Here is a 57,671-nt window from a genome sequence, read left to right as displayed (position 1 = left end):
AGAAAACAGTATGAGAAATCCTGGACATACGTAGACACGGTGCTTGTAGAGTGATGAACAGTTCGAAGACTGTCCTATAGATCCAGTTCAAGGGGAACTGGGATAGAGAAATCGAGAAAGTCTCGCCATTTAAAGTGGGGAGGAAGTCAGAAATAATTCTGTAGAAGCAAAAATAAATAGGAGGGATTAGTCTAATTTATCTATATGGTTAATCTTGTAGTAAAGTACAAGATACAAGGAAAGACTTACTCGCTGAGGCTTGAAGGAGAAGAACCCAAAATCTATGAAGACTTGGACAAAGTATTGCAGGAGCTATGTGAAAAATTCGACATTAAGGAGTATTCGGTATCTGAACTAGTTAGTATATCACCATTAGGTAAAATTATAGGTACCGTTACTCCAAACTTACTCTCACACTCTGCTGACTACAAGATCTCCGACGACAAAACAATTGATACTATAGCTAAGACAGTTTTAGGCAGTGCGATAGGGTTAACCATAGGGCATATTATTGATTCTGTAATGGAAGTTGAAAGGGAAAAGTTTAGTATTAAGTCCCCTTGTCTACCTAGAAAAGAGAACCCATTCGCTGAAGCAATAACGGAATGGAAATGATATTATTAGATACTTCATTTCTATACGCTAAATAAGAATGAGAGTAAGCATGGAATAGCTTTAAAGATAATGGACGAGATTGAAGAGGGTAAGTACGGAAAGCCCATACTTTTAGACTACGTTGTGGACGAGTTATTAACCTTGGCGATAAGTAGGCAACCCTTCAACTACGTCAAGCTACTATCGGAAAAGATTCTACAATTGAGGGGTAGGTATCTTTTTGAAAGTGTCATGAACGACTTATCAATTGAAGAGATTATAAACGCGTTCATCAAGTTAAATGAAAACCTCAACAATAAATTAAGTTTCACCGACTGTGCTATAATTATGACTACGCATCAAGTTGGCTATTTAGCAAGCTTCGATGAAGGTTTTAGCGGATCCTTGATAAGGTTAAGGATGGAATTTTTTATTTACGTTCTCAAAGGTTACGTTATCTCTAACTTCTAGGTAACTGATTTTGTAAATTTCTATCGAATCTTCTTATTGAATTTAAAATAAGTACCTTTAAACAAATCATATAGCTAATATTCTTGTTCCTAACTTCCTCCACTCATCGATTCTCATCCGGGGGTATTAGAGAGGATAAAAGAGCCATAGAGTTTCATAACTGTGATAATGTCACGATCATTCTCTAACCGCATGAACAGTGGAAGTACCTATGTCCTGCTTCCTTCATTTCTTTCCCGCACTTTGGGCATTAGTGCGGATCAACGTACACTATCTTTAGCCCATGTTTTTCGCCTGCTATTTAGTCCAGTAAAGTAGTCTACGGTACCGCATGAGATAGAATTTATCTCTAAACTCAGTTGGTAGATCCTTTAACCTCTTGATGAGGTTGTTTAAGTCCTCTAAGAAAATAGCTGAGACATTAAACAACTTAGCTATATCAACAACCCTCTTTTGCAGAGTCCTCTAAAATATTCCTAGCTTTCTTGGTGTGAACAACAATTTGGTTGTTTTGATATAAATTGAATTTTCTTTATTATGAAAAGTATTTTTAAGGTGAGGCAACTTATTTATTGGGCGAGAAGATGAATAGGTTTGATTTCCTAGGACTCACCTAACTCAACGAGAAACACAATAGCAAGATGGCTGAAAATATTCTTCTGCAATAGACTCTTGCATAAAAAATTTTACAGTTGGACGAAATTGTTGTCAACACACTGTAATATCTAGACACACTAGAAAATTTTCTTAAATCCTCCTAACGTACACTAGGGGAAATATGGATACGAGTTGTAAGAGAACTACTAGCGTTACTGCTGTTAATAAGTCTTTATATATTAGTAAGAAAATTAGCCCAGCAAATCCATAACCTGAATCCCTCAACAATCTATAAATTCCTAAAGACCTCCCTCTATTCATATCGCTACAATAGTCATTTACATAGGCTATGAGATTAGGATATACCATTGCCATTCCCAACCCAGCTATAAAGGCGGAAATAATGTAATATTGGATCGTGAAGATAGATACTCCAATTCCCATAAAAATGAACCCTAACACTAATAACAAGAGTCTACCTTTCACATCGCTTATATGTCCAAAAGGTATCTGTAATAATGCCCAGGTTAGTGTATATATTGTCACTATGGTGGAAATCTCGAATGGACCTTTAGCAGATAAGTACAATGGCACTAAGACCCAGAAGAATGCGTCCACAAACTTCTCCAATAGTCCAGCAATACCTATAAGTAGAGAGGATATTAATCCTCCCTTACCTAAACTTGTGTTAGGTTTAGTCTCTGATGCTTTACTTGAGAATACCAAAGCTAATAACCCTACTAGTAACATCAAGTAATAAGGCGAGAAAAAAGAAGAAATTATTAAACCAGAGAGAAAACTCCCCATCGAGACACCTAAGTATCCAAAAGTTTCATTTATCCCAGCTGCTAAACCTGCCCTCCTTTTGCCAGATATGTCAATCTGCGAAGTTACTGTAGTAGTCCAAGTTAAGGCTTGATTTACTCCTAAAAACACTGTAAATAATGTCACTAATATAGGAGATTTGACTATAATTGCTATTAATGGTAAAGGAATTGAGACTAACCAACCTAATATTAACACTTTTTTCCTACCTATTATATCTGATAAATGTCCAGAAATGTAATTCATTAAAGCTTTGGTGAAACCAAAAATAATAATCGAGTATAGTACGAAATAGTATTCATTCAATTCAAGGACTGGGAAGGCCACCCTGAATACTCCTAAGTAAATTCCCGTGAAGAAGACTAATACGGTGAAAAGTTGAAAGTTCTTCTTCTTACTCATTAACTATAAAGTCTTATTAACAATAAATTAGTATTATTCACTATGAGTGGTGAATTGGAAGAGAAATTAATTAAGATAGGTTTTTCAAGATATGAGAGTAAAGTTTACTCTACATTAACTAAAATCTGCAACGCTAAAATGAGGGAATTGGCAGAACTGTCTGGCGTTCCATACCAAAAGGTGTATGACGTAGTTTCGAGACTTGAGAAGAGAGGTTTTGTTAAAGTGATAAATGGAAAACCGAAGAGGGTTAAACTCATAGATCCTAACATAAGTTTTGAAAATTATAAGCAAACTATCATAGAGCAGATAGACAAAATAGTTGCTGAGATAAACACCATTACCAAGGATAAGAGCAAAGAAAGGTCTACCGTAATTGAAGGGAGAAGACAAGTAATGAGCTTCGTGAAAAACATGATCAGTGAGGCAAAAACTCTTAAGGTGGTATATCCGAGAATACCAAGCTGGATGGTAAAGCTATTGAGAAACTTTAACGGCGAACTATACTTAGTGGTAAGAAGTGAAGATATGGAGAAGGTTAAGGGCTTGAAAGGAAAGATTAAATACAATGATGAAGTCAATTCAAAGTTCATAATTTTTAATGACGAGATAACTGCTGTTTTTACCGACGAATCTTACGTTACTGTAGAGTCGTGTTTAGGTTGTATGATCCATTCAATGGAACACTTTAAGTTAATATTTAACAAGGATAAAAGAACGGCAAACCTCACGTTTTAAGGTGGGAAGGAGGTTAAGAAATTGTGACCTCGCTGGAGGAAATATTAAAAAGTAGAGGAATTAATTATCAGTTCGTCAAAGTCAAAGACGCTAAGACTGTTAAAGACGCTTCCAACTCTTTAGGAATTGATGAAGGTAAAATAGCTAAGACTGTGATTGTCATTGCAGACAATAAGCCATTAGCAATATTCTTAAGGGGCAATAAAAGGGTAAATCTAGAAAAGGTAAAAGAATTTTTGAGAGTTAGCGAGGTTAGGATAGCGAAGGCTAAGGAGGTAAGGGAATTAACAGGTTATCAAGTTGGTGGAGTTCCTCCAATTATAGAAGGAGTAGAAACTATCGTAGATTTGGATTTAGCTAGCGATAGCGATTACGTCTATTGTGGTGGAGGAGATGAAAAGACATTACTACGTATTTCACCCAAGGAGCTTGTTGAAAAGTTTAATTTAAAGGTCTTAAACGTAAACCATTAACTGGAAATAGTGAATAACCCTTTTTTTATCATGTTGATTACATTAACATATGTTATTTAGACAGCTGATCTCAAAAAGTGGAGGATGCTTAACTTACGTCATTGGATGCACTCAAGCAGGGGAATTAATAATCGTTGACCCTAGGCTTGACTTAGTTGACGATTTGATGAACTTTTCTGAATTATACGACATGAGGATATCTTACATTATAGATACTCACACTCACGCTGACCACTTATCTGGGGCAAAAAGGTTAGCTGACATGACTAGGGCTAATGTTTATATGCATGAGAGTACTAAGGTGAAGTTTGCACAAAAGGTTAGGGATAATGAGGAAATAAAAGTTGGTAACGTTAAAATAAAGTTCCTTTATACGCCCGGGCATACTCCGGATAGTGTTTCTGTACTCATAACTGACTTAAGAAGAGGAGATGAGCCTTGGGCAGTATTAACTGGTGATACGTTATTTGTGGGTGGAATTGGTAGGATAGATATAGGAGGTGAGGACTCAGCAGAACGGCTCTTTTACAGTTTACAAAAACTTAAGGTATTACCAGATTACATTGAAGTTTTCCCTGCCCATACTTCCGGTTCAGCGTGTGGATTTGGGATAAGTGGAAAACCGTCATCAACCATAGGTTTTGAGAGAAAGTATAACAAGTTGTTTAGTATAAATAACAAAGAGGAATTCATAAATTCACTAAAGTCCATAAAACTTCCTAGACCTAAGGAGTTCGATGAAATAATAATGAAGAACGTTGAAGGTAATTTTTAATTTATGTTATATTTTTAAGAAAAACTAAAAGCGTCATTACGTATAAAACGGAAAAGCCTCACTGATTCACTTTCTCAAAATCTTAAATAAATTAATTTGTCCACTTAAAATTATCTACATAGAAATTAATACAATAACAAAAACGTTATAACTTAATCTTGCACGATTCCTTCCTACTATTCTTCTCTTTTTAGATCTATTACAAAGTTGAGGAAAGCCTCTATAGTGGGGAGGAAGATGATAAGTGAGGGTATAAAAAAATAAAGATGAAAATCAAGCATATTAACCATTTTATACTAATTCAAACTAATGAAGAGCATAGCAATAATAGGGAGTGGTAAGATAGGCAGTGGGATATTAAAGGCAGTTAAGGGGAACTATCCGTCAATAAGAATTATCGCAACAGGGAGAAGGGATGAGACTATTGAAAACGTTAAAAGGATGGGAGTTGAGGCTACTAAGGATAATGATTATGCAGTTAGGGAAGCTGAAGTCATAGTGTTGACCGTTAAGCCTCAACATTTTCCAGTAGTATTACGACAAGTAAACAAGGATTCTTGGATGGGTAAGATAGTGATATCGGTAATGGCTGGTATAAAGGTTTCAACACTTTCCTCTCTCATACCTAATGCTGAAGTATATAGGGCTATGCCTAACATTAACGCTTTAGTAAATAGGTCTACTACCGCAATAGCAGAAAGGGATGGGAGGGGGAAGGAGTATGTTGAAAGTATTTTTAAGTCGTTAGGAAGCGTTTATTGGGTTCCAGAGGATATGTTAGACGCTTGGACTGCTTTAATAGGAAGTGGTCCCGCTTTCATTTCAGAAATAATTGATGCCTTCGCCTTAGGTGCAGTTGCTTGTGGGATGCCTAGGGACTTAGCTTACTATGCAATACTTGACATGATTGAAGGAACGATAAAGATGTTAAAAAGTAATTTAAATCATCCTGTAATGCTTAGGGATCAAGTCACAACTCCTGCTGGTACTACAATTAGAGGGTTAATGGTAATGGAGAGTGAAGGAGTCAAGTCAGCATTAATTAAAACCATTGAGTCAGCTTATCAGAGGGCTTATGCAATAGGTGAGGAGATTGATAAAAGGTTAAGGGAGAGTAATGGAAAGTGAATAATCTGACTTCCTCCCCTTTTCTCTTATCGATTTAAGCTTACATTTATCATATCTCGAGAGGCTCAGAGAATCCTTCTGCATGTAGAATTGGTTTTTTAGACTTTTCATCCCCGCTTATGAGGCCTTTCCTAACTAATGTAATAACTGACCTACTCCCCGCCCTAAAGGCCTGCCTTTCTTTGTCAAATATTTACTGACTCTAAAAAATAATCCATTTAGCGTCTTTAGATTAATAATTTAGAAGTGTAGATTAAACCTTTGCCTTACTTCATCTAATTTCGTGTATGGTTCCACTACGTTATAAATATAAATGTTTTTACCATCCTTAGTAGTAATTAACCAGTCTCCGATAGTATAAGTGACAGCACTACTAGGTAATAATAAACCACCATAAGCATAAGTCTCTTGTCTAACGTTAGATACTATTATTTTATTTACATAACTCCATGGAATTACTAATTCCCCATCAATGTAATTTCCCTTATTACTTATTTTCCACAAGTATTTTACCAGCCTATAAATCCCGTATAAAATACCTATCCCTATTAGTATAAATATAACTGCTGATATAACACTTATAATTACTGCAGATAGTGAACTGTTGGCTAAATCTAAAAGTTGCTGAAAACCAAAATATAGGAAGCCTATTCCTAACGCCCCTCCAAAAAATATTCCCAAGCCCAAAAACATGCCTCCCGCATGTATACCAACCTGCTTCCTAAAGTTTACCTTATATATACCATCATCTGCCGCTGCATAATGGTCTTTTATAGCTTGTAGAAAAACTATAGATCTTCTAGGAACCCTTAAAATTGTTAATGGAACTATTTCTGTCATGTAAAATCTTCTCTTCATCATGAAGTAATATTAAAACAGATATTTTAAGCATTACTCCCCTTTTTTCTTAATGCCATTATACAGATAGGAAAACTAGTCTCGACAAGCTTATCGATGAATTTTTCAAAAATTTAATCGCAAATAATTCACTCACTTTATACCTTAATTTTAAGGTTCTTGAGACTTGATTTCAAAAGTCAATTCCAGAAAGTTTGTAATTTAATATTTATATTACTATTAGTAAAATTAATTTTTTGCCCAATTTTTGTATTAACTATCACTTTCAGTACCAAGAAATGTCCTTTTATTTCTGAGTTCACATTGTTATGTAATGGAAGGAATTCAGAATCTACGCATTTCGTTAATAGTTGTTTCGATTTCAGCTTTAATTTTCACTCTCTTAGTCTCGTTATCGTTGATTTCCTACGTTTTCATCACTTTAGCTTTATACACATTTTACATAGTAGCTTCATTAATACCTTACTTATTATTTATAATTTTAACCTTTATGGGATTCATGAGATTGATAAGAAACGATAAAAAGTTTATGATAGGGTTAATAGGTTGTTCAATCGACGGACTATCCTACCTTTTAAATTTTATAAGTATTCTAATAATGAAGGGCTCGTTTACAATAAAAATATCTGAAGGTCATACTATCTTCAGTAGTTTAAGCTTATATTCATTATCTCTACCCATATACACTTTAATTTCAATCATTATGGGCATAATCGGTTTCACACTCATTATAATCTCCCTAAGCGTGAAATTGTCATCAACTAAATTAAAGTTAGGTTCAATAATCACCATCTCAGGTTTCGTACTTCTCATATTACCTATCTTAGGAGGGATAATGATTACTATAGGCTCTTTCTTAATTTTTTTAGGCTTAGGAGAGACTATATAGGATAGTTAAGGATCTGCAGGTTAATACGTAAGCTAATTAGGATTCTTGAAGTTTTTTCTTAGTCTTTTCGTAACCAACATAAATACGTTTGAAGTTACAAAGTGAGGAAAGCTTGACTGTCGGGGAGGAAGTCTCCATTAAGGCTTAAAAACTATTCCTCGTGCCTATCTGGTTATGAAAGATTTAATATAATACTATTAGGAAATTATATTTATGAATAAGATTGCCATCATAATACTTATAGTAGGTCTAATAGTTGCTTGGATATTAGCGTCATCAATTAATGTGATCACAGTGAATAACCAAAGTAAGGGGGTTAACTTAGGTAATAATGGAGGTGGAGGAGGTAATGGGATTCACATACCAAATCTTCCTACGATTAATTACACTCTACCTAACATTACGTATAATTTCAAATACTCACTTTATAACGCTAGTGTCGAGAACGTTAAACTAGTATCAGTGCCAATAATACTTCCACAAATACATATTCCTAATGTAAAATTGCCAAGATTAGGTAGTGGAAAAGGTAATAGTTTAGGATCTGGACAAGGGAATGGAGTAGGAAACGGTAATGGTGAGTCATCGGGAAGTAGTGGGGGTAATAATCAGTCAACGATAGTAACTGTTACAATACCGCCATTACTTTACATAATATTACTCGCATTAGTAGTAATAATATTAGCTACTAGTTCATTCTTTATTGCGAGGAAGACAATTAGGCTGAACACACCTCAAATGCCACAGATGAGCTCTCAAGTTTCATTACCTAAGAAAGTTACACAGCAAGTTACATCTAATGAAGAGAAGGAGGAGGTTAAACTACTACCTAAGGAGATATTAGCGTCCTTTAAAGGCTGGGGAGGAAGTGATATAATAGGACTACCTATTGCAAACGATCTACCATTGATATGGGATTACAGAACGCCTCTCCCAGTTCACTTGAAAAAGGAGGGCTATAGATTGGTAAATATGGGGAATAAAGGTATGATAGCTGACAACAAGCTTTACATGCCTGAACCAGGATGCTATGCTATAAAAGCGATTAATGAGAAAGGAGATGAGAAGACATTCTTTATAAGGGGAGTTAACTATGATGAAGACGTGATAAGGTTAATAAGAGTCAACATAGGTGATGTGGAAAGCCCTAAAACCATAAGAGAGATCATGAGGGAAAGCTCTTATGATTCAAATACAATTATAAGGACTTTTGAAGACGTGAAATATGGGCATAAAAACGTGGATAGGGTAAGATACGAGGAGTTCTTGAGGGCAATAGGCAGAACCTTCAACAAGGTGATAATCTGTGAAAATTCGTAATTACATTATAGTTTACATAATTTTATTTGCCTTGATTCCTTTATTCTTACTCCTTCTACATACTTTAGGGTTTTACTTAGTTACTCTCATATTAATTCCGTCGATAGCTATGGTAACAGCAATGTTAATAGGAGACTTTCTCAAAGGCTTAACTTCCATAGCCTTAAAGAGAGTTGTAGCTCCATCAGTGTTCACCTACTTGTTTTTTAGCACGTTATCTAGTTATCTAACTTCAGCTTTTAAGACATACGTTATAGGTTATTTCATAAGTTTTCTAACTTTACTCTTAATAAGTCAATTCGTAGCTCGTTTAGAAAAGGAAGTGGATAAGGTAGAACTAATGGATTCTATAAAGTACGCTTCAAGGTTCTTCCTCTTCTTAGGCTTAGCGTACTTGTTTGGAATATATGCTCCTTTGTTTTATCCCTTCTTAGCCGTATCATTAGTTTACCTTATTGCATCTCCCTTACCAGCCTTAAGTAAGAACTACGTCTGGATAACGGACAATCTAACCTTTTTGTTAATATCTGCATTCGGGATAGGCTTGTTTTACACAGTATTGATTATTCCTAAACCAGCCCAAGATAACACTTACGTAATTATTGCGTTTACAATAATCGCCTCACTTTTAATTGCGTTTACGGCATATCGACTTTATAATAGTGGTGTTAAGACTGTCGAGAGGATAAGTGAGGAAATTTATGAAAAATATCAACGTAAGGAAAATCTAGTTCTAACTCCAGAATTCGTTAGGCTAGATAGTGCAATAAAGGAGTTTGTTACGTACGGGAGGAAAGAGAAGTTAATAACGTACTTAACTTACGAGCTGACTAAGGATGGATTATCCTATGAGGAGATTTTAGTTAAACTAAGCAACTTAGTTAACTATACAACAACTTATCCTCAAGATAAAAAAAGGGTTAACAGAAAGGTCATTGAGAGGGAAATTCAGAAAAGGCTTAACTTAGTTAAGGAGTTGCTGAGAGAGGTATTGGCGGTAAATAAAAATACTTAGACACTATATTCTTCATGTGAGTGAAATATCTTACATGACGAAAAAAGTTAATGAAGTCATTGACGAGATTATGAAGTATTTCGTTGGTGAAAGGGAGGTAATAGTTAAGATAATTGCGTCAATATTAGCTAACGGACACGTTTTAATGGAAGACGTACCGGGTATAGGTAAGACTTTCCTCTCTAAGGTTTTAGCTAAAGTACTTGGACTGAAATACAGTAGAATACAGTTCACTCCAGATTTATTACCTAGCGATATAATAGGTACTAAGGTATGGAGACAAGATAAGGGAACATTTGAGACCGTTCTAGGACCTATCTTTGCCAACTTCATCTTAGCTGATGAAATAAATAGGGCTCCACCTAAGGTTCAATCGGCACTCTTAGAAGCTATGCAAGAAGGGCAAGTCACAATTGAGGGAGAGACGATTAAACTCCCAAATCCGTTCATAGTAGTTGCAACTCAAAACCCAATAGAATTGGAGGGAACTTATCCACTACCAGAGGCTCAGTTAGACAGATTCTTGATAAGGATTAAGTTAGGCTATCCCAAAGACGAAGTTGAGTTATTGAAGAGGAGGATCTCGTGGCGTAGTAATGATCCCCTATCACAAATAAAGGTTATGATGAGTGAAAGCGATCTGATAAAGATTAGGAACTTAATAGAATATGGCGTTAAAGTTAGTGATGAAGTGATGAAATACATTGTTAGTTTTAAGACTATAAGAGATGATCCTAGGATTTTAGCTGGACCTAGCCCTAGGGCATTGATATCTTTGATGAGCGTAAGTAGGAGTGTTGCCTTCATAGAGGGAAGAGATTACGTGATACCAGATGACGTGAAGAGGGTAGCCATTGAAGTATTGTCACATAGAATAGTGTTGAAGCCTGAGATATCGCTTGAAGGAGTTAAGGGAGAGGAAATAATCTTTGAATATCTTAATAAACTTCCAGTACCGAAGTGAGATTGCAATGAAGGAACTAAACAAGACTATTATCATTCTTTCAATACTACCAATATTCATGGCGTTAGTTCTAGTAATGACTACCTCTAAATGGTATATAATCGCAATACTTTTCCCTTTATTTATAATTTTCCTAGCCCTAAATCTAGATGAGAGACCGCTAATACATATTTCAGTAAGCGTTGAAAAAAATGTTATCTACGTGGGAGATGAGTTAAAAGTCAAGGTCAATGTAAACTTGGAAAAAGGATTTGGATTAATAATCTTTAGATCACCTCCCATACCAAAGACTCAAATGGCTGAAGGCTTTGAACTCGTTAAAGGTACGAACGTTCACGTAATATTTAAGGGATTTAAAAGGGTTAATAAGGACTTTGAATATACTTTGAAGGCGTTAAAGAGAGGGGTTTATCCATTAGATAAAGTTGAATATACTTTTTATCATCCCTTTGGTGCTCATGAAATAATCAAGGATTCTATCAACATAAAAGAAGAAGTAAAAGTATTGCCTAAAATAAAGATAATTTATAGAATACCCAACAACATTAAGCCTAAGGAAGCCTTCCCTAGATTTTCCCCATCAAAAGTCGGACCTTATTCAACTGACTTTAAGTCAATAAGGAAATATGAAATAGGAGATCCCTATAAGTTCATTAACTGGAAGGCAACGGCGAGAAATCCTGGGAACGAGTTAATGATCAATGAATACGAAAGGGAAGGAGTTAGAAGTATTATCATATTATTAGATAGAAGTTGGATGATGAGGTTCGGAACTGAGGTCGAGAACTCACTAGAGTATGGAATATCTCTTATCCTCTCTTTAAGTAAGGTATTATTGAGGCAAGGTTATAACGTTGGCTTATGGACTATTCCTTCTGGGGAGAAAGTAATTCCGAGTTCTGATTCGGACCAATATTATAGATTAATGAGTGCTCTAATGAGAGTAAGAGGATACCCAGCTTATACGGGAGTAATTGATAAGAGTGTATTAAAAGCGTGGAGTTCAATGAAACCAATAATGATCATAGTCACAAATCTAATGGAAAACAACTTAGCTTACTTGTCTAGCGTTTTTTCTAATAAAAGAGTAATTATAGTTGATATAATACCAGATAATATATTACTAAAAAACGTAGTAGAGGGAAATCCTTGTAACGAGTGGTTTATAAGAGATAAGAAAGAGCTAATTTATGAGAAGTTGCCAAGTAATGCAAAAGTAGTAAGCTGGGATCCAGTCTGTGAGAGTATCGGTAAGGTTGTAGCTAAGATATCAAAGTACATGGCTGATTTATGATGAGGCCTACACTAATTTCTTTATCTATTATACTTCCCATGTTACCTTTCATAATTATTCTCTTAATGGGATATACCACATTAGGAATTGTAATAATTTCTATTATAGGTGCGATTGGAGCCATCAGTCTCTTAAGGAATAATCTTCACTACGCTTCATGGTTCTCGCTGATATTAACCTCCTTCATCTCAATTTTATCTCAAGGCTATATACCTTTTGTCTTTCATATAGCCCTAATAAGGATAAGCGATATACCTCTCTTTAATGGGTCAATAATAGCACCAGAGTACTCTCTAATATTAGCTTACATGGATAAGTTATATAGTAGATACGTCAAAGAGTTTAATCTTAAGGGCTTTGATAAAAAGGAAATAGAGAGTGAGTTAAGTGCCTTGTCAAGGTCAATAATTTCCATCATTACTTTAGCGTTTACACTATCAGTAATTGTTTATATTGGAATTACTAAGGCTAATATTTTAAGTCTCAACCCTTTTATTGCTCTCATAATCTTTGCTATCATATTCATAATAATATCTAGATATTTGATAGAGAAAATAAGAAAATTAGAAAGCTGAATTCCGCTAGTCCCAAAGGGGATCTGATTTTGTGAACTATACTGCCCACTGACAAAGGAAGGGCAAGCCTCGCCCTTTAAGACAAGAAGAGGTCAGAGACGCATTGTTGCAACAATAATTCTCTAAGCTTCTCTACTACCACTCTTATGAGAACCAATTAGGGGGATCTCCTTAAGGAGAGGAAGTTAGGTTTCGGAAAGGAAATAAATATTAAGCCCTTTCTTTAAAGATTAAAACTGTATGGCAATTGAGACTGACGAGATGATTGAAAAGCTGTTAAATGATCCTAAATTCATATCAGCATTAGCAAACAAAATTTACGACAAGCTAAAAGACGAAGTAGTAATAAAGAAATTAGAAGAGAACAGCAGCGCCATAAAAAGCCTACAAGAAACGATCAAAAGCCTAGAAGAGACTGTAAAACAACAAGGAGAGGCGATCAAAAGCTTACAAGAAACTGTTAAGAAACAAGGAGAAATTTTAAAAGAACACGGGGAAGCTATTAAAAGCCTACAAGATGCTATTAAACAACAAGGTGAAATTTTAAAAGAACATGGGGAGGCTATTAAAAGCCTACAAGAAGCAGTAAAACAGCAGGGGGAAGCGATCAAAAGTCTACAAGAAGCTGTAAAGGAGCAGGGAGAGGCTATTAGGGAGAATTCTAAGCTTATGAGTAAGCTTGCTACTGAGATTGGTAGTTTTACTAGTAGGGCTGGTAAGGGTTTGGAGAGGACTATTATGATGGTTTATAAGGAGGCTTTGGAGTTGCATGGGATAAATCCAAATAATGTTAAGCACGGTAGTATTGTTGATACTCTTGGCGTTATAGATAAGGGTAGGATATTTGAGGTTGATTTTTATGAGACTGATGATTACGTTTATGTCTTTGAAGTTAAGAACTTTGCTGATGAGGGTGCTTTAGAGCAAATACTTATTAGAAAGAAGTTAGTCCCACAACTCTTCAACAAGCCAGTAAAACTGTTCTTAATAGCAAACTACGTTGAAAGGAAGATTAAGGAGGAGTTGGAGAAAGAAGGAGTTACAATAATTACCTCAATTGTCGTAGAATAAAAAACCTTTCCTTTCACTACTCTCTCATCAGTTGAATAGTTTTAGAAGTATCTAACAAATCTAATTTCATAATAATCAAGATGGGTATAAGTTCTTGCAGACTCATTATCAGCTCTTTCTCCTAATCGTTAAATAAAGCTGATCTCCTTCCCACCCTAATTAGGCTTATCTTTTATTTGTCATAAACTGAAATCACCGAACTTCTTCATAATCTCGGGGTTCTTTTTCTTTAATATATAGTACACTAGACCGTGTATAAATAGTACAGCCCAAGCTAAATAAACTGCGATATTTAATGGAAAGGCTGGAGCTGGATAAGTTCCAAAGTATATCGTCAAAATATATACTAATGCCGATATTATAGGAACTACGATATGTTTTAACAAGTTTAATTTCTCTTTCATACTAATTTTATACTTCATCAATCCAATTGCTGCGAACAAATGACCGAATGCTACATAGAATGATCCAAAAGTGATGAGGAATATACTAGCCTCAAGTGGACCTAATATATAACCGCTAATTAAGCTTAAGGTTCCGGCAATTGCGCCTATTAGTATTATCGCATTTCCCGGTACACCATACTTATTTATTTTAGAGAAGGTCTTAGGATAGAGGACGTTATCCCGTGACATACCATAGACCATTCTACTTGCACTTGTCGCAAAGGCGATAGTTGATGAGTTGAACATAAACGCTACCAATACAATGAGAAGTATTACAACTGCTGTAGGAAAGTATTTACTATAAATTATTATCATAGGATCTGGTAAACTAGCGTAATCAAACATTTTATCAACTCCATATACGACAGTTTGAGCGTAAGCATTTAGTATAAGTCCAAAACCCAATAATAAAAATTCTATTAATAACGCTTTAGGTAAAGTCTTTTTAGGTATCTTTGCTTCCTCAGCTACTCCTATTGGTGTGGTAGCACCTCCAAAGGTCGTTATCCCAAATATCATTGAAGTTAAGATTAGAACCCAGTTTCCATTAACCGGTTGGGCTGTAAATGGTGATAGGGTATTTTTACTTCCCGCAATCACTATTAAGATAATGGATGTGATAACTAAGAAAATTATTGAAATTAAACCTATTATTAAATTTATCATTCCACCTGGCTTAACTCCAAGATACATAATCATTGTAGTTTCCACTGTGACTATTATTGCTATAACTGCCCATAACCAAGGCATAGTGGTCTGTATTGAGGGATAGACTAGGTAAAGAAATGATGCTACTCCTAATATTCCAAACCCTGCTGCACCTGCAACCAAATATTGGTAAATGTATCCATACCCAACCATGAATGAGGCTAAACTACTGTTTAATCCTTTCTTTATCATTGCCACGTAGCCATAGGAAGCTGCTATATTTTTACTCCACTCATAGACTACTACTAAAGTAGTTGCATAAATTAAATAGGAGAGTATAGTGACTAAAGGCATTGATCCACCTGCCAAACCAGCTATACCTACAAAATATAACGTAGCTACTGCAATAGGTGCATTTGCTGCTATTCCATAACTAGCAACTAGCCATGTACCTAAAACGTCCCTCTTTAATCCTTTTCTTTCGTCCATATGTTTAGTTTTTAAGAAAAGATATTTATTTTTTATCTTTCTTTTATTAATGGAAAAATTAACGTTTTGGTGTTTAACTATGTTAAAGGTGAACTTTTTATACAGTCAAAAAGAGGATAAAACGATCTTATTTAACGCATTCCTTAAATGATATAAGAAATCTTGTTTAGAAATTCCTAAAACTTCAGCTACATCCTTAGCTTTTACTTTTCTAGGATAATCTAAATAACCCATCATCATTGCGGTCCTTAACACGTTCATCTCCTTCTCAGTTAGTCTATTTCCTAGGATATCATTTATCCCTACTTTCTTGACTTGTATAGGGTTTATTTTAAACTTCTCGTTAAAATCATCTAAAACCTTTTTGTTAGTAACTACTAAATTCCACGTCTCAGTATTTCTCTCAACCACGTTCTCATAAGATAAGACCTTATCACTCAACTCTAAAATCTTTCCAGATATACTATTGCTCCTATCTTCAACAAATTCTATTAAATAACCATCACCAAGCTTTCTGAACTTAATAATTTCATAAACGTTATCCGCATTTTCTAAGTTTTTGACCAAATTTATTGGAGATGCTATTATAACTCTGACTTTCTTGGAATTATACTCATCAATTTTAATGGTCTTAACTTTAATGTTAACACTTTCTGTCCAACATCCTTCGTGCATTATTGTAAACTTAACGTTATATAATGTTTTCATTCCTATATTGAACTGTTGCTTATACTATTTAAGAATTACTATGTTAGTGCTTTAACATTTTTTAGAAAATATATCCATGTTGATGTGTCACATTTAGAAACTTTTCCCCTTTTACACTGTCAAAGATCACACTTTAATATATATTCTACGTAAATATTCTCATGGAAGTTGAGATCGCTATTAAGGCTTTTGAAAAGGAGTTCGGTAAAAAATTTATTACTGACAATAAAATTCTGGAAGAAGAGTCTAGGGCTCCTTATTTAGTTTCTCCAATTTTGTCAAAAATGGGTAAAAAAGTAATAGGAGTCATTATGGCAGAGGATGAGGATGACATATCTAATGCCGTAAGGCTATGTGATATATATCGTATACCACTATTAGCTAGGGGAGCTGGGACTAGTACTATAGGACAAGTCTTACCTATTTCACCTTCTACCATAGTGTTAGATATTAACAAAATGAAGGAAGTAATAGAGCTAGATGATAATTGGGTAAGAGTAACTCCTAGTGTGAAAGTATTGAAGGCATTACAGTACTTGAGAAAGAGGGGAAAAGAGTTGAGAGTTTATCCCAGTAGTTTTTACATATCCACCTTGGGAGGATATATAGCTGGAGGAGACGTAGGAATAGGCTCATTTCAATATGGCTATCACTTCGATAATGGAGGAATAAATTCGATAAAAGTTATAGGACCTACTGGAAAATATGAGCTAAAAGGTAAGGATACCTTAGCAATAGCCCAAGCTGCAGGAACAACTGGTATAATTTCCTCAGCGGAATTGGCAATAGTAGATTACGAGGACTGGAAGGATCAACTAATAACCTTCAATGATGTAGAAGAAGTCTCAAAGTACTTGAAGAAAATGGGAGAGTATAGAGATAAGATTAGGAGAATTACGATAGAAGATAAGGGGGCACTTTCACTGGTAGCTAAAGATAGGTTAGATAAGATAGGTGAATGGAACGTAATAGTTGCGAGTACTTTAAGCTTAGGAGAGGAGGTCAACATGAGGTTTTTAGATGAATTAGCATTTGCAGCAATTTACGTTACAATGAGTAGATTAACTAGTTTTAAAGAGTACTTCTACGAGGTTAGATTGTTACCCTTAGAGAGCTTCTCTAGAATCGTAAAGCAGGTCAAGGAGGCTTTGGGCAGTAAAGTCTTGATTCATGGGGATGTGATGACTTTGAGAGGAGAGATAATAATTTACACCGTATTTATATCTGATAAGAGTAATTTCGACGTAATCGACAACATAATGTTAAAGGAAGGGATTCCATTTGAAATTCATTCTATAGAAGTAAATTATAGGGTAGATGAGGAGTTCAGATTGGACTTAATGAAGAAGTTCAAGAAGATGATAGACCCTCATAACATACTAAATCCGGGGAAGCTGATAGTATGATGCTGAAGACGTTAATGGAAGTAATTGACATTTTAGAGTCTAAAGATCCAGTAGATAAGATTAGAGAGAAATTGAAGGGAAGGATAGATCACTACGAGGAGAAACAATTAGGCAAGGTCACTTACATAAAGTGCCTATATAAGGGTAAAAAAGGGAGGGAGAGAGTGGAAATCTTAGGTAGGTTAGGGGCAATACAGATGAGCCAAGAGAAGGGTTTAGTATCTGATGCCGATGGGGCAATAATAAGCTTAACAGTCCTATTCGAATTACTAAATCTAAGGGAAAAGGGAATTGAATTAGACATTGATGTCTCGTTCGTGACAAACATATCTTTAGATGCTAAGTTGATTCCTCATGAGCCCTTTAACTTCATGGTACCATTAGTAGGCTTAGATGAAGCCCTAAAAGAGGAGGTAGATAATGAGGCTAATCTGATATTATCTATAGACTCAACAAAGGGAAATAGGATAGCTAAGTATGATGATTTCGCCATAACCCATGTGATAAAAGATGGATATATTCTGAAGGTAAAGGACGATTTAATAGACATTTATAATAGGGTTACTGGGCATGAGGTATATTTCGTCCCCTTAACCACAGGGGACTTGACTCCAATGGAATATAACGTTTATCACATAAGTACGTTAGTCTCACCTTGGCTATATTCTAGTTCTCCTCTAATAGGAATTGCTACTGTGTCAAAACAAGTTATTCCGGGTTATGTAACCGGTGTTTTAAATATTGAAATGTTAGAACACGCTTCTAGGTTTTGCTTAGAAGTACTTAAATATGTAGAGAAGGGAGGAAGAGTTTACGAGGAGAGTGAATTAAAAGAGTTGAAGGAAAAGTTAGGAGAGTCAAACCTTATGAGGTTGAAGAAGAGTTGAAGACTTTAGAGGTAAAGATTTTAGAGGATTTAGTCTCATTTAGGACAGTTAACCCTCCTGGAAGAGAATATGATAGGATGGCTTCATATCTAAAAGATCTTCTAGAAAACATAGGTTTTAAAGTAGAATTAATTGAAATTCCAGAAGAATTTTTAGAAAAACATTATATTTATTCTCCTTTACATAGAGGTCACAAGAGAGTTATAATTTACGCTAGAAATGATGAAAATCCAATACTACACTTCAACGCACATTATGATGTAGTACCTCCAGGTAATGGATGGGAGAGTGACCCCTTTAAGATGAAGGTAGTCAATGGCGTAGCATACGGTAGGGGGGTCTCTGACATGAAGGGTGGTATTGTAAGTATTTATCAAGCCCTCTCTATAAATAACGATATTCCCATGGAAATATCCTTTGTGCCTGATGAAGAAAGTGGTGGAATAGGTTCTAAGTTTTTAACAGAAAATAGAGGGATAAGAGCTAAATACACTATCATAGCTGAGCCAAGCTTTCCTAATATATACGTTGGACATTATGGTATCATCAGAGGTTTGATTAAGGTTAAGGGTAAACAAGTCCACGCTAGTATGTCCCATGAAGGAAAAAACGCTTTTATATTAGCCTCTAAACTGGCTTTAACTATAGATGAGGAGTATAGGAAAGTAATTAAAAGTAAAGAAGTCAAGGATTTTCCTTTGTCCTTAAACTTAGGAGGATATACTATTAACTCCAGTGAGAGTGACGGTATTGTGCCAGGGGAATTTTCATTTAGCTTTTATAGAACTACATTGCCTAATGAAGAGAATGTTGAAGAGGAGATAAAGGAAACAGTTAGAGATATCGCTAAGAGGTTAAACGTTGAGTATGAGATGAACGTGAAATCATTTGTTAAGGGCTACGAGTTAAACAAAGATTCTAAATTAGTGAAACTAGCTGAGGACTGTGTTCTAAGAAAAATAGGAGTGAATCCTCAAAAATTAGTTTCGGCAATAAGGTTTGACGCTATCTTCTTCAGCAAGTTTTCTGAAGTCATAAATATAGGACCCGGTAAAGAGGCTCATAACCCTAACGAGTCTATTGAACTAAAGAACATTCATAAGGTAAGTGAGATTTATGAATGTATTATGAATGATCTGAGGAATGAGACATAATTCCGAATCGATGGGTGGAACTGATGAACCGCTGAAGGGGATTCTCGTCCTTTAGGACTAACAATAAACCAGTAAGAAATTTATACTAAGTTGTCTTCGCCCAGCAACCACTTCCACATTGGTATAGCCTTAATGCCTTTTATCTCATCCTCATAGTCCCATGTTATTATCGTCGCGTTGTCAACCTTGAGCTCAGACTTAGCCTCAATGATTGCCTCAACTTCCCTATCCTCCACCTTATCGGTAGCATACGTCACTTGAATTAGAGTTATGGGATTGAAGTTCTTAGCTACTACAAAATCCACATCTCTCTTTCCCCTCCAGTAAAACACTTCTCTATACCCTCTCCTCAGAAGCTCTATGTATACTAAATTCTCCATTGCATTGGATATTGAAAATTCGTAGCCTAAAGCCGTCGGATAACCAGTGTCAATTATGTATAATTTTTTCAGATTGGCTTTCCTCTTCCTCTCGCTCTTCTCAAACTCCTCTACAAAGAAGGAAAAGTAAGTCTCCTTAGCCCTATTGAAGAGCTCGATGACTGTCTCCTTCCCTATCTTAATCCCTAAGCTTCTCATATATTCATAAACCTTGTTGATAGTTGTTGGTCTAGCGTAATTTGATATCAAATAGTTAGCAAAAAGTGAAGCAATATCAGCTTTAATTGTCGAGAAGTCCCTTACTATAATCGAATCAAAATAGGATTTCAACAATCTTATCTTCTCATTATTCTCTTTTTCAAGAACTACAGCTGGATAGGAGCCGTAATATAGGTACTCCCTCAGAAGCGACAGTATTTTGCCTCTTTCAAATGTATATTCAATTAACCTATTATACTCGAAACTCTTAAATCTTAAAAATTCCTTAAAGGAGAGCGGAAAAACTTCATAGTTTACACTCCTCCCCCTCAACTCTTCGGCGATTCTTAAGGGAGTTAGTAGCGATGAAGAACCAGAGAGGTAAACTCTGGAAGTAAGCCTTTTCCTAAACCAACTTCCATAGTTTTCAACGTTTTGAACTTCATCTAGAAAAATATATCTAGGCTGTTTTCCGGTCAACTCCACAAAAATGGTCAAAATCTTATCTAAGTCCTCTACCTTAAAGCCCTTTAATCTATAATCTTCAAAATCAACGTAAAGTATCTCGTCATGAGATGCTAAACCGCTCTTTATTATGTCTTGGATAGTCTGATATAAAGTGAACGTTTTACCGCTTCTTCTACCGCCAGTTACGGTTATTATGTAGTCTTTATCTAAAGGGAGTGAAATGTCTCTCCTTATGACGTTTGGGAGAGGAGAGGTGAGCCATTCCGCGATGTAGCTCCTTAACCTTTCTTCCACAACAGTATAATAAGAAGTTTGTACTAATAAGTCTAATTCTGACCAGATTAACGCCAAAACTGGTCTATTACAGACCATATTTTTATATGAAAATAACAATTAAGATAAAATAATTTTATATCATATTAAATAAGTTTCCTACATTACGAAGGTATGGCTCCTATAAGTATACTCTGCAGAAGAACCTTCCTTAAAATCTAACCGTTATCAGTCAATGTGTAGACAATAATTTCATTCACCCCCATATTCCAACTTATGCCAATAGATTTAGAGTAAATCGTGTTGAAGAATATTTTTAACTATCTTGTTGAGTTCCATGTTGAGTCCATGCTTGTTAGTTTTAAACTTTGAATATATAGTTCTACTAGTGTTCTATTGCTAAATGTTTAAACCTCTGTATTGAACTAAGAGAATGCTTTGTTGCCTTATCGTGTAACCTTATCCCTCCAATTCTCGAGCTTCCGTAGACGTGAAATACACTCCTAAGACATGAAGAATACAACTAGCTAGCCCATAATGCCTAACTCATTATTAAACCCTCATCAACAAGCAAATAATCACCATGTTTAATATTAACCTTGACATCGTAATTAACATTAGCCAACTTGTGGAGAGCTAGTGAGGTAGTGAAGTCTTCCAACTTGACAAGTAAGATGTTAAGGCTAATACAATCTCATCCAAAGGAATGAAAGTAAGCTTAAAAGGGTAAAGATAATTTGGGAAATCAAACCCGTTGTCGCCCTAAAAATACTTTTTCGCAATAAAGAAAATTCAATATATATCAACCAAATTGTTGTCCACACATAGGCGATAAACTTGTGAACCGCTCTAAGGGAACACTTTAGGGCGAAGAAGAGGTCAGTTGAAAAGGGAAATCATAGATTAACTACTCGCTATCCAGAAACTGTTTTAGTATACTAAAACACTTTTACGTTAAACTGTTTTATTCCATTAAAACATATATTCAAGGCATATCTTATTATAATGATGGATAGTGAAAAGCTGAAGGGCGTAATACTAGACCAAAAGGAGAGTATGGAAGAACTGTTAACAAGGGAGAGGATAATAAAGAGAGACACACCGTTTGACCTATCTAACTATTTAAACCACCCAAACATAATAGCAGTGTTGGGAGTGAGAAGGTGTGGCAAGTCTGTATTCTCCTACACGCTTTTAAGGGAAATTTTAAGTACTTTCGCATACATCAACTTTGACGATTATAGGCTAATAGAGTTCTCAACAAGTGATTTTGAAAACTTGCTAAAGGGGTTCTACGAGCTCTACGGGGACTTTAACTACATTTTACTAGACGAAGTACAGAACGTTAACGGATGGGAACGCTTCGTCAGTTCGCTTAGAGTAAATAAGACTGTAATCTTAACTGGTAGCAACTCAAAACTACTCTCTGGAGAGTTAGCTACTTCACTAACTGGTAGGCATGTGGATTTAGTCCTTTTCCCATTCTCATTTAAGGAGTTCTTAAGGTATAAAGGAAAAGAGACTCATGACATTTTCTCGATCAAGTCTAAGAGCTCACTAAAGAGGGAACTAGAAGAGTACCTCACTGTCGGTGGATTTCCAGAGACTGTTGTAATGGGCAAGCGAGTACTCAGCTCTATAATAAATGACATAATAAGCAAGGACATAATCTTTAGATACAAGGTGGCAGAGGTTAACAAGTTCAAGACCTTTGCCTATAGTATAATAAAATATTACAGTAGCGAGATAAGCGTGAGGAGGATGGCGAAGATGCTTAACATAAGTACAGCAACGTTAGAGAAATGGTTAAACGGTTTGAGAGAGTCCTACTTAGTCTTTATGCTAGAGAGGTTTAGTAGGAGCCCTAAGCCTCTGAATTCAGAGAAGAAAGTGTACGTAGTAGACACTGGGATAATTAACAACTTTACTGTAGAGAGGTCTGTCTCTAAACTAATGGAAAACGTTGTGGCTATACATCTGCTTAGGAAGAACCAGCTTGAGGGTGTAAGCTATCTGAAGGAACAAGAATACGAGGTGGACTTTGTGGACAGTGTAAATAGGAGGTTGGTACAGGTGAGTTATGCCTCTGGGAGAGATGAGATTAAGGAAAGGGAGATAAAAGGGTTGTTAAAGGGTAGTGAGGTCACGGGATATAATGACTTAATCTTAGTAAGCTGGGACTACGAGGAAGAGTTAGTTGTAGAGGGAGACAAGAGGGTAAAGGTTGTACCGTTATGGAAGTTCTTGTTACTATATTGATAGGAAGAACGGCAAACCTCGCCCTTTAAGGCGGGGGTAAATGTTTTTAAACTCCTTTTCTCTCTACCTTTTCCTACGACACTCCCTTCTGGTCAACTTCTCTATGAGGAGCCGATTTCTCCCGCAATACCAGAGCGTCCGTACTGTAACTGTCAGATTGTTCCCTAATGGAGCACAACAGAGGAAATTGAAAAAATTAGCAGGCGCATCAGCGAGGTTATACAACGTAGTAAACTATGAGAGAAGATAACAGTTCTTCCAGCAAAAGAAAGTAGACCTAAAAGGTACTTGGGACAAGTATTATGAGAAGTATAAGGATATTCTTAAAACTAATGCACAAACCGTATTACAGAAGAACAATGAAGCATGGTCATCCTTTTTCTCATCACTGAAGAATAAAGATAAACTACCGCAATTCGGTGTGTGGACAACAATTTCATCCACCCCATAAAATTTTATTACAACTTATGCTAATAGATTTCGAGTAAATTGTGTTGTAGATTAGGAAGAATATTTTTAGCCATCTAGTTATTGTGTTTCTTGTTGAGTTCCATGTGAAGTCAATGCTTGCTAGCCTATGTTTTAAGCTCCTAAAAACTAGTTCTACTAAGCTTCTGTGTGTGGACAACAATTTCATCCACCCCCATAAAATTCAATTTTATTCCAACTTATGCTAATAGATTTCGAGTAAATTGTGTTGTAGATTAGGAAGAATATTTTTAGCCATCTCGTTATTGTGTTCCTTGTTGAGTTCCATGTGAAGTGTGAGTCCATGCTTGCTAGCCTATGTTTTAAGCTCCTAAAAACTAGTTCTACTAAGCTTCTCTTGCCAAAAGTTTCAACCTCGTGTTTTGCATTGAACCAAGAGAATGCCTTGTAGACTGATGCCTTATCGTGTAGGAAGATAACCTTATCCTCCAATTCTCAAGCTTAATACCATTTAATATCACATAAACGTGGAAACCACTCCTAAGACTAGTCAACATGAAGAACACAACAAGCCCAGACTCGTAATGCCTAACAACCCATAAGTAGTAATACTCACCATTAACCCTCAAAACCTTAGTCTCATCAACGAGCAAATAATCCCCACGCTTAACATCAACCTTAACCTCATAATTAACATTAGCCAACTTGTGAAAATAGTAGAGCAAGGTAGTGTGAGGTAATAAAGTCCTCCAACTTGACAAGCCTAGCAAGTAAGAGGTTAAGGCTAATGCAATATCATCCAAGGAATGAAACCTAGGCTTAACACTTATATACTTTAAAAGGGTAGAGATAATTTGGGTGAGGGCGAGGAAATCAAACCTATTGATATTCTCACCCCCATAAATAACTCGCCCTCACCCTAAAAACACTTTTCCACAATAAAGAAAATTCAATTTATATCAAAACAACCAAATTGTTGTCCACACACAGGAACACAATAGGTTTATTTCTCTTCGAGCTTGCATGGGGTCTGCTAACTCCTAATCTTAACTTGCTGATTAGCGAGATCATCTCTAAGAAGACTAAACGTACCGCAACAACTTACTCTTTGCTCTCGTTTTTGAGCGGTTTGGCTTCCTCATTATTGTTGGTCTTCTTGGGGTACTTTAACGACCTTCACTTGTCTTACCTAATTGAGTTTTCGCTTTCTCTGCTATCGATAATCTTACTACTCGAGTTAAACACGGCTGAGCGTCAGTGAGGCTTAAACTAGAGGCCTAAAAAAGGCTGTAAATCCTAAGGGGGAGAAGGACTTCTTAGTACTGATAGTAAACTTTCCCTAAAAGATAACGTATTAAGGTCTATGGCTCCCACTTAACTTTAGAATCGTGAACGCGAGTTATCCATTTCTCTTTTCTAAGTCGTTTTTAAATAATTAATTCTTTTACAGACCCTGACCTAATGAGTGAGGCTTTTCTCAGTTTGTAAACTATTTCTTTACCCTACTCTCTAAGGTTAGGGTAGATTTAGTTGATTCTTGCGATAATAATGCTTGAACGTTCATATTACCTAGATGGTGACAAAGATCCAAGAGGATCTGTGACAAAGGAAGGGCAAGCCTCGCCCTTTAAAGCGGGGAGGAAGTCAGACTTTTTAACCCTCTACTCACAGAAATGTATATGAGAGACGCGTTTAGGAAAAGCGGTTCCACCTTTAATGGCGGGGGTAGTGAACGCACTTCCGGTTGAGGCAACTTCTGTCGTTTTTAACTCCAACGCTACCTTTGTCTCTAGCAACGTAAAGGGGGACCCGCTTATTTCCGGGCCCCAACACAAGGACGTGAAGGTAGAGGAGTTCGGCGAGGCTGGCCTTGTCATAGACTTTGGGGGGCGAGTACTATACCGCGGAGTCCCACGATGCCCTTGTTCTGATCTATAGGGACAGACATGGGAAGATCTCCACTATTGAGATAGAATTTGAGGACGATTCGGATGAGCCAAAGCCTTAAGCCCTCATACGAGGTTAAGGTAATTAAGCCTTTAGTGGCAAAAATAGTTATTAATGATGAAATAGTCTTCATCAGGGTCTTTCCTATCCCTGCACACGTGAAAGTCCAAGAGGATGGCTTTGTTGTTAGCGTAACGGCCACATTGACTGTGGAGTCGAATAAGCCCAAGATGGGATTTCCGTGTAACATGATAGGGTCATCAACCCCCGTAGTTCCAAGCAATATAGAGTTCATTGACGAGGGCGTAGTGATAATACAGGCTGGCAGCAAAGAGATAACAGTGAAACCGAAGATAACTAGCGTGTTCGTATACCCGGGCTTCAGGGATGATCTAGGGTATCCTTGTGTGAGGGTCTCATGGATTTCCTTGACGAATGTGAAATAAGTTGTAAATTTGTTAGTTCTCTGCATAAAAGAAATCTTCTAAAGCTCAAGTTAGCATCCTATAAGAAAAGAATGTTAGAAATCCGTGGACAGGATATAGGAATTGTGTGCTCATTACTTAATAGGGTTTGTCAGAGGCCTGAATAGTTCTCTTGCTTTCAATGCCAAACTGGAGATCATTGGGAGTGTATAGAGGGGTGTACATATAGTATTAGGAGGAGCTACTGTTTTCAATTAATCGACGACCACGTCCTCGTCATTGTAGCTGAAGTTAAGGGGGCAGACGTAACTATAATAACCTTTTTTCCGACTAGAGACGAAAGAGATAAGGAGAAGAAGTGTATGGGGGAGATCCTCAGCGAAAACTAGGAGTAAAGACAGGAGTGACCCCAAGACGCTCCGGTATTGATTAGACATGAGAACGGTAAGTCCGTCCAAGGGATGCGACTTACTCCAACAAAAAAGCCGTGGTAAGCAGTTCCAGTGAGAGAATTAAGTTTATACAACTCCATACTAATATTTTTACATAATGCCAGATGTGGGCATGCATCCCGAAAGGCTGGCATAGCCCGAGATGTGCGGGTTTCCCCACTTAGATGGTATTCCATCTAGGTGGGTTGGGGTTATCCCGCTAATGGGGCGGAAGAGGGTGAGGGCGAAGAATTCGCTTGACTCCCGTGAAGCCCAAGGGTTGATATATATGAGATCCGATGAAACCAAACCCCACATTAATAAAGCTAGACCCGATATGACAAAAGACAAAGAAATCCTCACCCTCTAAGGGGAGGAGGTCAGAGAGGAATTCTATTCACTATAATTTTCTAGCTTAACTCACGTGCAGCCATCACAAAATTTCTTACTCTTTCCTCTATTTCCCTGTCTAAGCAAACACAATTTATGGGAATTCTAAGTTCTTTCTCTCTTTCTAGCAATATCTCATTATTGTTCTCAACTTTAACACAATAAATCTTCTCATCATATTTGGTATCGTTTAGAGCTATGCAGACTGCATCAACACTCTTTTTCTCTCCTTTGCAGAGTTTATCATATTTTATACATAAGACTCCATTTCCAATACTCATAAATTCATTTAATTTCACTTACCTTACTCACCTCTTGGAATAACTCCTCTATTCCTTTATTTGCCTTAGGGAAGATCGTCTTGAAGGTCTCCACAAAGCCTTCCTCGTCTACCTTTCTCTCTTCCAGTACACCTTCAACAATCTCATAAATCCTTAGACCTTCAGTCTTACCCACCTTAGCTATAAACATTGGGATCCACTCACTATGAGTGGTTATAAACAGCTTCTTAGTATTTTCATTAGCCAACCTTTTTGCCACTTCAATTTGTGCGTCAACATGTAAGTTTATTTCAGGTTCCTCTATTATGACAGTCCTAAGTATAGGGTTCCTCAGAGCTAACTCGACTGGGATCAACTGGTATATTCCAGTAGATACTAACGAAGGGTTAACTTCTCTCTCCTCCTTAGACACCCTAATTGAGAAGTCCTTGCTTACCTCCACTTCATGACCGAATAGCTCAAACTTAACGCCAGGAATTATATATTTTAAGAAATCAGCGATTAAGGGTTTACCTAAGCTCGCGGAAACCGGGGGCAAAATTAGCTTATTTAAGTTAGGTAAATAGAACGCTGAGGCTATCCTTTCAGTACTTAAAAATGCCACAGGGTAATAAGAGGGCTCCATAAGGAACTTCACTAAGGAATGATACGCTAATGAGTTTTCAAGGCACTCCTCTACTCTATCCCCAGTAATAACCACTATTTTGCCCTCTGGACCACTTGTACTACTACAAGTTTGAAATCCAGCAGAGATCTTCACAACTGTTACGTTAAAGTTTGCTCTCTCATCTATTTTAGTTTCCACGTCAACGTCGTCTCCATGCAAGACAATCTTAATCTTATCGCTCTTGATTACGCTTTCGTTATCTTGAAACCTTATTAATTCTTTAATGTTTACACCAAATACAGACTTTAACCCTTCCCCGGTTCTTTTAGATATTATATCCTTGTTCTCCTCAATTAACTCCTTAAAACTCACTGGAACCTCTAGAGAGACCTCATTGTTTACCTCAATAGCTGGGAGTTCTAACTTGTACTTTAGTGGTCCACTCAACATACTTGGCAGAGTTAGGAGAAAGTACACTAAGATTGAGATAAAAGTCTTGCCAGTGGAATTACCCCCAACTATTACAACCTTATCATGAAAATCAATATTTGCCTCTTTAATGGGACCGATGCTTTTAATCCCTATCTTCATGGGGAACACTAACGATTTAGAGATAAAAACCTTCATTGTCTATCAGCAGAAAGCCATTACTGATTTCCTCCCCTTAGAGGGTTTTCCCCTCATCGGTTAGTGCTTACATCTCTCATATGTCGAGGGGGTCAGAGAACCATAAATGTTCATAATTTGGAATAACGGTCGTTTTCATAACCACAACTAGCACAATGAAAATATGTCTTACTTCCTCCATCTTACTACCGCAATTAGGACAATGAGTGGAGGAGTATTATGGATCAACATACACTACCTTTAGCCCATGTTTCTTAGCTTGTCATTCAATCCAGTATTAGATAGAGTTTATCTCTAAACTCAGTTAGTAGCTTCTTAACTTTCTTGATGAGGTCTTCAATGAACACCTTTGAGACGTTAAATGACTTAGCCACCTCTACAATCCACTTATCTACCTCCAGCATGTCTTTAGCCCTCTTGTGAAAGTGTTTATTCCTGTTCAAGACCTGTCGTTCTCTTTCCACCTCTTCTAAAAGCCCTCAGCTAAGCTCTTGTAGTGATGGGCATCCTCTAATCTTGTGGGTATCCTAACGTACTGTTTATCGTCTTTACCTAAAACTACCTCAGCCATGTTAATATCAACTGCTACACCATCTTTAGCCTCTGGTACCTTCCATTCCTTTAGAGGAGTGACCTTTAGGTACGCTTTGCCTTCCTTTAGCAATAGCCTAGCTTCCTTTATTTCCCAGTCCTTGTATTCAAATAAGTTCCTTGGATAACTTAGGATTTTCAACTCACCAACTCCTACTATCCTCACGACCATCTTGTTGAAATCAATAGAGTATGATTGTTCTGGCGTTAACCAGAGAGAGACCTTACGTACTGTAGGGTACCTACCACGTTTAGGGTTCTTCAACCACGACTTGTACTTTGCTATAGCATTCCTATAACAGTCTATGGTAACCTTTGACGGTAGATTAAACTTTTGCCTTAGTGTTTCGTAAGTACCCTTATCCATGTCTTTTAACAAATTTTTGGCTTATTTTCTCTTAACCACTCTAAAACTAAACGTAGACCTTTTCCATAATTAGATACGAGAGCGAGCAGTGGAGGGAACATCTTGAAACTATAGCTCTGATTTCTTTCCCACCCTTTTTAGCCCTCTACCCATAATAAAGAGTTTATATGCTTTGTCATCCCCTCCCTACGAGGCTTTCCTTAACTTTGTAACCTCTTCATAAGTAGGTTTCGCATGTAATGAATTTCATTCTATTTTCTTTATGATACTCATGTACTCTTTAATTACCCTATTCCCCTCGTCGGTTAACTCTATGAATGTCCTAGGACCTAGAGGCGTAGGCAATTTCCTTACTCTTATCAAACCGCTCTCCTCTAAAACTTGTAAACTCGCATGTAAGGAGCTCTTGGGAACTCCTAAGGACTTCTGTAAGCTAGAGAAAGAAGTCCGCTTTAGAACGTATAAGGATATTAAAATGCCTAGCCTTAAAGAGTTTGATAGGGCAGGGTTCTTCATCATCTCCAGTAACTTCTTTACGTCTTCACTCATCCTCAATTACCTCCACAAGCGATTTATAACCAGCGTAAATCCAGAAAACGCTCATTATATAGAAAGGTAAGTAAATTCCGAAAGGAATAGCCATCATACCAATTGCGAAAGAGGCTAAGGCTAAAACGTCATAATACTTGATACCAACAATCCTCAAAGAGTCATAAAATGAGTAAATTACGAAAACAGTGTAAATAGAGGAACCTGATACCGCCAGAAGGATATCCGACGTATAGTACCCTAAGAACATGACCAAAGTTACAAGTATTATCAAAGACCACAATAATGGGGTTACAATGCGAGATCGCTTTTTACTCCCTTTGCCATAAATCCCGTTGTACCTTAAGGTAGTGATAACTAGTTTTCTTATCAACATGTAAATAATTACAAAATATAAGCCTATAAGCAGGGCTTGAAAGCTAAACGTGAAAAATTTGTCATTATATAGAGAAGGGAAGTAGTCTACGATGATAGAGTAAAATAAAGTTATAATCAAGGGATAAGTAGACCAAAGGATGTAAACTTTGCCTAAATACTTCCTAGTCTCGTACTTTATTATCCGCTCAGCGATCTTCTTTGCTTCTTTGACAATTGTCTCAGTCAATTCATACCACTAAGTATAGTTTATCAATATTCCCCAAGTTCCTTATCTTGTCCTCACCTTTTCCCTTAACTAATGAGAATTTCCTACCTTTAATCTCTAAGACTAGTAAAGCTGATGGATCTTCTCCATTGATTATTGAAGACTCCAGGAAGTCCTCTACCCTTATTGGTCCATACACCTTCCCATCAAATATTAAATAGGTTGAATAGTTGTTGAATATGGTTAACATGTCTAGCTCATGAGTTACCACAAGTCCAGCTTCTCCATACTCCTTAAACCAGTTGATGAGGATCTTCCTCTTTGCGTAATCCACGTTTTCAAAGGGCTCATCTATCATCACGTACTTGGGGTCTGAAGCCAGTGATAATATAGCATAGAAGAGTGAGGACTGACCTGCTGATAAATTGTAAACCTTTTTCTTAAGGTCGCTTATCCCGACCTCTTTAAGCATTTCTTTAGCCAATTTGACGTCAATTCCCTTTATCTCCTCGTAAATTGAAATGACGTCCTCTAACCTAACTCCCAGAGAGTAGACTTGGGCTAAGTTACAAGACAGTTCATTATAATTTTTCAACCCCCTAACCTCTTGGCCGTCCACAAGTACACTCCCCTCATAGTCTATTATCCCGCATATAGCTCTAAGTAGTGTAGTCTTTCCGCTCCCATTAGGCCCTAAGAGTAAGCTCTTAGATGAAATCTGCATGTTAGCTTCCTTTATTATTAGGCTCTTCTCTCTGTAGACCTTTACCTCTTTAAGCTCTATCATATTGTCTTCCCCTCCTCTAATGGTTTATAGTACAACTTCCTTAGGTTAAATACGGCAACACCACTGAGGGCTAAAGTCCAGAGTATCAATCCTAGTAATGGGTAAACGAAAGTTATCGTTTGTTGGGGGTTTGTTTGTTGGATTGTGTATATAGGCGGATTAGAGCCCGTAAAGCCACTTATTCCTAACATAGCAACCTCGCTAAAGGGAGAAAAGGCGAAGACGTAGCCAGCGTTAGCGTAAAGGTAAGAAAAGCCGAATAAATAACCTAAAACCAAGGGGATGAAGTCGATCAAATTCTCCATCTTCCTAGAGGTCTTAAGGGTCAGCATCGATAAGTTAAAGGATAACGCTGTGTAAAATAGACCTGCTATTAACGCTGTTATGAGCAATAAGGGAAAATTTTTAGGAATGGCCTCGCTAAAACCAAACTTTATACCAAACAATAGGTACGTTGTGGCTAACATAACTATGGATAGTATCAAGTTGACTACTCCCATGCCTATATACGTTGACGAAAGGTAATATTTTGGAGTTAATCTGGAGTACCTAAATAAATGGGGCAAACCACCAGTCTGATAACTTAGCACGTAATTTATGCTGACTCCTAGAGCACTGGAGCTTAAAGTAATTATTATTCCGTACCATGATGCCGTATAGTATTCCTCAGCATAAACTACCTTGGGTATACTAGAAGATTCAACGAAAGCCCCTATGATCTCCCAAAATATTAAGAAACCTACTCCCCAAAAGAGCAAATAAGGGTTAGTTATCATTCGTTTTGTGACGTATTTTAATAGTCTCATAGTTTAGAATAGGAGGTAGAATATTTAAATATAGGATAGAGTTCAAAATTTTGAACAGTGGTTATACCTCTGAAAGCAGAAATCTCACTTTTCCATTATTCTTTTGGTCTAGGGGTGAACTTAATAAAAGAACGGCAAATCTCGCCTTTTAAGGCGGGGTAACGTTTTTTAACTTTTGACTTTACGGATCTAAATATTGAATTCCACGTTTAGCGTGAGAGATGACATAAAGTTTATGTGTGTGTACTTCCCATAGCACAATATGGGTACTACTACTGTGACCATAAGGATCGATAAAGAGGTGTTAAAGAAGATTGATGAACTCATAGCAATGGGTATATTTAGTTCAAGGAACGAAGCGCTGAATACTGTAATCAAGGTGGGACTTGACGAGTTTAAGTCTTGGGAGGATATAATAAAGAAGTATGAGGAGTTGAAGAAGAGAGGGGTAGAAGTCTTGATAGATAAGCCATTAGAGGAATTCCTTAAAGAAAGGGACAGGTTTTGAGGTATTTCGATACTAGTGTCATCGTACTAGCTATAAGTAAGGACGAGAGAAGGTTTATTGCTAAAGAGGAGTTAAAAGGGGGCGGTGTAGTATCAGAGCTCGGGTTAGTCGAACTATTGAGCTACCTTTCGAGAAACATTAACGATAATCCTTTACCCTACCTGCTCAAAATAATTGATGACTTCAATCTGACAAAGGAAGGACAAGCCTCGCCCTGGGGTAAAGTTTTTTAAGTGAAGCAAATTTATTGGGGAGGAGGGAAGCCATAAAGCGTAGTGAAAACGTGTCCTTCCTCCTCAGTACATATCCCCAAGTCTCGAGGAGGGTGGGGTTTCTCTACCCAAGGGATAGGGGTAAAGTGGCTGAAGACCCAGCCTTTGGTCTACCGCTGGATGAACGGAGCGGGTGTCAAAGCCCACTAGCTATGAAGTGGTGAAAATGAAGGCGGTAAACCATAAACCAGTGAACCGCTCTAAGGGAACCCTCGCCCTTTAGGGCGGGGAGGAGGTCAGTTCCTGCGAGGTTTTCTTTTTCGGTTATAACGTTACCGTGTGTGGATAACAATTTGGTTGATATAAATTGAATTTTCTTTATTGTGGAAAAGTGTTTTGTGTGAGGCAACTCATCTATTGGGGCGAGAAGATGAATGGGTTTGATTTCCTAACACTCACCTAACTCAACAAGAAACACAATAACGAGATGGCTAAAAATATTCTTCAATACAATTTACTCGAAATCTATTGGCATAAGTGAGAATAAAATTGAATTTTATGGGGATGGGTGAAATTGTTGTCCACACACATGTCATTAAAAGATGATTCTCTGAACTGATTGTACCTCCGTGTCCCTTTAAACAACTAAGATGAGTCTTCTATTGTTTCACCTCATGACCTCTATTTTGGTGTTGAGCAAGAGTTCTCAGCGAATTTATGAATAGTAAAATTTTGCCCTCTACACATTAATTAAATAATCAAAATCTTTCTATAGTAGGGAAACTTAGCTTATATCAAAACTTATGCTTATCTGTACTTATTACCAAAACACATATAAAATGGAAAATTAAACGCATTATTGTGCTGGTATGCTTTATTGATGAGAGCGGTAAGCCTACTATCAAGGAAGACAGCCCTTTTATAGTTACCTCGACTATTGTATGGGAAGATGCTACTATAACTGAGTGTAGAAATAGATTTGCTGATATAAAAATAAAATATGGACTTGACCCAGATTTAGAGGTTCATGCTAAGGATTTGTTTCATCCATCTTCAAGTAACCCTTTCGGAAAATTGGAAAGGGAACAAGTGCGTGAGTTCATCTTAGACATGGCTAAAGAGATATCTGGAATGAATCTAAAAATAATATCTGTGATAGTTGAGAAAGAATTAACTAAACTGAATAAGAAGAGCGTAGTTAGGAGGGCGGAAAAAGATATACTGAAAAAGGCATACGAGTTACTATTTGAGAGAATATTTAAGTTTGCAGACAAGAACCGCCATAACGATTGGATATTAATAGTTCATGACATAATTGACGTTATGGACGAGAAGGAAATGTCCAGAGGACAGAGGGAACTAATAGAGTTACTAAATGACGAGTTGAACCACGGCATTTATATAAAGGACATGCCTGCTAAGACCAGAGTATTCACACCGATACTTTTCACATCATCTAAAATGGACTGCTTACAGATATCTGATTTTGTGGGATATATATTAAGGAAGCATTACTTTGGAAACGATAATGAATTTAAGAGGATAGCGGACGAAGCTTTTAAAATCTTATTAAAAGCTTTTGACTCTAAAAGGCAGGTTTTGGACTACAAAGAAAATCCAGAAGAACTTGTGTTAGGATATGGTATAAAACGGTGGAAATTCTATATTTCAAAGTATGGTTAATTGCTAACTAAAATTTTAACTTTAGTTAGACTTACTCTAACCTCCTACCCCTCGTGATATCATCTTTTTTGTCAGAGATCCCTGGTGCAACACCAAGGATCCCCTCATCCAGGTGCATCACCTAACTTATTATTCGCTTTTTAGTCTTTTATTCTTTTCTCTCTCACTCTCTCACAATTCTCACCTCCTCCCCGCCCTACAATCCTGAAATTGATAAGCATAAGATAAAATTTTTATAAAATGAAATCCTTGCCCACACACGTCAGCAACTTCAAATTTAACTATATAAGTCTAAGGAGACATATAGTACAGTGATGCGTAAGCATTATAGAGTATTGATAAGAGTTAAGGATGTAAGGGAGATGATAAGTAAGGAAGATGTTGAAAAGGCTGCATCAAAATACCTTAACATTGATGATAAACCAAAGATAACGTTGAATAACGGTAAGATCGATTTCATAAGCCTTAGGGTCGATTTCAATAATCCTATAAAAGTATTTAAATATAATAACATATGTGAAGCGGTTTCAGTTATAGTAAAATTTCTTGAGGAGTTAGGAATTGTGTGGAAGGTCATTGAAATCTATGAGACTACAACTTATGAAGAAGAGGGAGGAATAATTGCTGGTTCAACAGCCAATTTATCTTCTGCTACTAAGAAAGATTTGCTAATAGCTGTTAGTTCTGCAGTTTTAGGAGGGTTAGCGGGTTATTTAATAGGAGGAAAACTCGAAAAGGTTGAGAAGATAGTCTGTGAATATGAGAATAAGTATGGATTTCCAATACTTGTTTATAAAGGTCTTGAAAATGAGTTTAGATAAGGATACGCAAGGTCACTGAAACACATTTAGAAATATTTGATAGGCTAGAATCATATGAAAATAGATATAAGTTCATTCACCTAGCATCTTGCGTTGAAGAGCTTGCCAAGTACGTTTACCTCTTGGTTCTAAAAAATTGTAGTTCAACGCATTTCACTGACCTCCTCCCCGCCCTAAAGGGTTCTACCGAGGTCTAAAGCGTTACTCCCCTTTAAGGGAGTTACTCCATTTGAAGAAACTAGAAAGGAAAGGGGCTTCTTTAATACGCTTACAATCCTCTTTATTTTTTATTATGTTTAAAGCTACGTTAACATCACTGTGAAGCTTGTGACTTAAAGGACAGTTAATAACAACCCAGGCTTCCTCTCAATCTTAAAGTTATGAAAAGCACAAAGCTTTGAAGTGACTCAGCCCTAAAAGGCGAGGTTTAACGTTCCTCTCTGGATAGCCTTAAAAAAGATTATTATGATTTACCACATATTTATTATTATGATATATAGGGCTAAAGTAGAGGGCGAGGGACTAGCAATAATTAATTTTGATGCTAAAGGTTATAAAGTATATGATGACCACTATAATTTAGTTGGGGCTTTCGCACACAATGGAAAGGTTTACGTAAATGTCGATAAAGGCATAACATATATTTATTTTGTTAAAGATAAGCCTGACACTCTTCCTGATGATAAAGATTTTCTAGTCCATGACTTTAAAGTAGTAAAATATGAGGATTGTAAGAACGCAAAGGAGTTACAAGATTTTGACGGAACGCTAATTAACGGGGAAACTAATACTGCAACCTATTTGTTCACACGTAAGGAAATAGGACCGTCATTTTACTTAGAAGTTGATTACACCTATGAAGGAGAGGGGGATAACCTAATAGTAGGCTTTTTAGCGGAAAGTGAGCCCGATTCTAAAGCTAACTGTAACGGCCAACTCTTAGGTGGTTGCGATAAATATTACGCTAAGGGTAGCTACGCTGTGGGTTTTAACCCTATATACTCTCGAAAATTACAAACCCCTAATAGTCCTATAAAAGATAGTATCGTTTTAGTAAATCCTGATGGGAACTGCGAGCTGTTACCTATTAATATCAATGAGGTTAAAGGGAGACATACCTTAAAGATAGTCTTAAACTACAGCTCACTTACTATCTCTCTTGATAGAGCTGAGTTGCCTCCTATCTATCTTGCGTCAAACAGTAAGCCTGGTCACATATACGTGGTGGGTAATAGCGGTATTTTGACCTCTAAAATAAGAATAAATTCCTTAATCTTATATGATGGTAAATATTTAGGGGTAAAGGAGGTCCAACAGGTAGGGTTTGAGAAAGTCAGAATCAAAAACTTCAAGGGAATTTCAGAGGGAAGCATAGATTTAGGGAAAGTTAACGTCATCATAGGAGCTAATAATGCAGGGAAGACTAGCCTTCTCGAAGCCCTTTACTTGTTAGCCTCTGCAGAGCAAAAACCAGCAGGGTTTAACGACTCCATCGAGCTCCTAGCTTATCTTCACGGTATTGAAAATAACGCGCAAAAGAGTAGGTTCCTTTTCCACTTTTATAACACTCAACTTCCAGTAGAGATAGAGGGAGGAAAAAGGGTAGTTAAGATAACGTATGATAACAACATAATTAAAAGGGTTTTAGAAGGAGATAAGGAGGTCACGAAAGGCGAGCAGAGATCACTATTCATAAATTCGTTGTTACTAAGAAAGTATATCTCATACATTGAAAATAACTGGGAGACAATATCGAACATGACAGACGTAATAAAGGAAGTGATCTCAGACATTAATGAAGTGAACAACGAGGAGTACATACCAACAATAACTTTTGAGCCCTTTGGAGGACAAAACACCTTCTATTTGATGAGATCGGACGGTAAGAGAGTGAGGCTCTTTGACCTAGGAGAAGGACTGCAGATATTCTTGACAGTAAGGCTACTCTATGAGTTCTTGAAGCCTGGGCTAATACTATGGGACGATATAGAGAGCCATCTGAATCCAAAGCTGTTGGGAAGGATAATAGCTTGGTTTGATGATATACCCGGGCAGATTGTGGTCACTACGCATAACCTAGATGTGGCTGAGGACATTGTGGAAACTTTGGGTGCAAGGTGTCTGGCAGTCGACATAAAAAGTGGTGGTAAACTCATCATAAGAGAAATAGAAGACCTTTCAAAATACTTGGAGTTGGGCTTAGACCCAAGAGTGATCGTCAGAGGAGAGACAGTTGGCTAAGGTTAAGTTTTTATTTGGAACAGATTACTCACAATTTTTACAAATATTTAAGGAGCTGAGACGCCACAAACTTAGCTTGAAGGAAACTGGGGAACATACAATAGTTGTTATGGACGGAAGTCTGGACATTAAGATAATATTGCCGCTAATCGCTATTGTTTATACTAAATGTGAAAAGACCATAAACATCATAAAACTTAAGATAAAAGGTATAGATAATTGGCAAAACGCAATAAGAGGACTGAAAGAGGAAGTGGAAAAAAGAAGCTTGAAGAACGTAATGTTCATAGGAGATATAGATAATGAAGATAAGTACCAAAAACTGAGGAGTTCACTAGAACACTATAATGTAACGGAAATAAAACGTGAAGTCTTTGAGCTTGATTTTGAACTTGAGAGACACATCATTATAACCTTTAACGGCAATAAAGGAAATAGCCAGTTTACCCAGCACGAGATTGAAGAAGACGATCCCTGAGGGACAAACAAATAGAGAACTCTTTGGGAAAATTGGGCTTACAGCTACAGATCGTAGCTAACGACCCTAAAAAAGCTTATGAATATGTCAAAAAACAGTATGAAAATTTAAGTAAAAAGGTTGCATGTAATAGAAAGGAGATAAAAGAGCTTGACATATTAGTAATCCATTACATGCTTACTAATAAAGACATCACTGAGAAAGTGTTTAATAAGCAGATATACGCACTTAAGGAATTACTAGGAGATTGAAAGAGACGTTAATACCCATATGCATCTCTATTATTCTGCATATACCGTGAGCAAAAATGAAGAAAGCCTCTCATGGGGAAAGGGATTCAGTCTAGTGTCCCACCCCGTTTAGTAGACATAAATGACTATCTTAAGTTTTTACAAAGTGAGGCAAGCCCTTTATGGCGTAGATAGCAAAGTACTTTTTTCCATATCTATGAGCAGAGGGGTTAAAAAAAGTGAAATCAGAGCTACAGCTTGAAGATTTCCCTCATTCCCCCTCTGTTCTCCTTCTGGTATTGCGGGAGAAAGCTCCACTCCTCATGATCTTTAAGTTGACAAGAAGGGAGTGTCATAGGAAGAGGGTGTGTGGACAACAATTTGGTTGATATAAATTGAATTTTCTTTAGATGGAAAAGTGTTTTGTGTGAGGCAACTCATCTATTGGGAAGAGAACAGGTTTGATTTCCTAAAACTCGCCTAACTCAACAACAAACACAATGACGAGATGGCTAAAAATATTCTTCAACACAATTTACTCAAAATCTATTGGCATAAGTTGGAATAAAATTGAATTTTATGGGGATAGGTGAAATTGTTGTCCACACACTGTTTCAGATAGGAAATAAATATTAAGCCCTTTCTTTAAAGATTAAAACTGTATGGCGATTGAGACTGACGAGATGATTGAAAAGCTGTTAAATGATCCTAAATTCATATCAGCATTAGCAAACAAAATTTACGACAAGCTAAAAGACGAAGTAGTAATAAAGAAATTAGAAGAGAACAGCAGTGCCATAAAAAGCCTAGAAGAGACTGTTAAGAAACAAGGAGAAATTTTGAAGGAGCATGGAGAGGCGATCAAAAGCTTACAAGAGGCGATCAAAAGTTTACAAGAGACTGTAAAACAACAAGGAGAAATTTTAAAAGAACATGGGGAAGCAATCAAAAGCTTACAAGAAGCTATAAAACAACAAGGAGAGGCAATTAAAGGTCTACAAGAGGCTATTAAACAACAGGGTGAAATTTTGAAAGAACATGAAGAGGCTATTAGGGAGAATTCTAAGCTTTTGAGTAAGCTTGCTACTGAGATTGGTAGTTTTACTAGTAGGGCTGGTAGGGGTTTGGAGAGGACTATTATGATGGTTTATAAGGAGGCTTTGGAGTTGCATGGGATAAACCCAAATAATGTTAAACACGGTAGTATTGTTGATACTCTTGGCATTATAGATAAGGGTAGGATATTTGAGGTTGATTTTTATGAGACTGATGATTACGTTTACGTCTTTGAGGTTAAGAACTTTGCCGATGAGGGTGCTTTAGAGCAAATACTCATTAGAAAAAAGTTGATACCACAACTCTTCAACAAGCCAGTGAAGCTATTTTTAATAGCAAACTACGTTGAAAAGAAGATTAAGGAGGAGTTAGAAAAAGAAGGAGTTACAATAATCACCTCAATTGTAGTAGAATAAAAAACCTTATCCTTTCACTACTCTCTCATCAGTTGAATAGTTTTAGAAGTATCTAACAAGTCTAATTTCATAATAATCAAGATGGGTATAAGTCTTATAAAATGGAAAAAGCCTCGCCCTTTAAGGCAAGGAGGAGGTCAGCTTTATGAGGTTTATTTTAAACTTCTCATTAAAATCGTCCAATTTGTTAGTGACAAAGGAAGGACAAGCCTCGCCATGAGGTAAAGTTTTTAAGCTTTTAGTGAAGCAAAGTTGTTGGGGAGGAGGGAAGCCATAAAGCGTAATGAGAACGTGTCCTTCCTCCTCAGTACATATCCCCAAGTCTCGAGGAGGGTGGAGCGAGGGCTCCTCTACCCAAGGGATAGGGGTAAAGTGGCTGAAGACCCAGCCTTTGGTCTACCGCTGGATGAACGGAGCGGGCGTTAAAGCCCACTAGCTATGAAGTGGTGAAGGCGGTAAACCATAAACCAGTGAACCGCTCTAAGGGAACCCTCGCCCTTTAGGGCGGGGAGGAGGTCAGCTAAATTCCACGTCTCAGTATTTCTCTCAACCACGTTCTCATAAGATAAGACCTTATCGCTCAGCTCTAAAATCTCTCCAGATATACTATTAGACTTGTGGTTTACCCATTACTTAAGTTAACCTCAAAATATTTCGTCGACGTATATATAGGCATGGGAATATTTAACTAGTTATGTTAGCCATGGTAAGCAGTTCCAGTGAGAGAATTAAGTTTATAATTGATATCTTACATTGCACTGAATGAAAAAGGTCTTGCCCCAGATGTGGATATGTATCCCGAAAGGTTGGTAAGACCTTTACATGTGAGAAGTGTGGGTTTAAGTTAGATAGGCAGTTGAATGCTTCATTGAATATTTTCCTAAAGATGTGCGGGTTCCCCCACTTAGGTGGGTTTAGATTATCCCGCTAATGGGGCGGGTGAGGGCGAAAATTTCGCTTGACTCCCGTGAAAGCCCTCGATATATATGAGATCCGATGAAACCCAAACCCCACAACGTACCTATTCTTTGGTTCAGTTTTAGCAATCTTACCTCCTTCTCCCTCTCCCCCACCACTCAAGTCTCTCCTAACTTATAATATTATTACTGATGCGTTATTAAAGATAATAGAGCGAAAAAGAAAAGTTTTTAAATATACGCTTGCAGAAGAGGAATTGGGAGTGGCAGGGAATGATGAATACCGTGCGAGCAGACCTATGAAGAGCCCAAACCAGGCTGACCCGCCACTCCCTAATTTTTATATCGTTTCTAAGGTAAAAAGGTTTTCTAAAGATGATGGAGCATTCTCTCGTCTTGTCTTTTCCCCACTATACAGGTTGAGGTCTGTCCTCCTCCTTCCACGCAGAGCTAATACTGACAACTGTTCCCCTCCTCCTATGTCTAAAGCGTTATAGGAGTTACTCCGTTAGAAGAGTGTATGGACAACAATTTGGTTGATATAAATTGAATTTTCTTTAGATGGAAAAGTGTTTTGTGTGAGGTAACTCATATATTGGGGCGAGAATGGGTTTGATTTCCTAACACTCACCTAACTCAACCAATGACGAGATTGCTAAAAAATTCTTCAATACAGTATACTCGAAATATATTGGCATAAGTTGGAATATGTGGATGAAATCGTTGTCTACACACGTTATGTTAGCCACAACGTACCTATTCTTTGGTTCAGTTTTAGTGATCTTACCTCCTTCTCCCCCACCATCAGAGCTTCCTTAACTTCGTAATATTGAAGAGACCGGCTAAAGCTTACCCGCCATTTTTTAAGGTAAAAAAGGCTTTCCCTACTTGGTTTAAGTTAAGAAAGCCTCTTCATTTAGGACGGGGAGGAGGTCAGAAGTAAATAGAACACTTAATTGTCGTCAGCTAGGAAAGCGTAGTTATGCTATAGGTCTATAGCGTCTACAGAGCTCATGTCCTTCAACGTATTTGCTGTGTCATAAATACATACCTCTTTTGCGTCCTTGCAAACACGGTATGGGTACGTTTTGTCCTCGTGAACTTATACTTACCTTTTAGTAATGTACTTGAGAGGTAATCTTCCAGTAAGAGTACTCCGTAGTTTAAAATATCAGGATAAAGGTTAATGCAGGAGATGCTGTTTCCAGCTCGACTTTTTTCTTTTCAATAAACCTTAGTATTTACCTCTCTACCCCTACACTACATCGAAGTCTGGCCCATCACCGCCTGTGCCATACGACTTGAAGATGTAGATTAAGTACAAGATTGTGGCAACAAGCAAGCCTATTCCGATGTAGGTTAATATCATACCAGTGGTCGAATTATATACACCATCAATAAGGAAATCTAATGCTAATAATATCAAGACAGTTGGTTTGAAGTACTTGTTACTACTTGGTATTATAAATATGACTATGTACATGATGAAAAAGATTAAGACGTTTATGGTTAACAACAACTCCAACCTCTGGAAACTTGTAATCACGTCGTAATAGACTCCCACTATTGCCATACTAAGATAAGCTATGACATATGTGCTTAAAAACCTTGCGCCTATTCTCTTTTTACGGATTGCCAATGCTGGCAAACGAAGCTGACCTACTCCTCTACCGACGAGGTTTGCCGTTATTTTTATCAATCCCTACTTACATTATATGCGTAAATCAGTTTGTACTCCTCGTGAGATACTGAAGGGATGGAGGTCCTCCCTCTTCTTAGGAAAACTTTAGTAGCATGAAAGTTAGTTTTTATCTCAGCGTCTAGAAGGCTGGGGAGGTGGAGTATGGAGTTCTTTATCGCGTTCTTCCGAAGGTCTCTGTAAGTTATCTCCCTCACTTCAAAGCCTATCTCCCTTAAGTAACGAGGAATGAACTCAACGTTCTCCCTTCCGTGGAGTTCCATAACTATCTCCCTAGCGTTTTTAACAACGTCGCTCTTTATAGCATATTTTTCAGCCCCCTCTATATCCATCTTTATTACGTCAGCGTGAGAGACTAGAGAGTCTAAAGGTTTAACCTCGACTTCTATGCCTTCTCCAGATAAAGACGATGTAACACCGTTTAACCTAAATTTCATCCTTCCTTCAATTTCGCCAACTGCAAAGGGCAATACTTCAACGTTAATTACGTTGTTCAGCTCTAGGTTCTTCCTCAGAAATTCTAAGTAACTAGGGTTTGGCTCTATCGCTATAACCCTTTTAGCCCTTCTTGAAGAGTGAAGTCCCCTATTGAGGCACCAATGTCTAAAACTACATCATCCCTTCTTATCTTTAAAAATGAGTACTCTCCTACAATGAACGTGGCGTAATAGATAAATGCTTCTTCTTTGTTGACGAGTAACTTTAAGCCGTTATACTTGAGTAAGATTTCCATCTGAGATTGATCATTCATTTAATATTTTTAATTTTTTGGTCGATATCACTCCTCATAACATTCCAACCTTCTCTAGCTCCTCCCTTATCTTCCTAGCGTGGTTGTCCCATGAGAGATCGTCCGCCAAACTCCTCAACTCCTCCCTCATCTTGTTCAGCCTATCATCATTTTCAAACAGGTAGTTTATCTTCTCAGCTGCCTCCTCATAGTCCTTAACTACGTAACCGTTGACGTCATTAACTATGAGCTCTTTAGAGCCTAAGCCCTCATTTACTATAGGGATCAAACCATTACATATCCCCTCTATGATCCCCATACCTGGACCCAACTCATTAAAGCCAAAACGTAAGACAATAGAAGCCCTGTCATAAAGCTCTTGAAGTTTTTCCTCGCTCAACCTTCCTGTCACCGCTACTTGTGGGTACTCCTTTTTGAACCTCTCCTTCTCCTCCTTTACAGCCCAAGAGCCAGCCATGATCAACTTCCCCCTTTTTAACCTCTTAGCGACTTCTCCATACCACTCTGGAAACCTCCCCTTATCCCACATCGAGACAGCCAAAACTATGGGCTCTCTCTCCTTTTTTCCATCTCTAGGGTAACAGCCTGGGTAAACTACAACAGAGGAGAAGCCGTACTCAGCCAATACCTTTTGGTTCTCCTTGCTGTTGGTAAAGACGACCTTAGCCTTTGACATCACTTCCCTGTCCAACAACCTTGGAAAGTACCACTTCACCCCTTTTGCCCTTAAGTTGGTCTCGTGGAGGTACAGGGCGTAGTCTTGACCCCTAAACACCTTGTTCAAGTAGCCCATGATACCAGCAAACTGGTCGTGGTATAAGGCTGGGGGTGAGACTTTTAGCCATTTCGTAAGGATCAAGTCCAAGTCAACAGTTGCCTCTTTCCCCCTTCCCTTCGCGTACAATGAGGTTATAGCCCAAAATATGGGAGTTAACTTACCATGTCCTTTCCTTACAATCTCAACTTTTACATCAGTCAAGCCATAATCGTGGAAACTTTCCCTTAGTACAAACAGTTTCCCTAACCTTCTTGCCTCCTCAACTGCCATCCTAGCGACTCCGCCGTTCCATAAGACCCTTAGTACAACCGTTAACTTCTTGTCCACATATTTTTTAAGTATAGATGTTAATAAAAAAGTGTTAGTATGAGAGTTAGTGTCGTGATACCGACTTTCAACTCCGCTAAAACTATAGAGACTGCTTTGAGGTCTCTTAAGGAACAGACAGTCCCTATAGAGGTTATAGTAGTCTACTCCTTCTCTACTAATGGTACTGCAGAGGTAGCTGAGAAGTACGCCACTGTAGTAAGGCAGAAGAGTAATAGGCTGAGGGCTAGGATAATAGGTGCTTTGAACGCCACTGGGGAGTTCGTGCTTAACATGGACTCTGACCAGTTCCTAGCTAGAGGAGGATCTAGAGTTTAAATCAGGACATCATTAACGAAATAAAACGGCGTGCTCCCACAGATAGAGTATTCCTAAGAGATAATCTAAAAGTAAACTCGCCGAGCTTTATCGTAAGAGTAAGTTCTTCTTAGGATTTGGATTCGGAAAATACGGTCTTGCAACGAGCGTAATTGAGGCATTAGATTACTGTTTACCTGTGATAATCAATGACCAACTAGGGACAGCTTATATGGTTAAGGAGAATAATATTGGTAAAGTATTATCTAGTATTGATGCAGATACGATTAAGGCTTTTGTTGAAAACATAAAAGAGAATGAATATACTGAGCTTCAGAACAACATTAGAGGAGTAATTCCTAAAATATAGCTGGGAGTCCCACGTTAAGAGACTTCATCCCTGAATATGGACTGTATGAAAACTAATGCACTTCTTTGAGGCGAGGAAGACCTAACTTATTTAACACCTAGTTTCATTAACTACGTGGAAAAACAGTTTTACCATTCTATTTAATCACCTTTAACCAGTTAGTAAAATGATTTGCCCTAGTGTTGATAATTATAGCATTTTTCTTCTTTGATTAACGGGAGGAAGTTAAAATAGATTCTTCAAGACTTTTAAATAAGAGACATCAAGTACCTTAAATCAGTTTCTCTCAAGTTCTTTTCATTTCTGCAGTTAACTCTAGGGTTTAGATATAGGTAATTTAAAAAATTCAAATCAAAATAATATTTATATATTGCTCTGAGGTAAAATGACAAGTAGTCTCAATAATGTATTCCATAGAGATTCCAGTAACTCACGGTAAGTATTTGAGAGAGGTCTTTGAGAGCATAAGACAGCAGACGTTTCAAGATTATGAAGTTATAGTAGTGAACTCTGGCAGTGACGAAATTTCTGATGTTATTAAGGAGTACGGGTTTAAGGAAATCAAGGAGAGGGTAAAGCTCTTAAAGGCTAGATACTTAGCTCACGTAAATTCAAGGGGCGATAGGGCTATTCTGTTAGATGAGACTAGAGTTTTGAGGAGAGACGCCCTAGAAATAATAGATAAGGATAGAAGCGATATGATAATAATTGGAGAAAGGGAGGTTGGAGACTCCTTCTGGATAAAATTGGCTCAGCTAGATAAGGACAACATAATGTATTGTAATGAACCTGATTCTATAAAGGGGTTCGCTCTTCCTAGGGTAATTTCTTCGCCCCTCCTCTCAAAGACCTTTGGAATCCTAAGGAGAGATCTTGGGGAGAAGTTCGACCAAGTGATTTTTCCTGACCACGAACTGATATACCATGTGGCGTCCTCACTCTCAAATAGCGTAAACGTAGTTAGGGAAGAGTTGATCTCTCATTATGGTGATAGGACGCTCTTAGAGATAGTTAAAAAGTACTACAAGTACGGGAAGAGCACCAAAGTATTAAAGGGTACCAAGTACGAGTATTTTCTTAACGTCTCAAGAAAAAAGAGAAAGATATGCAAGGGAAATAAACTTCTTCTCTATATACTCTACATGGCTAGAGGTGTCCCGTTTCTAATTGGTGAGAAGGCATTTTAGCGCTCATTAGTAGACTAGGATTGCATTCGTTTACATGACTAAAATTTATAGGAGTAAGTCAAGTATATTTTTAAGCATGGTAACGATTGTCGATAGTGTTTCACGTTTACTAAGTAGAGACTATATTAGTAAACTTTTCACATTTGTCGTTCTCTATATTAAGCACATCAGCGATCTGCAATATTATAAATTTATCTTAAATAATCTATTTAAGATATTATCTAGTAATCCAGCAGAATTTATTGTTCCAGAAGCCAAACTAAAAACGGTAATGTAATTAAAAATATTTCATTATATAACTTATTTTATCTTCTAAAATTGGTAGATAGTGGTTATCTCATAAAACATGCAAGTAGTTATGATATTCTATTATGTGAAGATGATCTTTGTTTTCATACTTTGCCTTATACAAGTGGAAATTATCTTACCATTTATGAGATTTTCGAAATAAAGACATATGATATTGAAGTTAGTGGAGTAGTTATTGATATAGGTGCAGAAATAGGAGATTCGTCAATTTACTTTGCAATTAACGGTGCTTCGAAAGTAATAGGCCTTGAAGTAAACCCTATTTTAGCTAAGATTGCTATAAAAAATATAGAGACAAACGGTTTAAATGATAAGGTAATAATATTGCCCTATGCAATAGGTAGCATTGATTCTGAAACAACATTTGGCTCTACTAAAGTTAAACAGATAACGTTCAATACATTGGTTTCAATATATAATATTAAAAACATAGATTTAGTTAAAATAGACTGTGAAGGTTGTGAATATGATATAATACCTACCCTACCATTTCAAATCATAAATAAGATTATTATGGAGTATCATGATTATCCTCAATTCATACCCACTATTCTCACTCAAGCAGGGTTTATAGTTAAATATGACAAGAACAAAAGAATAGGAATTCTTAGAGCATATAAAGAAAAAACTTAATATTTATTTATTAACTTATTTTAAAAACTTTTACAATTAACTTCTTAAATTGTAATAATACGTATAGGAAATGAGTAACCTTATATGATCCCTACATGTAAAATATCATAATGAAAATATGTTTTCTAACCTGACATCTTAAGCTCTTTGACGGGCAAAGCAAGGCAATAATCAATTTCGCCAAAGGTATAAAGAAACTTACTAGCTTGGATTCCTGCATTATTTCGTATAATGTATCTGATAACATTAAAGAGATGCTCTCTCAAAGCAACACTAATCTTATAGACTTACATAGGAAGTTAAATTTCTACTATAACGTTAACGTAATGTTAGGAAGAGGTAACGTATTTAAAGTCTTCAAAGATTATATAGGCGATTATGCCATTTGCGTTGTTGCTAATGATGACGCTGTATCAGTCGTTAAGTATAGGTCGTCTAATAAAATGGTATATTGGAGTCAAGGGGCACTAGCTAGCATATTCTTTTGGAAACCGTTATATCAGAGACTTAAAGCTACGGGTAAAATAACTAGTTTTTTAGCCGTTCATAATGCGTTGAAGTTCTCTGAATACGTGAGTCTTTACGACCTTGTTTTAGCCAACAGCAAGATCTCAGCAACGATTGTATCACTATTTTACAATAGAAACCCCGAAGGAGTAGTATATCCTCCCCTAGATGTGTCAAACTATAAATTTTCTAAAGACAAAGAGGAGTTCGCACTGGTGATCCTCAAGAGGGGGTATCTTAGCCATGTAGAGTTGCTTGAGAAAATAGCGGAGAAGGTCAAGGTAAAGGTCATAGGGGCTAAGATACCTGGTACAGAGTATTTGGGTAGTAATATCAGCGATAGTGAGCTTAAGGGAACTATATTCTATGGCTTCAGTTACTCTTTATCCCAAAGGTAGAGAAAAAGATAGTGGCCCTTGAGGAGACTAGCGTTGGAAAGGGAATAATAGCAAGACTAAACAGGCTAGACAAGGAAATAGTACATAGGCACTGGAGAGAGAACTTGAATCCAGTATTAGGCGTTATAAAGCCCAGGTTCTACGATAGGGACATATTGTTAAAGGTCTACAGGGATATCAACGGGCTAGCAGACAAGCTCATCATGTATGAGGACGCAGTGGTATACTACGAGGCGTATAAACTCTCTAACAGTTGCCTTACAGACGTAGGTTATGTTGAAAGGGCAATCTACCATTTGGAGGAGGAGTCCCTGTTCAGATATATGAAGAAGTGGTACAAATACGGCAAGTCTTCTAAAATTTTAAAACATACTGAGTACGAGTTCTTTTTAAAGAACAAGGGCATTAGGAAAGGGAGCTTCAAGGAAAGGGTTGAGCTCTTACCCTTAGTCTTGTCGAAGGGCATTCCCTACTTAATTGGCTACTTAAGCTAGTGGTTAAAATGATCTCGTTTTTAGTTGGTCACTTATCCCATCACGACGGTCAGAGTAGGGCAGTGATTAACTTCTTGAAGGGGGCTCAATAAGTTAGAGACGTTCTATGCCATAATAAAAAACTTATGACTAAGGTAAAAATCCCACATGTCAATAGGAAAGGGAGTTTGAGGATCAAAATGAACTTTTATCGTTGATCTTGACAAAGGGAATTTCTTAGTTATACTCTCCTAACATCTTAAACCTTAAGGTCTTTATGACCTTATCTCCCCAAATTACGTATAACAAGACAATAATATCGACTACTAGATTCAAAACTAAGTATGGAAAATCGCTTATATACGCCAAACTCACTAAGGGATGAGAAGACGAGATGTAAACATTCGCTACTCCAAAGTAATAGTTAAACGAAGCTATCGCATTTTTAATGAAGACCTCATGATTAAAGGTGAAAAATGTATACCAAGGGTTCATTACCACTGTCGCGCTGTAACTCTTCGGCGAGAAGCTTCCCTCCTTTACCACAACTCCATGAGGCGTAAACGAGATTGTAGACCTACTGGAGAGCAATGAGGACGCTTCTTGATATAGATTTCCATATTCTGACGCAGGCACGAGGACTACTTTTACCACGTTTAATCCTCTATCATATAAGGTGAGAGTATTGTTTACTATCCTTAACTGCCCTAGATAGCTCCAACTTACGTTATATGCGATGTTTGACATCTCGTAAGTTATTGAACTTTCTCCGGACTTTAACTTAATACTACCACCGCCATAAATCCCGTTTAACGTTGTCAAACTCAGTATCGCGTAAACGTAGTAATTACCATTAGGGACGTGCAGGGTCAAGGGGACTGAAGGATTTCCGCTTACGATAGCGTCTAACGCATCAGGGGTCCAGAAGGGAGACTGGTGAACCCAACCACCTGAATAATACTGATTAACATAGATATTAGAGGCAGTGATTATTAGGGACGAGTTGTTTACCAGCATTGGAATTAAGTCGTTTGGTGATAAGTTATACCCTATAAAGCCCTTTACATATGGGAGAATATCTTGTAAGTCGTTTACATAATAGAAGGGGATCACTACGTAACTTGTGTTAAATGATGACAATTTATCGATCACTAGGGGGAAGTTAAAGGCTATGTAGACTCCTTTATTAACCCAATAGGGTGAGTAAAGAGTGTTATAGAACACGGTAACATTATATTGGTTATAAACTAGCCTAAAGTAAGGGCTAGAGTTAACGGCACGGAAGCACTGGGAATTGGAATCGTTAAGAAAAGCCACGTATTGAACCCCAAGGTAGGACAAAGCCTTAGCTGGATTCGGCGAATTTGTTATAGAGAACCACATGAAATTCAGATAACCGTCAAAGGAGGGGTTAACAAGAGTAGGCAATACTGCATAATAGTTAGCTAAATTCACATCCCCAATTGCTAAGACAATCCCAGTATCATTGTAGGCAATGTCGTAGAGACTGTTCACCACTTCCTTAGGCGGCGATGAGTAATATGTAGAAACGAAGGAATTGGCTATGGGCATGTAAAACAGGATAGCCAATATCAGAAACAGAGCAACCAAAGGAGTTGCTTTCAAGTACTTTATATACTTCCAATTGATGAAATTAGTGGAAATCAATTTAGATCCAGCTACATAAATTACGAAGCCTAAAAGGAGATAAAACGGGGCTACGAACAAGTAAGACGGCAAATAAGTGGGGTAAAGATAAACCAAGTAACCAACGTAAGGGGTTTGAGCTAGCCAATAGCCAAGGTAACTGGAACCAACGTAATTATAAGTGGCAACAGCCAAGAGGAAAATAGAGAGGAAGATAACAATTGGTTTTCTCCTTATAAGTAACGCTGAAAGGGAGATGGCAGTGAGGATAGCCCCAAAGATGATGATAGCGTGATATGCATCGATATAGAAAGAGGGACCCAGCCAATACATTACGCCCGTTAACGTATAGAAAGGATTTACTGTCTGCAGGGCTATCCCAAGCTGATTATACACAGTTGAAACACCTACTAGAGAAATAAAGGGTGAAATCAGTTTCGTGTATATTATTGTGTTCACGTTTAGAAGTAAAAAGAAGATGAAGCCGAACAGGAACATCTTAAACCAGCTTATCACGTACCTAAAACTTCTCTTTACAGCAAGGAAATATAGAGAATAGGCAAAAAAGGTCAAGATAGAGAAAACGATTCCCCTAGGGTCTGTAAAATCTAGCGTTACAGCCAAAGCCAATATCGCACCGCGTTTTAGAGCTTCCTTAAATGAAACCTTTAAGACGTCTAAGGCGTAGTCAAATAAGGCTAAGGAAACCGCAAATAAGCCGGGGTAAAAGTATATTACGCCATCTACTGCGTACCAAGTTATTGGGACTGGGACAGATATCATAATTGAAGTGATGTATAAAAGGGGTCCCTCTGCATTAAAGTACTTCCTTAAAAAGTATATGGAAGAGAAAAAAATACCAAGAAATAGAAATCCAAAAGAAGAGTATGCACTAATATAGTTGACTAATGTAGAGAGGAAGCTTACTTGCCCTAGAAGTGAGAGTAAGAATACAAACATGCCGTGTAGCCCAGTATAGGAACCACCGTTAAGGATATTATAAGCTATCTTCTCTGCTACTTCCTTAGGTAGGAGGGAATAAGAGGGGCCTAAGCTATTGTGAAACAATATATAATACTCTATGATGCTTACTATAACGCCCGCTAGATAACCTACATACCTCTCTAAAAACCTTTTCACGTTTATTAAAGCGTTAAACTATATTAATAAGTCTTTTCCTATGTTAGATGTGAGAGTGCTAATAGTAACTTATGGGGACGTTAGAGATCCAAAAGGGGGATATCTCATTAGGGTTTCTAACTTAATTAAGTGCATTAAAGAGGAGGACTTAAAGGTTATACAGTTCATAACAGAGGGGAGAGGAAAAGAGAAACCCATTAAAAAAAGTGATGAAAATATAGTTACAATTAGGGCAAGCAAGAATTACTTCTTCCTAGGCCTATCGTTGCTGTTTAATGCCATCAAGTTTTCTTACCTCATAAAGAGGTCTGACGTTGTAATATTTGAGGGTTCCCTATTTCTACCCTTTGGCTTAATGGGAAGGTTGTTAGGTAAAAAGGTAATTCATGACTTTCACGGCTCAATAGTAGAAGTGTCCAGAGGGCTTAGAGGTGTGAAGAACTTCGTGCTAAGGAAGATGATTGGGGGAACTTTGGACAAGTTAGCGGTAATTATAGCAAACTTGACAATTGCGGTCTCAGATAGGGACGCAGAGCTAGTGAAAAGGATTTGGAAAAGAGCCAAAGTGATGACAGTGGTACACGGCATAGATGTGGATAGAATACCCTTCTTTGAAGTTAAGAGGGACAAAATCGAGAAGTTAATATTTGCAGGTAACTTGTACGCTGTAAATAACTTAGCTACTGTTGAAAACTTGATCGAAGTGGCTAAGGACTTACCTTGTCTAGAGTTCTTAATAGTAGGGGATGGGAAAGAGTTAGTAAAGGGACCTCCACCCAACGTTAAACTAATGGGCAAAGTGGACTCTCTTGACCCCTACTATGAGGAAGCTGACGCTTGTATTATTCCTATAACTTCAGGTACGGGGGTGAAGACTAAGGTGCTAGAATGTATGGCATATGGTAGACCAGTAATCACAACAGAGAAGGGAATCGAGGGGATAGAGGAAGCGAGGAGCCTCAAGGGAGTGTATGTAGTAAGGCTGGAGGAAATGAGCAAAGTAATAAAAGAGATGAAATTAGAAAGGGCGTACCTTGAGCTTAGATCATTCGTAAAGGATAATTTTTCCGTGAGTGTCACTTGTAGGCAGTTGAGAAAGGCCCTTGAATTTATTTAGTCTAGATAAGTAAGAGGCATAAGTCATAGACCAGTTATTTTCAAAAATTTCTCTCGAAAGTTATCATCGCTAAACATTAAAGCTCTCTCCCTTACCTCTTTTCTTAGTTTGTTGTCGTTTAAGGCTTGTCTAACTAGTTCTGGAAGCTCCTCGACTCTTTCATATCCGTATCCAAACTTTCCTTCAGAGATTATATCCAACCATGTGCCTCCGTTTTTGTAAACAACAGGGACGTTACCAGCACTCATACCCTCTACTACTGCTATGCCAAAGGGCTCCTCTCTCTTTCCATGAAGAATGACCTTTGACCTACATAGGATTTCGCGTTTTTCCTCTTCACTCGCATCAGTCACAAAAGTTACATTTGGAGGGCTTTTCCTTCTAAGTTCACTATAGTAATGCTCGTCTTGAACCCTCCCTATTATAACGAATTTTATGTCGCTTAAAAGCCTAGCTACGTAAATAACGTCTTCGTATTTCTTATCCTCTACTATCCTTCCTAAGCTAACTACAATGTCTTCTTTCTCTTCTCCCTTACAATGTATGGGTTTCACAGGTGGGTATAAGACTTCTGTAGACCTACCGCTCTTCTCGTGAAGTAGTTTAGCCGTATACGTGGAGTTAGCAAGCAATCGTTTAGTCTTGTCCTTAAAGCTAAAAGAAGTAATGAAGTTAAGAAGATCTACGATTTTTTTGACCTTCGTGATATCCTTTGTCCTAAAGAACTTTCTAGCTGGATAGTGTATGTAACCTAGGTCAAAATGCCCAAACAGTTCGTCATATGTAGTGCATATTGAATAGTCGTAGTTGCTAAATGATTTAAAATAGGAAGAGGTTAGATATAATCTAGCTGTTCCAAATATAAATAATGGGGAACGGAAAATTAAGGGAGAGTACAATCTAAACAGCGAATATGAGATTACTTTGTCTATGTAATTACCTATCGCACTATAGAATCTCGAAGGTCGCAAGGGAGTGTGCAGTTCAATAGTGTGACCCCTACCTTTCAATGTTTTAATGATGTTCATAAAAACTACACCACCGCCACCTAGCAAGGCTATATCTATTGGAATAGGTTCAACTATAGCTACTTTCATTTTCAGACAAAGTGATTACAAATCTTTATGTTAAAAATTTTTATTTTGATAATAGAACCAGCTGTGATGTTACAATAGGTTAACTTAACCCTTTGTCGCGCAAAGCAAATATATATAGTCACGACCATCTTTCTCTTGATACAATTGGAACAGTATATCTAATTCTAGATCTTTCCTTAGTTTATTACTAATACCTTATTAGCTATACATGGTGAACTATTTGAATATGTTAAATTTTTATGTTAAAATTAAATAATTATTTATTAATAAAATATTATATACAAAATATAGTAAGTTTATGTGTTTACTTTATAAATAGCTTCTCATTATCTTTTCTAGTTTACCAGATAAACCATACTTAAAAGCCCTTGTAATCCAGCAATGAGTCTAACTTATAATGTCACTATGAGAGTTTTTACGTTTTCACCATTAGGCTTTACTGTAATCGTTTTAGACTGTTAAGAAATGAGAGCTATCGATTAAACTGGAAAAATCGATATACCCTTAGGTAGAATTTTCTTTTAGCTACAGAGGATAAAACATTTTTAGGTTAGGCATTAGGGAATTTCAGCCTCCTTACTATCTACAATTCCCTTAGGTATCTTTTCAGCATATCGTAGTCTTCGTTTAATTAAGTAATTCTTCACGAAGCTATGAAGGAATAAGTTTAGGAAAGAGACTCCTATTGTATTCAACCTTTAACTTAGTAGGGAAGAAAGGGATTTCTCAGTATCTTCAGGCTGTCTGCTATCACCTCTAGTCTCTTATTATCCTCGCAGAAAATGTCGTAACTCCACTTTTTATTGATAAAAATAAGATAATAGAATACGTAAGCAAATTCTTTATTACGTTTACTCAACTCATAAATTTTGGATAAGTCTTCCAGATCTTTTTTTATATTTACACTCTGCATTTAAATCCCTAAAGGCAGCAATGGAAACATTATTGTCGTGAATTCGATAATAAGTGAGAGGTGTGTGATCTAGAAGAATGGGCTTACGGTTAATCAGTACGCTTAAGAATAGATAAAAGTCAACCGATATGTTAATTTGCCCTAATTGACTTAATACAATGTTATCTTTCTGACACAAATGGAGCTATTATTACCCCAGCCTCTTCTCTTTATCAAGCTAGCGTAGACCTTCTCATCGTAGCCAGAGAAGTAATCCTCCTCCCAAACCTCTGGCGTGAGCAAGACCTTCCCCTCCTCGTCTATCACAACCCTGTTGATATGATAGAGGACTAAGTCCTCATACCTCATAAATGATTGGTATACTTTCCTTAACTTCTCCTCGTGGAACTTATTGTCGTCTTCTAGGAAGCAGAATATCCTTCCTTTCGATTCTTCAATGCCAACTTTAGCTTGATTCCCAATTTTTCCTCCTCTGTGTATAAGGACTTAACGTTTTTCTCCTTCATGAAACTGTCAATTTCTTGATCCTCAAAGTTCTTCATCACGATTATCTCATACTTATCCTTGTCAAATTCTTGATTTAGCGCAGAAGTTATTGCTTCCTTCAAGAATTTCCTCCTGTTATGAGCAGTAATTATAACTGAAATTGCAACATTATCTTTATTCATTTATTTCCACATTTAGAGTAGAAGATATAAGTTTTTAGGTTTTCTTGTAAACCTTATTATACTAATATTAATCTCGTTATGAAGAATCTATCCCTTTTTAACTTGTAATATCGATTCTCAAATCTATAAGAATTTTAACCCTCTCCTTGATTAAAATTTTGTGTTGGTACCTTATAAAATATCTTAGCCCTAGCCTAAGTATTTAAGAAAAAGATTTAAGCTAAATACAGCAGTTAATCATAATGAAGTTCTTCTATCAGACAACGTTCAGTCTTAACAGAATTCACATTTATCAAAAGGTGTACAAAAACTGGTTCAGTGTGCTTCAGCAAGTGAGAAAAGGCAGCGAAGAAATTCACATTAAATTTAGGGATGGTAGTTCCGGAATATGTAGTCTAGAGTGCGCCCGTGCTCTGGTGGATTTAGTGCAATTCTATCCAGATTATTTTAATCCTATAAAGTTTCACATTCGGGGTAACGAAGTTTACTATGAATCCACTAGAATAGATACTAACCCGTCCGGACATGTACTTCGCACTGCTAGTGGTTGGATTGAGAAGGATAACTATTGGTATTATCCAAAATATAACGTAAAGTTCTTGAAAGGACATGAAGTTGCTTTATTCGAGACATTCGTACAAGAACAATACAACGTGGACGTTGAGGGCAGGGAAGTTGTAGACGTAGGTGCAAACATAGGTGATACAGCTGTGTACTTCGCCATAAAGGGAGCAAAGAGGGTTGTTGGATTTGAGCCACTACCCTCCGTGTACAGGATAGCACTTGAAAACATCAAGCTAAACGGGCTGGAGGATAGGGTAACCCTGATAAACGCTGGGGTAGGGTCAAAAGATAGTATGATAAGAGTACCTTCAACTATTGATTTAGACAAGAGTGGGGGCTTCCACGTCACTGGTGAAGGTGACGTGGAGGTACCATTATACTCCCTAAAAGGGATGAGGGAGCTTGTTAAAGATCCCTATTTGCTGAAGATAGACTGTGAGGGGTGTGAGGTTGACGTCATAATGAACAGCGATGAAATAGGGTTTGAGAAAATAATCTTTGAACACCACGCCTTCTTGACGGGAGTTTCTTATAAGAAGCTAATAAAGAAGTTAGAAGAGGAAGGTTACAAGTGTACAGCTAGGCAGGCTCAAAGAACAGCTGGCATAAGTTATTTAGGAATTGTTTCGTGCGAAAATAGGTAAATAGACTCATCGCTTTATTTCTCCTTCTATCTCTTTAAGCGTTTTCACCCAGTTATCGGTTATTCTCTCCCAGTCGTGCATCTTTGCAGTCTCAAAGCCATTCCTTACAACTTCTTCCCTCAAATTCTCGTCCTTTATAACCTTCTGTATTAATTCCGCTAGTTTCTCAGGGGAGTGGGTATCGTCCACTAAGGCATTGTACCCATTGACTGCGTAAGCCCTACTGCCCACGTTGTCTGTCATCACTACGGGGGTTCCACAAGCCATAGCCTCAAGTGGAGGTAGACCGTAACCCTCTAACTTAGAGGTAAACAGAAATACTGAGGCACTATTGTATAGTTCTACCAATTTTTCTCGGCTAACAGGTTTATATGCTTCGTACTTAAAACGGATTTCGTTTCTGAACTTCTCTAACACTCCGTGATCTATGACGACCGCTGTAAAATCTAGATACTTAGACAAAAGGTTCAATGTCCTTATTGCCACTTCAGCTCCTTTATTTGGTTCTGGCCTCAGGATTACCATGACCTTTATGTCATCATTATCCCTTCTTCTTGGTTTGAAAAGCTGAGTATCTACACCTGCGCTGACTACGAAGAACTTCACATCCCTTTTTATAGTCGACTTAACTAGGTCTGTCTCTATTCCGGTTAGCGCAATGTAGTAGTCATAAGGTGAAATAAAGGTAAGATACCACCTTATATCTCGACTCAACACGTAAATATACTCTGGCCAGCCTTGAGGGAAGAAGGCAAGTTTCTTGTATTTCTTTGACATAAAACTCCATATAAAAGCAGAGGGTAATCCTGTAATTATTAGATCAGATTCTGGGATTATTGAGCTCATAATTCTTGAAAAATCAAAATCTATATTTAACAATTTAGATAGTATTATATAGTAGTCTAATCCCCTAAAATAATGGACTTGTCTATATTTTATTTGTAATATATTAGATAAAATCTTTAACAATTTAGGCTCCTTCGGATATATTATAGGGACACGGTTGTTAGGATAGAACCACGGAGATCCTCCGGATGAGACTATCTTGACATCATATCCTCTCTTCAACAACCTATTAGTTATTTCCAAATAATAGTAGAAGCCACCACCTAGTCCCAATCTTTCAGTCACTAACGTTAAACTTATCATCTTTGATAGTTTTAACACAAGAGAATATATTTTTAACTACTCAATAGCTCTCGTTTAGCTTAAAAATTCCATCTATTTCCTTCTTAAAGACACCATAACTGAGATGGTCGTCAAAATTATTGAGACACCGAGGAGAGATAATGGAAATATGGGATAGCTAACCTTTACATTTCCTTGACTAGAACTAATCGTAATAATCTTATACACATGAACCATAGGAAACGTTATGTTAATAACTTCATGAAGTGAGGAGACCTTTAATGATATACTGCCTTGTCCTAAATCATTTGTATAGCCAGAAGCGTATTCTTTACCG

The 57,671-nt window shown here is 37.2% G+C and carries 59 protein-coding genes and 3 pseudogenes (1 of these 62 cut by a window edge); 36 read left to right on the top strand and 26 right to left on the bottom strand.

Translation table 11 applies throughout. From position 1 onward, the window contains the following. Positions 1 to 204 precede the first annotated feature (204 nt). Together BFU36_RS12190 and BFU36_RS12185 are read left to right on the top strand one after the other, a co-directional pair. The gene (locus BFU36_RS12190) at positions 205 to 615 is read left to right on the top strand and encodes a hypothetical protein (RefSeq protein WP_069284275.1); all 411 of its coding nucleotides are present in this window, start codon (positions 205 to 207) and stop codon (positions 613 to 615) included. A gap of 69 nt (positions 616 to 684) precedes the next feature. Next, positions 685 to 1,065 (top strand): hypothetical protein, encoded by a 381-nt coding sequence (locus BFU36_RS12185; RefSeq protein WP_069284274.1) that lies wholly within the window; start codon positions 685 to 687, stop codon positions 1,063 to 1,065. 747 nt (positions 1,066 to 1,812) lie between these two features. On the opposite strand, the gene BFU36_RS12180 is transcribed toward BFU36_RS12185, so the two are convergent. Further along, positions 1,813 to 2,889 (bottom strand): MFS transporter, encoded by a 1,077-nt coding sequence (locus tag BFU36_RS12180; protein WP_069284273.1) that lies wholly within the window; start codon positions 2,887 to 2,889, stop codon positions 1,813 to 1,815. Between the two features lie 42 nt (positions 2,890 to 2,931). Between BFU36_RS12180 and BFU36_RS12175 the strand changes: the two genes are divergently transcribed. The 4 genes from BFU36_RS12175 (at position 2,932) to proC (ending at position 6,003) form a co-directional block, all read left to right on the top strand. Then, positions 2,932 to 3,627 (top strand): TrmB family transcriptional regulator, encoded by a 696-nt coding sequence (locus tag BFU36_RS12175; RefSeq protein WP_069284272.1) that lies wholly within the window; start codon positions 2,932 to 2,934, stop codon positions 3,625 to 3,627. Positions 3,628 to 3,650: 23 nt separating this feature from the next. Continuing rightward, positions 3,651 to 4,100, top strand: a complete 450-nt coding sequence (locus BFU36_RS12170) for an aminoacyl-tRNA deacylase (protein WP_083216411.1) — start codon at positions 3,651 to 3,653, stop codon at positions 4,098 to 4,100. Positions 4,101 to 4,149: 49 nt separating this feature from the next. Beyond that, positions 4,150 to 4,875: an MBL fold metallo-hydrolase gene (locus tag BFU36_RS12165; RefSeq protein ID WP_069284271.1), complete on the top strand. Its 726-nt coding sequence runs from the start codon at positions 4,150 to 4,152 to the stop codon at positions 4,873 to 4,875. A 309-nt stretch (positions 4,876 to 5,184) separates the two neighbouring features. Next, positions 5,185 to 6,003, top strand: coding sequence for a pyrroline-5-carboxylate reductase (proC, locus tag BFU36_RS12160; protein ID WP_069284270.1), 819 nt, complete (start codon positions 5,185 to 5,187; stop codon positions 6,001 to 6,003). Positions 6,004 to 6,243: 240 nt separating this feature from the next. On the opposite strand, the gene BFU36_RS12155 is transcribed toward proC, so the two are convergent. Further along, positions 6,244 to 6,861 (bottom strand): hypothetical protein, encoded by a 618-nt coding sequence (locus BFU36_RS12155; protein WP_156770091.1) that lies wholly within the window; start codon positions 6,859 to 6,861, stop codon positions 6,244 to 6,246. A gap of 313 nt (positions 6,862 to 7,174) precedes the next feature. Here BFU36_RS12155 and BFU36_RS12150 point away from each other — a divergent pair, with 313 nt between their 5' ends. The 7 genes from BFU36_RS12150 to BFU36_RS12120 all read left to right on the top strand — a co-directional run bounded on the left by BFU36_RS12150 (position 7,175) and on the right by BFU36_RS12120 (position 13,989). Then, positions 7,175 to 7,750: a hypothetical protein gene (locus BFU36_RS12150; protein ID WP_069284268.1), complete on the top strand. Its 576-nt coding sequence runs from the start codon at positions 7,175 to 7,177 to the stop codon at positions 7,748 to 7,750. Between the two features lie 213 nt (positions 7,751 to 7,963). Next, complete coding sequence (locus tag BFU36_RS12145; RefSeq protein WP_069284267.1) at positions 7,964 to 9,070, top strand: hypothetical protein; 1,107 nt, start codon at positions 7,964 to 7,966, stop codon at positions 9,068 to 9,070. After that, positions 9,057 to 10,085, top strand: coding sequence for a hypothetical protein (locus BFU36_RS12140; protein WP_069284266.1), 1,029 nt, complete (start codon positions 9,057 to 9,059; stop codon positions 10,083 to 10,085). Before BFU36_RS12145 ends, BFU36_RS12140 begins: the two co-directional genes overlap by 14 nt. 16 nt (positions 10,086 to 10,101) lie before the next feature. Beyond that, positions 10,102 to 11,049, top strand: coding sequence for a MoxR family ATPase (locus BFU36_RS12135; protein ID WP_197490533.1), 948 nt, complete (start codon positions 10,102 to 10,104; stop codon positions 11,047 to 11,049). 7 nt (positions 11,050 to 11,056) lie between these two features. Continuing rightward, positions 11,057 to 12,343, top strand: coding sequence for a DUF58 domain-containing protein (locus tag BFU36_RS12130; protein ID WP_069284265.1), 1,287 nt, complete (start codon positions 11,057 to 11,059; stop codon positions 12,341 to 12,343). Further along, positions 12,343 to 12,918 carry a hypothetical protein gene (locus BFU36_RS12125; protein WP_069284792.1) on the top strand — a complete coding sequence of 192 codons (576 nt, stop codon included), beginning with the start codon at positions 12,343 to 12,345 and terminating at the stop codon, positions 12,916 to 12,918. The genes BFU36_RS12130 and BFU36_RS12125 overlap by 1 nt, the downstream gene beginning before the upstream one ends. 240 nt (positions 12,919 to 13,158) lie before the next feature. Beyond that, complete coding sequence (locus tag BFU36_RS12120; protein WP_069284264.1) at positions 13,159 to 13,989, top strand: hypothetical protein; 831 nt, start codon at positions 13,159 to 13,161, stop codon at positions 13,987 to 13,989. A 179-nt stretch (positions 13,990 to 14,168) separates the two neighbouring features. Here BFU36_RS12120 and BFU36_RS12115 read toward each other — a convergent pair whose 3' ends face one another. Next, positions 14,169 to 15,572, bottom strand: a complete 1,404-nt coding sequence (locus BFU36_RS12115) for an APC family permease (RefSeq protein WP_069284263.1) — start codon at positions 15,570 to 15,572, stop codon at positions 14,169 to 14,171. A 105-nt stretch (positions 15,573 to 15,677) separates the two neighbouring features. Continuing rightward, positions 15,678 to 16,280, bottom strand: coding sequence for a helix-turn-helix domain-containing protein (locus tag BFU36_RS12110; protein ID WP_069284262.1), 603 nt, complete (start codon positions 16,278 to 16,280; stop codon positions 15,678 to 15,680). 161 nt (positions 16,281 to 16,441) lie between these two features. On the opposite strand from BFU36_RS12110, the gene BFU36_RS12105 reads away from it, so the two are divergent. Genes BFU36_RS12105 through BFU36_RS12095 form a run of 3 tightly spaced genes read left to right on the top strand, consistent with a single transcriptional unit; the run spans position 16,442 to position 19,727 of the window. Further along, positions 16,442 to 17,686 (top strand): FAD-binding oxidoreductase, encoded by a 1,245-nt coding sequence (locus BFU36_RS12105; protein WP_069284261.1) that lies wholly within the window; start codon positions 16,442 to 16,444, stop codon positions 17,684 to 17,686. Beyond that, complete coding sequence (locus tag BFU36_RS12100) at positions 17,683 to 18,573, top strand: DUF1177 domain-containing protein (protein ID WP_069284260.1); 891 nt, start codon at positions 17,683 to 17,685, stop codon at positions 18,571 to 18,573. The genes BFU36_RS12105 and BFU36_RS12100 overlap by 4 nt, the downstream gene beginning before the upstream one ends. Continuing rightward, entirely contained in the window at positions 18,570 to 19,727 is a 1,158-nt protein-coding gene (locus BFU36_RS12095; protein ID WP_069284259.1) for a M20 family metallopeptidase, read from the top strand. Before BFU36_RS12100 ends, BFU36_RS12095 begins: the two co-directional genes overlap by 4 nt. A gap of 80 nt (positions 19,728 to 19,807) precedes the next feature. Here the strand turns inward: BFU36_RS12095 and BFU36_RS12090 are convergent, their stop codons facing one another. Then, positions 19,808 to 21,145 (bottom strand): ATP-binding protein, encoded by a 1,338-nt coding sequence (locus BFU36_RS12090; RefSeq protein ID WP_083216409.1) that lies wholly within the window; start codon positions 21,143 to 21,145, stop codon positions 19,808 to 19,810. A gap of 909 nt (positions 21,146 to 22,054) precedes the next feature. Between BFU36_RS12090 and BFU36_RS12085 the strand changes: the two genes are divergently transcribed. Beyond that, complete coding sequence (locus BFU36_RS12085) at positions 22,055 to 23,305, top strand: ATP-binding protein (protein WP_069284258.1); 1,251 nt, start codon at positions 22,055 to 22,057, stop codon at positions 23,303 to 23,305. Positions 23,306 to 23,408: 103 nt separating this feature from the next. Next, complete coding sequence (locus BFU36_RS13955) at positions 23,409 to 23,555, top strand: helix-turn-helix domain-containing protein (protein WP_156770090.1); 147 nt, start codon at positions 23,409 to 23,411, stop codon at positions 23,553 to 23,555. A 50-nt stretch (positions 23,556 to 23,605) separates the two neighbouring features. Here BFU36_RS13955 and BFU36_RS13950 read toward each other — a convergent pair whose 3' ends face one another. From BFU36_RS13950 to BFU36_RS13700, 3 genes and pseudogenes are all read right to left on the bottom strand, one after another. After that, positions 23,606 to 23,749, bottom strand: coding sequence for a hypothetical protein (locus BFU36_RS13950; protein ID WP_156770089.1), 144 nt, complete (start codon positions 23,747 to 23,749; stop codon positions 23,606 to 23,608). Further along, on the bottom strand, positions 23,742 to 23,936 hold the full coding sequence (locus BFU36_RS13945; protein WP_156770088.1) for a hypothetical protein: 195 nt from the start codon (positions 23,934 to 23,936) through the stop codon (positions 23,742 to 23,744). Before BFU36_RS13945 ends, BFU36_RS13950 begins: the two co-directional genes overlap by 8 nt. 2 nt (positions 23,937 to 23,938) lie before the next feature. Then, positions 23,939 to 24,639, bottom strand: a pseudogene (locus BFU36_RS13700) (IS6 family transposase). 1,086 nt (positions 24,640 to 25,725) lie between these two features. Here BFU36_RS13700 and BFU36_RS12070 point away from each other — a divergent pair. Then, complete coding sequence (locus BFU36_RS12070; protein WP_069284256.1) at positions 25,726 to 26,127, top strand: hypothetical protein; 402 nt, start codon at positions 25,726 to 25,728, stop codon at positions 26,125 to 26,127. 820 nt (positions 26,128 to 26,947) lie between these two features. Here BFU36_RS12070 and BFU36_RS12060 read toward each other — a convergent pair. From BFU36_RS12060 to BFU36_RS12030, 8 genes are all read right to left on the bottom strand, one after another. Beyond that, positions 26,948 to 27,226 carry a hypothetical protein gene (locus BFU36_RS12060; protein ID WP_069284254.1) on the bottom strand — a complete coding sequence of 93 codons (279 nt, stop codon included), beginning with the start codon at positions 27,224 to 27,226 and terminating at the stop codon, positions 26,948 to 26,950. Then, the gene (locus BFU36_RS12055) at positions 27,213 to 28,406 is read right to left on the bottom strand and encodes an AAA family ATPase (protein ID WP_069284778.1); all 1,194 of its coding nucleotides are present in this window, start codon (positions 28,404 to 28,406) and stop codon (positions 27,213 to 27,215) included. Before BFU36_RS12055 ends, BFU36_RS12060 begins: the two co-directional genes overlap by 14 nt. Before the next feature lie 302 nt (positions 28,407 to 28,708). Beyond that, positions 28,709 to 28,846 (bottom strand): hypothetical protein, encoded by a 138-nt coding sequence (locus tag BFU36_RS14335; protein ID WP_231961150.1) that lies wholly within the window; start codon positions 28,844 to 28,846, stop codon positions 28,709 to 28,711. A gap of 65 nt (positions 28,847 to 28,911) precedes the next feature. After that, positions 28,912 to 29,400: a hypothetical protein gene (locus tag BFU36_RS14330; protein ID WP_231961149.1), complete on the bottom strand. Its 489-nt coding sequence runs from the start codon at positions 29,398 to 29,400 to the stop codon at positions 28,912 to 28,914. A 246-nt stretch (positions 29,401 to 29,646) separates the two neighbouring features. Next, positions 29,647 to 29,949, bottom strand: coding sequence for a helix-turn-helix domain-containing protein (locus BFU36_RS12045; RefSeq protein ID WP_069284253.1), 303 nt, complete (start codon positions 29,947 to 29,949; stop codon positions 29,647 to 29,649). Continuing rightward, positions 29,942 to 30,553, bottom strand: coding sequence for a hypothetical protein (locus BFU36_RS12040; RefSeq protein ID WP_069284252.1), 612 nt, complete (start codon positions 30,551 to 30,553; stop codon positions 29,942 to 29,944). Before BFU36_RS12040 ends, BFU36_RS12045 begins: the two co-directional genes overlap by 8 nt. Before the next feature lies 1 nt (position 30,554). Further along, positions 30,555 to 31,319: an ATP-binding cassette domain-containing protein gene (locus tag BFU36_RS12035; RefSeq protein WP_069284251.1), complete on the bottom strand. Its 765-nt coding sequence runs from the start codon at positions 31,317 to 31,319 to the stop codon at positions 30,555 to 30,557. Beyond that, on the bottom strand, positions 31,316 to 32,125 hold the full coding sequence (locus BFU36_RS12030; protein ID WP_069284250.1) for a hypothetical protein: 810 nt from the start codon (positions 32,123 to 32,125) through the stop codon (positions 31,316 to 31,318). Before BFU36_RS12030 ends, BFU36_RS12035 begins: the two co-directional genes overlap by 4 nt. A 262-nt stretch (positions 32,126 to 32,387) precedes the next feature. Here BFU36_RS12030 and BFU36_RS12025 point away from each other — a divergent pair, with 262 nt between their 5' ends. The 9 genes and pseudogenes from BFU36_RS12025 to BFU36_RS13680 all read left to right on the top strand — a co-directional run. Then, positions 32,388 to 32,633 (top strand): ribbon-helix-helix domain-containing protein, encoded by a 246-nt coding sequence (locus BFU36_RS12025; RefSeq protein WP_069284249.1) that lies wholly within the window; start codon positions 32,388 to 32,390, stop codon positions 32,631 to 32,633. Further along, the gene (locus BFU36_RS12020) at positions 32,630 to 32,866 is read left to right on the top strand and encodes a hypothetical protein (protein WP_069284248.1); all 237 of its coding nucleotides are present in this window, start codon (positions 32,630 to 32,632) and stop codon (positions 32,864 to 32,866) included. The genes BFU36_RS12025 and BFU36_RS12020 overlap by 4 nt, the downstream gene beginning before the upstream one ends. Before the next feature lie 840 nt (positions 32,867 to 33,706). Continuing rightward, positions 33,707 to 34,528 carry a DUF3800 domain-containing protein gene (locus tag BFU36_RS12015; RefSeq protein WP_069284247.1) on the top strand — a complete coding sequence of 274 codons (822 nt, stop codon included), beginning with the start codon at positions 33,707 to 33,709 and terminating at the stop codon, positions 34,526 to 34,528. Positions 34,529 to 34,842: 314 nt separating this feature from the next. Beyond that, positions 34,843 to 35,349 carry a hypothetical protein gene (locus BFU36_RS12010; protein ID WP_069284246.1) on the top strand — a complete coding sequence of 169 codons (507 nt, stop codon included), beginning with the start codon at positions 34,843 to 34,845 and terminating at the stop codon, positions 35,347 to 35,349. 489 nt (positions 35,350 to 35,838) lie between these two features. Beyond that, positions 35,839 to 37,590 (top strand): ATP/GTP-binding protein, encoded by a 1,752-nt coding sequence (locus BFU36_RS12005; RefSeq protein ID WP_069284245.1) that lies wholly within the window; start codon positions 35,839 to 35,841, stop codon positions 37,588 to 37,590. After that, a complete protein-coding gene (locus tag BFU36_RS12000; RefSeq protein ID WP_069284244.1) occupies positions 37,583 to 38,068 on the top strand; it encodes a hypothetical protein in 486 nt (161 codons plus the stop codon). The genes BFU36_RS12005 and BFU36_RS12000 overlap by 8 nt, the downstream gene beginning before the upstream one ends. A gap of 23 nt (positions 38,069 to 38,091) precedes the next feature. Further along, positions 38,092 to 38,319, top strand: a complete 228-nt coding sequence (locus BFU36_RS11995; RefSeq protein WP_069284243.1) for a hypothetical protein — start codon at positions 38,092 to 38,094, stop codon at positions 38,317 to 38,319. A 641-nt stretch (positions 38,320 to 38,960) separates the two neighbouring features. Beyond that, positions 38,961 to 39,770: a hypothetical protein gene (locus BFU36_RS11990; protein ID WP_069284242.1), complete on the top strand. Its 810-nt coding sequence runs from the start codon at positions 38,961 to 38,963 to the stop codon at positions 39,768 to 39,770. 769 nt (positions 39,771 to 40,539) lie between these two features. Then, a pseudogene (locus BFU36_RS13680) lies at positions 40,540 to 40,701 on the top strand (zinc ribbon domain-containing protein); the annotation flags it as partial. A gap of 1,241 nt (positions 40,702 to 41,942) precedes the next feature. Here BFU36_RS13680 and BFU36_RS11985 read toward each other — a convergent pair. From BFU36_RS11985 to BFU36_RS11975, 4 genes are read right to left on the bottom strand one after another with little or no spacing between them, the layout of a single operon-like run. Beyond that, positions 41,943 to 42,386, bottom strand: coding sequence for a hypothetical protein (locus BFU36_RS11985; protein WP_197490532.1), 444 nt, complete (start codon positions 42,384 to 42,386; stop codon positions 41,943 to 41,945). Next, the gene (locus tag BFU36_RS11980; protein ID WP_231961309.1) at positions 42,383 to 42,901 is read right to left on the bottom strand and encodes an FkbM family methyltransferase; all 519 of its coding nucleotides are present in this window, start codon (positions 42,899 to 42,901) and stop codon (positions 42,383 to 42,385) included. Before BFU36_RS11980 ends, BFU36_RS11985 begins: the two co-directional genes overlap by 4 nt. A gap of 32 nt (positions 42,902 to 42,933) precedes the next feature. Beyond that, positions 42,934 to 43,119, bottom strand: coding sequence for an SAM-dependent methyltransferase (locus BFU36_RS13675; protein ID WP_156770087.1), 186 nt, complete (start codon positions 43,117 to 43,119; stop codon positions 42,934 to 42,936). 52 nt (positions 43,120 to 43,171) lie between these two features. Beyond that, a complete protein-coding gene (locus tag BFU36_RS11975) occupies positions 43,172 to 44,185 on the bottom strand; it encodes a glycosyltransferase family 4 protein (RefSeq protein WP_069284776.1) in 1,014 nt (337 codons plus the stop codon). Between the two features lie 96 nt (positions 44,186 to 44,281). Here BFU36_RS11975 and BFU36_RS11970 point away from each other — a divergent pair, with 96 nt between their 5' ends. The 6 genes and pseudogenes from BFU36_RS11970 (at position 44,282) to BFU36_RS11945 (ending at position 48,437) form a co-directional block, all read left to right on the top strand. Beyond that, positions 44,282 to 44,560, top strand: a complete 279-nt coding sequence (locus tag BFU36_RS11970) for a glycosyltransferase family 2 protein (RefSeq protein WP_069284240.1) — start codon at positions 44,282 to 44,284, stop codon at positions 44,558 to 44,560. A gap of 85 nt (positions 44,561 to 44,645) precedes the next feature. After that, positions 44,646 to 44,909, top strand: a pseudogene (locus BFU36_RS14500) (glycosyltransferase family 1 protein); the annotation flags it as partial. Between the two features lie 404 nt (positions 44,910 to 45,313). Next, on the top strand, positions 45,314 to 46,096 hold the full coding sequence (locus tag BFU36_RS11965; RefSeq protein ID WP_069284239.1) for a glycosyltransferase family A protein: 783 nt from the start codon (positions 45,314 to 45,316) through the stop codon (positions 46,094 to 46,096). Between the two features lie 399 nt (positions 46,097 to 46,495). Further along, positions 46,496 to 47,038, top strand: a complete 543-nt coding sequence (locus tag BFU36_RS11955; protein WP_197490531.1) for an FkbM family methyltransferase — start codon at positions 46,496 to 46,498, stop codon at positions 47,036 to 47,038. A gap of 206 nt (positions 47,039 to 47,244) precedes the next feature. Then, positions 47,245 to 47,943 (top strand): hypothetical protein, encoded by a 699-nt coding sequence (locus BFU36_RS11950; protein ID WP_156770085.1) that lies wholly within the window; start codon positions 47,245 to 47,247, stop codon positions 47,941 to 47,943. Between the two features lie 11 nt (positions 47,944 to 47,954). Continuing rightward, complete coding sequence (locus BFU36_RS11945; RefSeq protein WP_069284235.1) at positions 47,955 to 48,437, top strand: hypothetical protein; 483 nt, start codon at positions 47,955 to 47,957, stop codon at positions 48,435 to 48,437. Positions 48,438 to 48,653: 216 nt separating this feature from the next. Here BFU36_RS11945 and BFU36_RS11940 read toward each other — a convergent pair whose 3' ends face one another. Then, on the bottom strand, positions 48,654 to 51,203 hold the full coding sequence (locus tag BFU36_RS11940) for a hypothetical protein (protein ID WP_069284234.1): 2,550 nt from the start codon (positions 51,201 to 51,203) through the stop codon (positions 48,654 to 48,656). Between the two features lie 49 nt (positions 51,204 to 51,252). Between BFU36_RS11940 and BFU36_RS11935 the strand changes: the two genes are divergently transcribed. Continuing rightward, a complete protein-coding gene (locus tag BFU36_RS11935) occupies positions 51,253 to 52,320 on the top strand; it encodes a glycosyltransferase family 4 protein (protein WP_185957796.1) in 1,068 nt (355 codons plus the stop codon). A gap of 23 nt (positions 52,321 to 52,343) precedes the next feature. Here BFU36_RS11935 and BFU36_RS11930 read toward each other — a convergent pair whose 3' ends face one another. The 3 genes from BFU36_RS11930 to BFU36_RS14115 all read right to left on the bottom strand — a co-directional run bounded on the left by BFU36_RS11930 (position 52,344) and on the right by BFU36_RS14115 (position 54,998). Then, positions 52,344 to 53,417, bottom strand: a complete 1,074-nt coding sequence (locus BFU36_RS11930) for a glycosyltransferase family 4 protein (RefSeq protein WP_069284232.1) — start codon at positions 53,415 to 53,417, stop codon at positions 52,344 to 52,346. Positions 53,418 to 54,480: 1,063 nt separating this feature from the next. Further along, a complete protein-coding gene (locus BFU36_RS14415) occupies positions 54,481 to 54,612 on the bottom strand; it encodes a hypothetical protein (RefSeq protein ID WP_257784672.1) in 132 nt (43 codons plus the stop codon). A 119-nt stretch (positions 54,613 to 54,731) separates the two neighbouring features. Further along, the gene (locus BFU36_RS14115; protein ID WP_069284229.1) at positions 54,732 to 54,998 is read right to left on the bottom strand and encodes a glycosyltransferase; all 267 of its coding nucleotides are present in this window, start codon (positions 54,996 to 54,998) and stop codon (positions 54,732 to 54,734) included. A 242-nt stretch (positions 54,999 to 55,240) separates the two neighbouring features. Between BFU36_RS14115 and BFU36_RS11910 the strand changes: the two genes are divergently transcribed. Continuing rightward, positions 55,241 to 56,206 carry an FkbM family methyltransferase gene (locus BFU36_RS11910; protein WP_083216403.1) on the top strand — a complete coding sequence of 322 codons (966 nt, stop codon included), beginning with the start codon at positions 55,241 to 55,243 and terminating at the stop codon, positions 56,204 to 56,206. A gap of 6 nt (positions 56,207 to 56,212) precedes the next feature. On the opposite strand, the gene BFU36_RS11905 is transcribed toward BFU36_RS11910, so the two are convergent. Beyond that, positions 56,213 to 57,355: a glycosyltransferase family 4 protein gene (locus BFU36_RS11905; RefSeq protein WP_069284227.1), complete on the bottom strand. Its 1,143-nt coding sequence runs from the start codon at positions 57,353 to 57,355 to the stop codon at positions 56,213 to 56,215. Between the two features lie 72 nt (positions 57,356 to 57,427). Next, positions 57,428 to 57,671: the final stretch of a hypothetical protein gene (locus tag BFU36_RS11900; RefSeq protein WP_083216402.1), read on the bottom strand. The gene runs 746 nt beyond the window's last position; 244 of the gene's 990 nt are visible here — the last part of the coding sequence; its start codon lies off the right edge, out of view; the stop codon is at positions 57,428 to 57,430.

Source organism: Sulfolobus sp. A20 (assembly GCF_001719125.1).
Lineage (GTDB): Archaea > Thermoproteota > Thermoprotei_A > Sulfolobales > Sulfolobaceae > Saccharolobus.
This window is presented reverse-complemented; position numbering and strand designations above follow the sequence as displayed.

Coding starts and splice junctions, on each gene's coding strand:
- BFU36_RS14115 (WP_069284229.1), bottom strand. CDS start 54,998: ATGAATAAAGATAATGTTGCAATTTCAGTTATAATTACTGCTCATAAC.
- BFU36_RS14330 (WP_231961149.1), bottom strand. CDS start 29,400: ATGGATAAGGGTACTTACGAAACACTAAGGCAAAAGTTTAATCTACCG.
- BFU36_RS11975 (WP_069284776.1), bottom strand. CDS start 44,185: ATGGCAGTTGAGGAGGCAAGAAGGTTAGGGAAACTGTTTGTACTAAGG.
- BFU36_RS13955 (WP_156770090.1), top strand. CDS start 23,409: ATGAGGAGCCGATTTCTCCCGCAATACCAGAGCGTCCGTACTGTAACT.
- BFU36_RS12100 (WP_069284260.1), top strand. CDS start 17,683: ATGATGCTGAAGACGTTAATGGAAGTAATTGACATTTTAGAGTCTAAA.
- BFU36_RS12190 (WP_069284275.1), top strand. CDS start 205: ATGGTTAATCTTGTAGTAAAGTACAAGATACAAGGAAAGACTTACTCG.
- BFU36_RS12125 (WP_069284792.1), top strand. CDS start 12,343: ATGAGGCCTACACTAATTTCTTTATCTATTATACTTCCCATGTTACCT.
- BFU36_RS12010 (WP_069284246.1), top strand. CDS start 34,843: ATGCGTAAGCATTATAGAGTATTGATAAGAGTTAAGGATGTAAGGGAG.
- BFU36_RS12070 (WP_069284256.1), top strand. CDS start 25,726: ATGAGCCAAAGCCTTAAGCCCTCATACGAGGTTAAGGTAATTAAGCCT.
- BFU36_RS12030 (WP_069284250.1), bottom strand. CDS start 32,125: ATGAGACTATTAAAATACGTCACAAAACGAATGATAACTAACCCTTAT.
- BFU36_RS12110 (WP_069284262.1), bottom strand. CDS start 16,280: ATGAAAACATTATATAACGTTAAGTTTACAATAATGCACGAAGGATGT.
- BFU36_RS11930 (WP_069284232.1), bottom strand. CDS start 53,417: ATGAAAGTAGCTATAGTTGAACCTATTCCAATAGATATAGCCTTGCTA.
- BFU36_RS12130 (WP_069284265.1), top strand. CDS start 11,057: ATGAAGGAACTAAACAAGACTATTATCATTCTTTCAATACTACCAATA.
- BFU36_RS12085 (WP_069284258.1), top strand. CDS start 22,055: ATGGATAGTGAAAAGCTGAAGGGCGTAATACTAGACCAAAAGGAGAGT.
- BFU36_RS12145 (WP_069284267.1), top strand. CDS start 7,964: ATGAATAAGATTGCCATCATAATACTTATAGTAGGTCTAATAGTTGCT.
- BFU36_RS12120 (WP_069284264.1), top strand. CDS start 13,159: ATGGCAATTGAGACTGACGAGATGATTGAAAAGCTGTTAAATGATCCT.
- BFU36_RS11965 (WP_069284239.1), top strand. CDS start 45,314: ATGTATTCCATAGAGATTCCAGTAACTCACGGTAAGTATTTGAGAGAG.
- BFU36_RS12025 (WP_069284249.1), top strand. CDS start 32,388: ATGGGTACTACTACTGTGACCATAAGGATCGATAAAGAGGTGTTAAAG.
- BFU36_RS12150 (WP_069284268.1), top strand. CDS start 7,175: ATGGAAGGAATTCAGAATCTACGCATTTCGTTAATAGTTGTTTCGATT.
- BFU36_RS12035 (WP_069284251.1), bottom strand. CDS start 31,319: ATGATAGAGCTTAAAGAGGTAAAGGTCTACAGAGAGAAGAGCCTAATA.
- BFU36_RS12055 (WP_069284778.1), bottom strand. CDS start 28,406: ATGAAGATAGGGATTAAAAGCATCGGTCCCATTAAAGAGGCAAATATT.
- BFU36_RS14335 (WP_231961150.1), bottom strand. CDS start 28,846: ATGCTGGAGGTAGATAAGTGGATTGTAGAGGTGGCTAAGTCATTTAAC.
- BFU36_RS11990 (WP_069284242.1), top strand. CDS start 38,961: ATGGCGATTGAGACTGACGAGATGATTGAAAAGCTGTTAAATGATCCT.
- BFU36_RS12155 (WP_156770091.1), bottom strand. CDS start 6,861: ATGAAGAGAAGATTTTACATGACAGAAATAGTTCCATTAACAATTTTA.
- BFU36_RS12115 (WP_069284263.1), bottom strand. CDS start 15,572: ATGGACGAAAGAAAAGGATTAAAGAGGGACGTTTTAGGTACATGGCTA.
- BFU36_RS11970 (WP_069284240.1), top strand. CDS start 44,282: ATGAGAGTTAGTGTCGTGATACCGACTTTCAACTCCGCTAAAACTATA.
- proC (WP_069284270.1), top strand. CDS start 5,185: ATGAAGAGCATAGCAATAATAGGGAGTGGTAAGATAGGCAGTGGGATA.
- BFU36_RS12185 (WP_069284274.1), top strand. CDS start 685: ATGGACGAGATTGAAGAGGGTAAGTACGGAAAGCCCATACTTTTAGAC.
- BFU36_RS13675 (WP_156770087.1), bottom strand. CDS start 43,119: ATGGAAATCTTACTCAAGTATAACGGCTTAAAGTTACTCGTCAACAAA.
- BFU36_RS12105 (WP_069284261.1), top strand. CDS start 16,442: ATGGAAGTTGAGATCGCTATTAAGGCTTTTGAAAAGGAGTTCGGTAAA.
- BFU36_RS12005 (WP_069284245.1), top strand. CDS start 35,839: ATGATATATAGGGCTAAAGTAGAGGGCGAGGGACTAGCAATAATTAAT.
- BFU36_RS12180 (WP_069284273.1), bottom strand. CDS start 2,889: ATGAGTAAGAAGAAGAACTTTCAACTTTTCACCGTATTAGTCTTCTTC.
- BFU36_RS12175 (WP_069284272.1), top strand. CDS start 2,932: ATGAGTGGTGAATTGGAAGAGAAATTAATTAAGATAGGTTTTTCAAGA.
- BFU36_RS12045 (WP_069284253.1), bottom strand. CDS start 29,949: ATGAGTGAAGACGTAAAGAAGTTACTGGAGATGATGAAGAACCCTGCC.
- BFU36_RS12165 (WP_069284271.1), top strand. CDS start 4,150: ATGTTATTTAGACAGCTGATCTCAAAAAGTGGAGGATGCTTAACTTAC.
- BFU36_RS12090 (WP_083216409.1), bottom strand. CDS start 21,145: ATGGTCTGTAATAGACCAGTTTTGGCGTTAATCTGGTCAGAATTAGAC.
- BFU36_RS11910 (WP_083216403.1), top strand. CDS start 55,241: ATGAAGTTCTTCTATCAGACAACGTTCAGTCTTAACAGAATTCACATT.
- BFU36_RS11905 (WP_069284227.1), bottom strand. CDS start 57,355: ATGATAAGTTTAACGTTAGTGACTGAAAGATTGGGACTAGGTGGTGGC.